General features: G+C 45.1%; 50 protein-coding genes and 1 pseudogene. 20 read left to right on the forward strand and 31 right to left on the reverse strand.

The window, feature by feature from the left end; translation table 11 throughout:
- The first annotated feature begins 138 nt into the window (after positions 1-138).
- Positions 139-978, forward strand: coding sequence for an EAL domain-containing protein (locus CAG58_RS01100; RefSeq protein WP_161439689.1), 840 nt, complete (start codon positions 139-141; stop codon positions 976-978).
- A 37-nt stretch (positions 979-1015) separates the two neighbouring features.
- On the opposite strand, the gene gdhA is transcribed toward CAG58_RS01100, so the two are convergent.
- Positions 1016-2368: an NADP-specific glutamate dehydrogenase gene (gene gdhA / locus CAG58_RS01105; protein WP_154170783.1), complete on the reverse strand. Its 1353-nt coding sequence runs from the start codon at positions 2366-2368 to the stop codon at positions 1016-1018.
- A 295-nt stretch (positions 2369-2663) separates the two neighbouring features.
- Positions 2664-3125 (reverse strand): Dps family protein, encoded by a 462-nt coding sequence (locus CAG58_RS01110; protein ID WP_004396773.1) that lies wholly within the window; start codon positions 3123-3125, stop codon positions 2664-2666.
- A gap of 649 nt (positions 3126-3774) precedes the next feature.
- Here CAG58_RS01110 and katG point away from each other — a divergent pair.
- Positions 3775-5949, forward strand: coding sequence for a catalase/peroxidase HPI (katG, locus tag CAG58_RS01115; protein WP_161426275.1), 2175 nt, complete (start codon positions 3775-3777; stop codon positions 5947-5949).
- 99 nt (positions 5950-6048) lie between these two features.
- Here katG and CAG58_RS01120 read toward each other — a convergent pair whose 3' ends face one another.
- Both CAG58_RS01120 and CAG58_RS01125 read right to left on the reverse strand, forming a co-directional pair.
- Positions 6049-6678, reverse strand: a complete 630-nt coding sequence (locus CAG58_RS01120) for a DsbA family protein (RefSeq protein ID WP_161426274.1) — start codon at positions 6676-6678, stop codon at positions 6049-6051.
- Positions 6672-7535 carry an MBL fold metallo-hydrolase gene (locus tag CAG58_RS01125; RefSeq protein WP_161426273.1) on the reverse strand — a complete coding sequence of 288 codons (864 nt, stop codon included), beginning with the start codon at positions 7533-7535 and terminating at the stop codon, positions 6672-6674. The genes CAG58_RS01120 and CAG58_RS01125 overlap by 7 nt, the downstream gene beginning before the upstream one ends.
- Positions 7536-7660: 125 nt before the next feature.
- On the opposite strand from CAG58_RS01125, the gene CAG58_RS01130 reads away from it, so the two are divergent.
- Positions 7661-8563 (forward strand): LysR family transcriptional regulator, encoded by a 903-nt coding sequence (locus CAG58_RS01130; RefSeq protein ID WP_161426272.1) that lies wholly within the window; start codon positions 7661-7663, stop codon positions 8561-8563.
- 109 nt (positions 8564-8672) lie between these two features.
- On the opposite strand, the gene CAG58_RS16785 is transcribed toward CAG58_RS01130, so the two are convergent.
- From CAG58_RS16785 to CAG58_RS01150, 5 genes are all read right to left on the reverse strand, one after another.
- The gene (locus tag CAG58_RS16785; RefSeq protein ID WP_004396768.1) at positions 8673-8813 is read right to left on the reverse strand and encodes a hypothetical protein; all 141 of its coding nucleotides are present in this window, start codon (positions 8811-8813) and stop codon (positions 8673-8675) included.
- Positions 8814-8952: 139 nt separating this feature from the next.
- Complete coding sequence (gene gnd, locus CAG58_RS01135; protein WP_161426271.1) at positions 8953-10401, reverse strand: decarboxylating NADP(+)-dependent phosphogluconate dehydrogenase; 1449 nt, start codon at positions 10399-10401, stop codon at positions 8953-8955.
- Between the two features lie 13 nt (positions 10402-10414).
- Positions 10415-11131, reverse strand: a complete 717-nt coding sequence (pgl, locus tag CAG58_RS01140; RefSeq protein ID WP_161426270.1) for a 6-phosphogluconolactonase — start codon at positions 11129-11131, stop codon at positions 10415-10417.
- Positions 11128-12630 (reverse strand): glucose-6-phosphate dehydrogenase, encoded by a 1503-nt coding sequence (gene zwf, locus CAG58_RS01145; protein ID WP_161426277.1) that lies wholly within the window; start codon positions 12628-12630, stop codon positions 11128-11130. Before zwf ends, pgl begins: the two co-directional genes overlap by 4 nt.
- A 234-nt stretch (positions 12631-12864) precedes the next feature.
- On the reverse strand, positions 12865-15744 hold the full coding sequence (locus CAG58_RS01150) for an HD domain-containing phosphohydrolase (protein WP_161426269.1): 2880 nt from the start codon (positions 15742-15744) through the stop codon (positions 12865-12867).
- Positions 15745-15953: 209 nt separating this feature from the next.
- Here CAG58_RS01150 and CAG58_RS01155 point away from each other — a divergent pair, with 209 nt between their 5' ends.
- On the forward strand, positions 15954-16703 hold the full coding sequence (locus CAG58_RS01155; protein ID WP_161426268.1) for a phosphatase: 750 nt from the start codon (positions 15954-15956) through the stop codon (positions 16701-16703).
- A gap of 156 nt (positions 16704-16859) precedes the next feature.
- Entirely contained in the window at positions 16860-17231 is a 372-nt protein-coding gene (locus tag CAG58_RS01160; protein ID WP_202598162.1) for a cytochrome b562, read from the forward strand.
- Between the two features lie 50 nt (positions 17232-17281).
- Here the strand turns inward: CAG58_RS01160 and CAG58_RS01165 are convergent, their stop codons facing one another.
- From CAG58_RS01165 to CAG58_RS01175, 3 genes and pseudogenes are all read right to left on the reverse strand, one after another.
- Positions 17282-18217 (reverse strand): LysR family transcriptional regulator, encoded by a 936-nt coding sequence (locus CAG58_RS01165; RefSeq protein WP_004396761.1) that lies wholly within the window; start codon positions 18215-18217, stop codon positions 17282-17284.
- A 387-nt stretch (positions 18218-18604) separates the two neighbouring features.
- A complete protein-coding gene (locus CAG58_RS01170) occupies positions 18605-18913 on the reverse strand; it encodes a hypothetical protein (protein WP_154170773.1) in 309 nt (102 codons plus the stop codon).
- Positions 18914-19136: 223 nt separating this feature from the next.
- A pseudogene (locus tag CAG58_RS01175) lies at positions 19137-20804 on the reverse strand (S8 family serine peptidase); the annotation flags it as partial.
- Positions 20805-21302: 498 nt separating this feature from the next.
- Between CAG58_RS01175 and CAG58_RS01180 the strand changes: the two are divergent.
- From CAG58_RS01180 to tdh, 3 genes are all read left to right on the forward strand, one after another.
- Entirely contained in the window at positions 21303-22553 is a 1251-nt protein-coding gene (locus CAG58_RS01180; RefSeq protein ID WP_161425092.1) for an SGNH/GDSL hydrolase family protein, read from the forward strand.
- 267 nt (positions 22554-22820) lie between these two features.
- Complete coding sequence (locus tag CAG58_RS01185; protein ID WP_161425093.1) at positions 22821-24017, forward strand: glycine C-acetyltransferase; 1197 nt, start codon at positions 22821-22823, stop codon at positions 24015-24017.
- Complete coding sequence (tdh, locus tag CAG58_RS01190) at positions 24014-25048, forward strand: L-threonine 3-dehydrogenase (protein WP_004396757.1); 1035 nt, start codon at positions 24014-24016, stop codon at positions 25046-25048. Before CAG58_RS01185 ends, tdh begins: the two co-directional genes overlap by 4 nt.
- Before the next feature lie 83 nt (positions 25049-25131).
- On the opposite strand, the gene CAG58_RS01195 is transcribed toward tdh, so the two are convergent.
- The 4 genes from CAG58_RS01195 to CAG58_RS01210 form a co-directional block, all read right to left on the reverse strand.
- The gene (locus CAG58_RS01195; RefSeq protein ID WP_161425094.1) at positions 25132-25881 is read right to left on the reverse strand and encodes a substrate-binding periplasmic protein; all 750 of its coding nucleotides are present in this window, start codon (positions 25879-25881) and stop codon (positions 25132-25134) included.
- Between the two features lie 282 nt (positions 25882-26163).
- Positions 26164-26400 carry a hypothetical protein gene (locus tag CAG58_RS01200; RefSeq protein ID WP_004396755.1) on the reverse strand — a complete coding sequence of 79 codons (237 nt, stop codon included), beginning with the start codon at positions 26398-26400 and terminating at the stop codon, positions 26164-26166.
- Between the two features lie 127 nt (positions 26401-26527).
- Entirely contained in the window at positions 26528-28417 is a 1890-nt protein-coding gene (locus CAG58_RS01205; RefSeq protein WP_161425095.1) for a sigma 54-interacting transcriptional regulator, read from the reverse strand.
- 95 nt (positions 28418-28512) lie between these two features.
- Positions 28513-29598, reverse strand: coding sequence for a glycerol dehydrogenase (locus CAG58_RS01210; protein WP_161425096.1), 1086 nt, complete (start codon positions 29596-29598; stop codon positions 28513-28515).
- Positions 29599-29932: 334 nt separating this feature from the next.
- Here CAG58_RS01210 and CAG58_RS01215 point away from each other — a divergent pair, with 334 nt between their 5' ends.
- The 4 genes from CAG58_RS01215 (at position 29933) to CAG58_RS01230 (ending at position 34424) form a co-directional block, all read left to right on the forward strand.
- Positions 29933-30931 carry a dihydroxyacetone kinase subunit DhaK gene (locus CAG58_RS01215; protein WP_161425097.1) on the forward strand — a complete coding sequence of 333 codons (999 nt, stop codon included), beginning with the start codon at positions 29933-29935 and terminating at the stop codon, positions 30929-30931.
- A 3-nt stretch (positions 30932-30934) separates the two neighbouring features.
- Positions 30935-31576, forward strand: coding sequence for a dihydroxyacetone kinase subunit DhaL (dhaL, locus tag CAG58_RS01220; RefSeq protein WP_154170766.1), 642 nt, complete (start codon positions 30935-30937; stop codon positions 31574-31576).
- A gap of 373 nt (positions 31577-31949) precedes the next feature.
- Positions 31950-33605 (forward strand): dihydroxyacetone kinase subunit DhaK, encoded by a 1656-nt coding sequence (locus CAG58_RS01225; RefSeq protein WP_161429606.1) that lies wholly within the window; start codon positions 31950-31952, stop codon positions 33603-33605.
- A 210-nt stretch (positions 33606-33815) separates the two neighbouring features.
- Positions 33816-34424 (forward strand): 2OG-Fe(II) oxygenase, encoded by a 609-nt coding sequence (locus tag CAG58_RS01230; protein WP_161425995.1) that lies wholly within the window; start codon positions 33816-33818, stop codon positions 34422-34424.
- 104 nt (positions 34425-34528) lie between these two features.
- On the opposite strand, the gene speG is transcribed toward CAG58_RS01230, so the two are convergent.
- Both speG and CAG58_RS01240 read right to left on the reverse strand, forming a co-directional pair.
- Positions 34529-35056, reverse strand: coding sequence for a spermidine N1-acetyltransferase (speG, locus tag CAG58_RS01235; RefSeq protein ID WP_004396722.1), 528 nt, complete (start codon positions 35054-35056; stop codon positions 34529-34531).
- A 99-nt stretch (positions 35057-35155) separates the two neighbouring features.
- Positions 35156-36574 carry an aminotransferase-like domain-containing protein gene (locus CAG58_RS01240; RefSeq protein ID WP_161425994.1) on the reverse strand — a complete coding sequence of 473 codons (1419 nt, stop codon included), beginning with the start codon at positions 36572-36574 and terminating at the stop codon, positions 35156-35158.
- 95 nt (positions 36575-36669) lie between these two features.
- On the opposite strand from CAG58_RS01240, the gene CAG58_RS01245 reads away from it, so the two are divergent.
- The gene (locus CAG58_RS01245; protein ID WP_161425993.1) at positions 36670-37572 is read left to right on the forward strand and encodes a DMT family transporter; all 903 of its coding nucleotides are present in this window, start codon (positions 36670-36672) and stop codon (positions 37570-37572) included.
- A gap of 55 nt (positions 37573-37627) precedes the next feature.
- On the opposite strand, the gene malK is transcribed toward CAG58_RS01245, so the two are convergent.
- A complete protein-coding gene (gene malK / locus CAG58_RS01250; protein WP_004396719.1) occupies positions 37628-38749 on the reverse strand; it encodes a maltose/maltodextrin ABC transporter ATP-binding protein MalK in 1122 nt (373 codons plus the stop codon).
- 713 nt (positions 38750-39462) lie between these two features.
- On the opposite strand from malK, the gene malE reads away from it, so the two are divergent.
- From malE to malG, 3 genes are all read left to right on the forward strand, one after another.
- Positions 39463-40644, forward strand: a complete 1182-nt coding sequence (malE, locus tag CAG58_RS01255) for a maltose/maltodextrin ABC transporter substrate-binding protein MalE (RefSeq protein ID WP_161426632.1) — start codon at positions 39463-39465, stop codon at positions 40642-40644.
- 78 nt (positions 40645-40722) lie between these two features.
- Entirely contained in the window at positions 40723-42300 is a 1578-nt protein-coding gene (malF, locus tag CAG58_RS01260) for a maltose ABC transporter permease MalF (RefSeq protein ID WP_161426631.1), read from the forward strand.
- Between the two features lie 11 nt (positions 42301-42311).
- Positions 42312-43202 carry a maltose ABC transporter permease MalG gene (gene malG / locus CAG58_RS01265; protein ID WP_004396716.1) on the forward strand — a complete coding sequence of 297 codons (891 nt, stop codon included), beginning with the start codon at positions 42312-42314 and terminating at the stop codon, positions 43200-43202.
- 298 nt (positions 43203-43500) lie between these two features.
- Here malG and CAG58_RS01270 read toward each other — a convergent pair whose 3' ends face one another.
- From CAG58_RS01270 to CAG58_RS01285, 4 genes are all read right to left on the reverse strand, one after another.
- The gene (locus tag CAG58_RS01270) at positions 43501-43752 is read right to left on the reverse strand and encodes a hypothetical protein (protein ID WP_040905134.1); all 252 of its coding nucleotides are present in this window, start codon (positions 43750-43752) and stop codon (positions 43501-43503) included.
- A gap of 374 nt (positions 43753-44126) precedes the next feature.
- Positions 44127-44378 carry a DUF2999 family protein gene (locus CAG58_RS01275; RefSeq protein ID WP_072670739.1) on the reverse strand — a complete coding sequence of 84 codons (252 nt, stop codon included), beginning with the start codon at positions 44376-44378 and terminating at the stop codon, positions 44127-44129.
- A 118-nt stretch (positions 44379-44496) separates the two neighbouring features.
- Entirely contained in the window at positions 44497-44745 is a 249-nt protein-coding gene (locus CAG58_RS01280; RefSeq protein ID WP_040905130.1) for a DUF3297 family protein, read from the reverse strand.
- Positions 44746-45002: 257 nt separating this feature from the next.
- Positions 45003-45497, reverse strand: a complete 495-nt coding sequence (locus CAG58_RS01285; RefSeq protein WP_004396713.1) for an acyl-CoA thioesterase — start codon at positions 45495-45497, stop codon at positions 45003-45005.
- A gap of 418 nt (positions 45498-45915) precedes the next feature.
- On the opposite strand from CAG58_RS01285, the gene CAG58_RS01290 reads away from it, so the two are divergent.
- A complete protein-coding gene (locus CAG58_RS01290; protein WP_161426630.1) occupies positions 45916-46497 on the forward strand; it encodes an acyl-homoserine-lactone synthase in 582 nt (193 codons plus the stop codon).
- A 2-nt stretch (positions 46498-46499) separates the two neighbouring features.
- Here CAG58_RS01290 and CAG58_RS01295 read toward each other — a convergent pair whose 3' ends face one another.
- The 3 genes from CAG58_RS01295 to CAG58_RS01305 form a co-directional block, all read right to left on the reverse strand.
- Positions 46500-47222 carry a LuxR family transcriptional regulator gene (locus CAG58_RS01295; protein ID WP_161426629.1) on the reverse strand — a complete coding sequence of 241 codons (723 nt, stop codon included), beginning with the start codon at positions 47220-47222 and terminating at the stop codon, positions 46500-46502.
- Between the two features lie 239 nt (positions 47223-47461).
- Positions 47462-48226, reverse strand: coding sequence for a DeoR/GlpR family transcriptional regulator (locus CAG58_RS01300; RefSeq protein ID WP_154170756.1), 765 nt, complete (start codon positions 48224-48226; stop codon positions 47462-47464).
- Between the two features lie 174 nt (positions 48227-48400).
- Positions 48401-49303, reverse strand: coding sequence for a DMT family transporter (locus CAG58_RS01305; protein ID WP_158137220.1), 903 nt, complete (start codon positions 49301-49303; stop codon positions 48401-48403).
- A gap of 97 nt (positions 49304-49400) precedes the next feature.
- On the opposite strand from CAG58_RS01305, the gene CAG58_RS01310 reads away from it, so the two are divergent.
- Positions 49401-50192 (forward strand): AraC family transcriptional regulator, encoded by a 792-nt coding sequence (locus CAG58_RS01310; RefSeq protein WP_161426628.1) that lies wholly within the window; start codon positions 49401-49403, stop codon positions 50190-50192.
- Between the two features lie 124 nt (positions 50193-50316).
- On the opposite strand, the gene CAG58_RS01315 is transcribed toward CAG58_RS01310, so the two are convergent.
- Positions 50317-51249 (reverse strand): M14 family metallopeptidase, encoded by a 933-nt coding sequence (locus CAG58_RS01315; RefSeq protein WP_161426627.1) that lies wholly within the window; start codon positions 51247-51249, stop codon positions 50317-50319.
- A 74-nt stretch (positions 51250-51323) separates the two neighbouring features.
- Positions 51324-52352, reverse strand: coding sequence for a dihydroorotase (gene pyrC, locus CAG58_RS01320; RefSeq protein ID WP_161426626.1), 1029 nt, complete (start codon positions 52350-52352; stop codon positions 51324-51326).
- Between the two features lie 201 nt (positions 52353-52553).
- On the opposite strand from pyrC, the gene CAG58_RS01325 reads away from it, so the two are divergent.
- Complete coding sequence (locus tag CAG58_RS01325) at positions 52554-54377, forward strand: hybrid-cluster NAD(P)-dependent oxidoreductase (protein WP_161426625.1); 1824 nt, start codon at positions 52554-52556, stop codon at positions 54375-54377.
- 69 nt (positions 54378-54446) lie between these two features.
- Here the strand turns inward: CAG58_RS01325 and CAG58_RS01330 are convergent, their stop codons facing one another.
- Complete coding sequence (locus CAG58_RS01330) at positions 54447-55553, reverse strand: 1-acyl-sn-glycerol-3-phosphate acyltransferase (protein ID WP_004396705.1); 1107 nt, start codon at positions 55551-55553, stop codon at positions 54447-54449.
- A gap of 178 nt (positions 55554-55731) precedes the next feature.
- On the opposite strand from CAG58_RS01330, the gene CAG58_RS01335 reads away from it, so the two are divergent.
- The gene (locus CAG58_RS01335; protein ID WP_158137223.1) at positions 55732-56340 is read left to right on the forward strand and encodes an AraC family transcriptional regulator; all 609 of its coding nucleotides are present in this window, start codon (positions 55732-55734) and stop codon (positions 56338-56340) included.
- 22 nt (positions 56341-56362) lie between these two features.
- Here CAG58_RS01335 and CAG58_RS01340 read toward each other — a convergent pair whose 3' ends face one another.
- Both CAG58_RS01340 and CAG58_RS01345 read right to left on the reverse strand, forming a co-directional pair.
- Positions 56363-56962: a hypothetical protein gene (locus CAG58_RS01340; protein WP_161429604.1), complete on the reverse strand. Its 600-nt coding sequence runs from the start codon at positions 56960-56962 to the stop codon at positions 56363-56365.
- Between the two features lie 127 nt (positions 56963-57089).
- A complete protein-coding gene (locus CAG58_RS01345; protein ID WP_004396702.1) occupies positions 57090-57389 on the reverse strand; it encodes a YfcZ/YiiS family protein in 300 nt (99 codons plus the stop codon).
- Between the last annotated feature and the right edge of the window lie 282 nt (positions 57390-57671).

Below are 57671 nucleotides of genomic sequence, written 5' to 3' on the forward strand. Positions count from 1 at the left end.
ATATTAAGCCAAGTTTTGTAAGAATTCCCCTTGTTTCTGGTTGTCATTTCCTACGATATTTGTGGTTTTTTCTTATTTATTTAAATTTGTAAGTAAGTAAAATTTCATTAATGTTATATGATAATAAATTTAATTTTCATGCCTGTTATACAAGTAAAATTTAAAAAAGAAAATATTATTAATCAGTTTTTGAATTATGATGATAAACTGGTCATCTTTTCTAATATTATTGAGACATATTTTCAACCTAAAGTAGATATTTTAACGAATAAAATCGTTGGGTTTGAAGCTTTAACAAGAGTTGTTTCACCTTTATCTCCAGAACTATCACTTGATGAAGTCCTATTATTCATAAAAAAGAATAATTTAGAAAAAGATTTTTTTAATTTTGTATTATCAAATACAATAGATTTTTTGGTCAGGCAGTCATATTTAGTTGAAAAAATAAAACCAGTATCTATCAACGCTTCTAAGTTGCTTTTAGCAGACCCTGATGTTATTGATCTTCTAGTGAATACTTTTGAATCTTATAGTCTACCATCTAATTATCTGGTTATTGAGTTAACAGAAGAACCATGTAGTTACTATTCTCCAGAGTTTTTGAAAAATAATTTACACTTGCTCAGGGTTAATGGCTTTGGTGTTAGTATGGATGACTTCGGTAGCCAAGAATCTAATTTTGATAAACTAATTTCTCATACTTTTAGTGAGATAAAGCTTGATCGTCAATTTCTTATCAATTTAGATGATGATAAGAACCAAATGTTTATTGAGTTTATGGTTCGTTTTACTAACAGTTTGAACATAGACCTTGTTGTTGAGGGAGTTGAAACGCCACAGCAGGCAACTATTTTAAAAAAGCTGGGTGTTATTTTCGTGCAAGGCTTTTTATATAGTATGCCGGTAAAGCCTAAAGAAGCACTGCAGTTAGCAATTTCTGGTTTAAACCCTCAGTTCTCTCTTGGGCTTATCGGTTAACCCTTAATGCCAGCGAACCAGCATTAAGGGCATTATTTTAAACCACGCCTTGCTCTATCATTGCATCAGCAACTTTACGGAACCCCGCGATGTTAGCGCCTAGCACTAAGTTATGTGGTTCGCCAAATTCTGCTGCCGTATCACGAGCGTTGCGGTAAATGTTTTTCATGATGACTTTGAGTTTTTCATCGACTTCATCAAAACTCCACGTTTGCATGCTCGCGTTTTGCGCCATCTCTAATTGGCTGGTGGCTACGCCGCCAGCGTTTGCGGCTTTCCCTGGGCCGTAATAAATTTTAGCCGCAAGAAAGACTTCTACAGCGTCTTGAGTGGATGGCATGTTGGCCCCTTCAGAGACACCGATAATACCATTGGCGACGAGGGCCTGTGCATCTTGTTCCGTTAGTTCATTTTGTGTCGCGCATGGGAAGGCTAACTGAGCTGGAAAGCGCCAGACGGCGTGCCCATCTTGTGGATAATCACTGGCTGGGATATAGCAAGCGTCAGGATGCTCAGTGAGATACTCTTCTAAACGCACTTTACGTACTTCTTTTAATGTTTTTAACGTGGCTAAATCAATCCCGGTTTCATGATAAATCGTCCCGTTAGAGTCTGAGCAGGTAATCGGTTTTGCGCCCAGTTCGTAGAGTTTTTCTATGGTGTAAATAGCGACATTGCCAGCACCGGAAACTAAGCACGTTTTACCGCTTAGCGAGAGGCCGTTATCTTCCAACATATTTTGCGCGAAATAAACGCAGCCATAACCGGTGGCTTCCTTACGCACCAAAGATCCACCCCACAATAGGCTCTTTCCAGTAAAGACACCATCGTAACGGCCAGTTAACCGTTTGTATTGACCAAACATATAACCAATCTCACGAGCACCTACACCAATATCGCCAGCGGGTACATCGCATGTCGGTCCAATATGACGATACAACTCATTAATAAACGATTGGCAAAAGCGCATGATTTCGCCGTCGGATTTGCCTTTAGGATCGAAATTGGCTCCGCCTTTACCGCCGCCAATCGGTAAACCGGTCAATGCATTTTTGAAAATTTGCTCAAAGCCTAAGAATTTAATGATGCTCGCATTGACGCTCGGATGAAAGCGTAGCCCACCTTTGTATGGGCCTAATGCCGAGTTAAATTCAACACGATAGCCTTTATTGACCTGAACCTGTCCTTGATCGTCTACCCAAGGCACTCGAAACATGATTTGGCGTTCAGGTTCAACAATTCGTTCAATAATCGCATGCTGTTTGTATTTATCGTTGGTTTCTAGAATGGGCTGTAAAGAATCTAAAATCTCTTCTACCGCCTGATAAAATTCAGCTTGTGCAGGACTTGTTTTTTGTAATTTGACAATGGTGTTGTGAATATAAGTCACGATCTGGTCCTTGTGATGTTATCCCTTGATACTGGACGGTATTCGTTGGTCATCAGATGATGATAGCGATACCGCCTCCTCGTCATTAACAGTAACAGACTGAGCTTTGGTTATTTTTATAACTGTCACCAATGAGAAATAATGCACGGAAAGTAGTTAAAAATCTATGGAAAAACAAAGGGAAGAGGAATTTTTTGCGAGGAGGAAAATAAAAAGGGATGCGCGATTACACCCCTTTATTGATTTTTTAGACGTTTAACCTTGATAGGAAGTCAAACGAGGATCGTTATGACGCTTATCGGTAAGTAGCGCGTAGCATCCATGCGGTTTTTTCATGGACACGCATTCGGTCAGAGACCAGTGAAGCTGTGGACTCATCGTCTGCCGCTTGAGCGAGTTTCAGTACATCACGGCAAGTACGGATCACTTGTTCATGAGATTGAGTAAGGATGTTAACCATCTCCACGCCATCAGTTAGCCCTACCACTTCTTTGATTGAGCTAAGCTCAGCAAATTCTTTGTAGGTTCCCGGCGCCGCTACGTCTAAAGAGCGGATACGCTCGGCGATGTCATCCACTGCAACCGCGAGCTCAGTGTAGTGCTCTTCAAACATTAAATGCAGCTCACGAAATTGTGGCCCAGTAATGTTCCAATGGAAATTATGGGTTTGTAGGTACAGGGTGTACGAATCGGCGAGTAACCGTTTTAGTCCTTGGGCAATGTTAATGCGATCAGATTCATTGATACCAATATTCATCTTTATCTCCTTTATTGACTTATACCTTTGCGACTTGAACTTACGTGGTGTTGGCTAGGTTCACTCGCCCCAATCACATCGTTGTCTATGGGGGCTTACTCACTTACCGTCTTTCTGTAACGCCAAATTGTTTAGGTATATAACTTTTTAGTTGAAGCTGCAGTGTTGGTTTACTTTGCTTATTTCACGCCCATGATCATCTATGTTCATAGGCTAAACTCTCTGACTACCTACCTGCAACGTCAACGGGTTTAGGTATGAGCACCGATACATACTTCACATAATGGGATAGAACTCGTGATAGATGCAATGCAGTTTGATTATGGTTAATGTTATCGAATGCTATTCGACTACTATCTACCTACCTTGCTGAATCTTCAAGTTATTTGGACGTTTACCTATCAGATTAATCGTTCGAGGCGATTAGCAGCCACTAGCGATATTGCCTATTCTATGCCTCAAGCGCTAAACGTTGAGAAGATTTTCTCTAACTCGTGAAGGTGCGCAAGTTTATTGATGGCAGAACATTCAGCTTGATCTAAAGTGTAGTAGAGCAAAAAGTAACACAATGAAAGTATAAGATTTTTAGATAGAAATCTACCCGTGAATGCGATGAATCATCGCAGCAATGTGTCGCAAGGAGAAGATAATGGAAAACAATAACACCTCGTCAGGTGGCAAATGTCCAGTTATGCATGGTGCCGTGACATCGAATGAAATGACCAATATGGATTGGTGGCCTAAAGCGCTCAACCTTGACATTTTGCACCAACATGACACGAAAACGAACCCAATGGGTGCAGATTTTAATTACCGTGAAGAACTAAAAAAACTCGATGTTGCCGCTTTAAAAAACGACCTCAAAGCGTTAATGACCAATAGCCAAGATTGGTGGCCAGCCGACTGGGGTCACTATGGCGGTTTAATGATCCGCATGGCTTGGCACTCGGCCGGAACTTATCGTATTGCTGATGGCCGCGGCGGTGCGGGTACGGGTAACCAGCGTTTCGCTCCTCTCAACTCTTGGCCAGATAACGCCAACTTAGATAAAGCTCGCCGTTTACTGTGGCCAATCAAGCAAAAATACGGCAATAAAATCAGCTGGGCGGATTTGATGATCCTTGCCGGTAATATGGCCTATGAATCGATGGGTCTTAAGACCTTTGGTTTTGCTTTTGGGCGCGAAGATATTTGGCATCCAGAAAAAGACATTTATTGGGGTTCAGAAAAAGAGTGGTTGGCACCGAGTGGCGCTAAAAACAGCCGTTATTCGGGAGAGCGAGATCTTGAAAATCCATTAGCAGCAGTAATGATGGGGCTGATTTATGTCAACCCAGAAGGAGTCGATGGTAAGCCAGACCCACTGAAAACCGCTCATGATATGCGCGTTACTTTTGAGCGCATGGCGATGAACGATGAAGAGACGGTTGCGTTAACCGCCGGTGGTCATACCGTTGGTAAATGTCATGGTAATGGCGATGCGGCGAATTTAGGCCCCGCCCCTGAAGGCGCGGAACTGGATGAGCAAGGCTTAGGTTGGATGAATCATACTAAGCGTGGCATCGGTCGTAATACGGTGACCAGTGGTATTGAAGGGGCTTGGACAACCCATCCAACCCAATGGGATAACGGCTATTTCTATTTGCTGTTTACTTATGATTGGGAATTGAAAAAGAGCCCAGCTGGCGCTTGGCAATGGGAACCGATTAATATCAAAGAAGAAGATAAGCCAGTTGATGTTGAAGATCCAAGTATTCGCTATAACCCAATCATGACTGACGCCGATATGGCGCTGAAAATGGACCCTGCTTATCGCAAGATTTCTGAGCGTTTTTATCAAGACCCAGCTTATTTCTCTGAGGTGTTTGCTCGCGCTTGGTTCAAACTGACGCACCGTGATATGGGACCTAAAGCTCGCTATATTGGTCCTGATGTTCCTAAAGAAGAGTTGATTTGGCAAGATCCAATCCCAGCGGGACGTAGCGATTATGACGTTGATGCAGTGAAAGCGAAAATTGCCGCCAGCGGCTTAAGTATTAGTGAAATGGTCTCCACCGCTTGGGACAGTGCTCGTACTTTCCGCGGATCCGATAAACGGGGGGGTGCGAATGGTGCGCGGATCCGTCTTGCGCCACAGAAAGATTGGCAAGGGAACGAACCACAGCGTTTGGCGAAAGTGTTAGCGGTAATAGAGAAGATTGCTGCTGAAGCAGGGATCAGTGTCGCTGATACCATCGTACTGGCTGGTAACCTTGGGGTAGAAATGGCGGCTAAAGCGGCGGGCGTGGCTATCACCGTACCGTTTGCTCCTGGTCGTGGTGATGCAACGCTAGATCAAACGGACGTTGCTTCATTTGATGTCCTTGAGCCGGTGGCTGATGGTTTCCGCAACTGGTTGAAAAAAGATTATGTCGTCAAGCCTGAAGAGCTGCTATTGGATCGCGCACAGTTGATGCGTTTAACCGCTCCAGAAATGACGGTACTGATCGGCGGTATGCGTGTACTGGGGACTAACTATGGCGGTACACCACATGGGGTATTGACCGATAACGTGGGCGTATTAAGTAACGACTTTTTCGTTAATTTAACCGACATGCGTTATACATGGAAACCGACGGGGCGTAACTCGTATGAGATTTGTGACCGCAAAACGGGTCAGGCTAAATGGACGGCAACCCGAGTCGATTTAGTCTTCGGTTCAAACTCGATTTTACGTGCTTACGCTGAGATTTATGCGCAACAAGATAACCAACAAAAGTTTGTGCATGACTTCGTTGCTGCCTGGAGCAAAGTGATGAATGCCGATCGTTTTGATCTATTATAATCATTGATTGATTTAATCTGTAAACGTCAATAGCCCCCAAATCTGGGGGCTATTTTTTTAGTAGCACTATGGCTAGAGGTTAAGAGAATCTGGCTAGGATCAGGCAGCTAGCATTGACTGCCAAAAAGCTTGCCACGCTTCAGGTTTACCATAGTAGGCACTCGGCTGTACCGAGCGCCACTGTCCATTTGCCAATTCAATCATCATCGATGGAAATCCCCGTAATTGATACTGAGCCATCAGTTGTTTGCTATTGGCAATCGTGGCTGGTAAATCAGATTTGGCTTGCTGCATGGCGTTGTGCCATTTATCGTGCTCAATACCTAATTGGCTTGCTAACTGAGTCAATACTTCTGGCTCGGCAACGGTTAATCCTAGCTGATAATGGGCTTGCTGAATTTTTTTCAGCATCGCAAACCCTAGGCCTTGTAATTCCTCAGCGGCGATGATCGCCTGAGCGGTAAGGTAAGAGTCAACGATGAGCGGCTGCTGGCTGGCAATTCGCGAGCGGTACGCTTCACCAAAAACTTGTCCAGTCACCAGGCTAATCTGTTGGTCTGCCTCTAATATATGCGCTCGAAACTCGGCGGCCAATTCGGAGCGTGGCAACATCCCACCCGGATGTAACTTGAGTGTGATAGTCGGCATTTCAGCCAGTGTTTCTAGCAGTGGGCTAGCACCGAAACACCAGCCACACATTGGGTCAAAAAAGTAGTGTACCTTTACCATTGCATTTCACCCATATGTACTTTCGCGCCAATCTCTAATGCCATTGGTAAACCGGCATCAGGGTAAAGCTTAAGCATGCGTTTGATTAATTGTTGGCTATCTTTACTGGTTTGTTTCGCTTTAGCAAAATCCGTTAAATAGCGCTGAGCAAAGCTAATCGCTGAGGCATCTAATGGAGTGCCGGCAATCATGTGACCAGGGATCACCACTTCTGGTTTTAAGGCTTGCATGCGCTCAAGCTGCTGTGCCCACGCTTGACGGCTCGCATCGCTTTGCGCATCGGCCATCCATAGGTGAACGTTACCGTAGACCGCCACATTGCCCAAAATGGCTTTGTTGGCTGGGATCCATAAGTAAGGGCGATGGGCTAGCTCACCTTCAGCATCGTGGATCTCAATAGTTTGTCCATCAATCGTCAGTGTTTTACCATGATAAGCGGTAGGCAATACCGGCTTCACTGGCGCGTTAGTGCCCATTTTCGGAGCCCAGAATGCTAATTTACCATCCAGCTTTTCTTCAATTGTCGCGCGCACTCCCGGAGTGGTGAGGACTTTCGCATCAGGGAATAGCTCATGCAATACTTCCGCGCCAAAATAGTAATCAGGATCCGCTTGGCTAATAAAAATCGTGGTTAGGTTTTTGCCTGAATCGATGACTTTAGCGGCAATGCGTAAGGCATCGGCTTTGGTAAAGCCAGTATCGATCACCATGGCTTCTGTTGCGCCGTAAACTAAGGTTGAGTTTACATGAAAGCTATTGCCATCGGCGTTGTAAACGTCCAGTGTTAAAGGTTGCTGCGCCGCAAATGCAGTGCTGCTGATCAGTGTAGTTGCGGTCAGTAGAGTCAGTTTTTTCATGATTATTTATCCTAAAATAGAGTATCGAAAGTGGGTTATCGGTTCGGGAGCTATCATACGAATTAGACTTGTTCGGATATATAGCTAATAATTGACATCATTGTTTCTTAATTCGAACTAATACGATGGATAAACTGACCGCGGCTCAAGTATTTCTCGACGTTGCGCTTACGCAAAGCTTCACAGCCACAGCCGATCGACTGGATATTTCGCGGCCGATGGTGACTCGGCACATTGAAACCATGGAAAGCTGGTTACAAACGCGATTACTGAATCGAACCACACGTAAGGTGTCGTTAACCACTGCTGGAGAGCAGTGTTTAGAGGCGATTAAACTCTGGGTAGAGCAAGCTCAGCAGTTAGAACATCAACTGATGGATAGTCAGTCCTTAGCGGGAAAAATTCGGATTGCGACCAGCATGTCATTTGGTTTTGCGCAGTTAATTCCGGCGGTAAAGCCGTTCCTCGCCAAGTATCCGCAAGTTGAGGTCGATATTGATGTGCAAGATAAAACGGCAGATCTGATTGCTGAGCGGATTGACTTGGCGATTCGGATTGCCGCCGATCCGGATCCCTCGCTAATTGGTCGCCCGATAGCAAAATGTGAGTCGATATTAGTGGCTGCGCCCAGTTATTTAGCTGCGCATCCGGCGATCACCCAGCCGAGCGATCTCGCTCAACACGCTTGTTTAGGATATAAAAATTTCGAGCGACATATTTGGCATCTCACGCAAGATGAGGTATTACAATCAGTGGAAGTGAGCTGCCGCTTGACCGCCAATGAGGCGACCACTTTGCTGCATGCTGCCGTGCATGGCATGGGTATCGCGTTGCAGCCAACGTATTTAACCAGTGGTGCGTTAGCAAAAGGTGAGGTGGTATCGGTTTTAGCTGGCTGGCAGCCAAAAACCATGTCGATTTATGCTTTGTATCCGTCAAGGCGACATTTATCACCGGCGGTCAGGGCATTGATCGATCATTTAGCGGATTACTTTGCTAGTCATGACTGGCAGGATATTGTTTTATAGTGATATTCCCGTCCTACCTGCAACTCCAAGTGATTTAGGTATAGATAAACGTGAAGAGTAAGTAAAGAGAGGTAAGCAGAGCGAGCAATGAGCTGGCTCTGCTTATTGATTAAGCCAGTGCGCCTTGTTGTTGCGCTTGTTTTACCAATGCTTGACGTTGAGCTTCCATTGCTGATTGCACTTCACTTTCCGTATGTGCGTCTTCTTCCACTGCCTGTGGGACAAATACATAGAACTTGTTAATGGTCATCGTTGGATCTCAATGTTGATGTTGGAGTCTAAAAAATAGAGGATGTTAACTCAGTTAACATCCTCCTTGATGCTTGTTTTTTAGGCGTAGATACTAAGGATGAATTTATCAGTAGTCAACCCTTTCGCTAGCCAATCGTTTAGACATCATATGTCGTGGAAGCGGTGTCACCACCAGTACCAGTCCAGTTAGTATGGAAAAACTCACCACGTGGGCGATCAATACGCTCATAAGTGTGTGCGCCAAAGTAATCACGCTGAGCTTGCAGCAAGTTCGCTGGTAAACGAGCGGTGGTATAGCCATCGAGGAAAGTGAGTGCTGAGGTCATGCACGGCATCGGGATGCCGACTTCCATTGATTTCGCTGCCACTTTACGCCATGCGCCAAGGCAGTTATCCAAAATGCCTTTGAAATAAGCATCAGAGCCTAAGAAAGCAATGTCTGGATTGGCGTCAAACGCATCACGAATATTACCGAGGAAAGCGGAACGAATAATACAGCCACCGCGCCACATCAATGCTACGTTGCCGTAGTTAAGGTCCCATCCGTTTTCGTTAGAGGCTTCACGCATCAACATAAAGCCTTGCGCATAAGAGATGATCTTCGATGCCAACAAGGCTTGACGAAGCGCATCAACCCATTCTTGTTTATCACCTTCCACTGGAGTGATGGTTTTTGCAAACAGTTGTTCCGCTGCAACACGTTGCTCTTTAAGTGCGGATAAGCAGCGAGAGAATACGGACTCAGTGATGAGCGTCAGTGGAATACCCATGTCTAAGGCATTAATCCCCGTCCATTTACCCGTGCCTTTTTGACCAGCGGTATCAAGGATTTTTTCCACTAATGGTTGGCCATCTTGATCTTTATAGCCAAGAATATCGGCGGTAATTTCCACCAAATAGCTATCAAGTTCAGTTTTGTTCCACTCGGCGAAGACTTTTTGCATCTCGTCGTGGTCCATTCCCAAGCCATCTTTCATAAACTGGTAAGCTTCAGTGATGAGCTGCATATCACCGTATTCGATACCGTTATGAACCATTTTCACGAAGTGACCAGCGCCATCGTTGCCTACCCAATCACAACAAGGTTCACCGGCTTCAGTTTTGGCTGAAATACCTTGGAAAATCGGTTTGACCGCTTCCCAAGCTTCTGGTGCGCCACCGGGCATAATGGATGGGCCAAAGCGCGCGCCTTCTTCACCACCCGATACGCCAGTACCAATGAAGTGAATGCCTTTTTCGCGTAGCGCGGCCACACGGCGGTTGGTGTCTGGGAAGTTGGTATTACCACCGTCGATAATGATGTCACCTTTATCGAGTAAAGGAACTAATTGATCGATAAATGCATCCACCACATCTCCAGCACGGACCATCAGCATGACTTTGCGAGGCGTGGCGAGCTTATCGACTAAGTCTTGTAGTGAGTAAGCACCGACAATCTTGGTGCCTTTGGCTGGGCCTTGTAAAAACTCATCCACTTTCGCGGTGGTACGGTTATAAGCCACCACGTTAAAGCCGTGATCGTTCATGTTGAGAATTAGGTTTTGGCCCATTACTGCTAGGCCGATTACACCAATATCACCTTTCATTTATTTCTCTCCTTTACGCAATCTTTTTCGCTGCGTCTAAATCTAAAAACCACTCGGTTTCACCCGTTGTCGACTGAATTTTTGCTGCTGGATAAGGTAACTCATCCGCAGGAGTAGTGTGAATTTCATGGACGATATCTGCTTTGCCTGCGCCAAGCACAAGATAGCTGATCCGTTTCGCCGCTTGTAAAACTTTGGCGGTTTTCGATACTCGTAACTGACCTGATTGAGGTTGAGTTGCCACCACCGATAAATGTGGGTCATGATAATCCGTCACGTCAGGGAACAGTGACGCCGTATGACCGTCGGCACCGACGCCAAGTAATATCCAATCGAAGACGGGAGTACCGTTCTCGCTGGTGATGCATTGCAGCATTTCAGCGGCAAAGCGCTCAGCTTCGGTGTGTGGATCCGCTTCACCGCGAATACGATGAATATTTTGTGCAGGGATCGCCACTTGGCTAAAGAGTAACGCATTGGCTTCGCCATAGTTGCTTTCTGGGTCATCCGCTGCAACGCAGCGTTCGTCACCCCACCAAAAATGCAGGTTTTGCCAATCAATCGCTTCAGCGTAGGGCGCACTTGCGAGTCGTTGAAAGAGCATTTTTGGCGTGCTACCGCCAGAAAGGGAGATATGTACTGGTTGGTTCTGCTGGCTATAGCGCAGCATCTCATCTGCCAGCGTATCCACCACCTGCTGTGGTGTTTGAAAAATTTTATGATTGATCATAGTTCGCAGTAATCCGTGTCAGTGAGATTCTTACAAGGGAAACGCCATGCGCGGCCATCTCGTTCCAGTAGTTGATCGGCTTCTATCGGTCCCCAGGTGCCGCAGGCATAACCAAACAATGCTTGTGGATCTTGCTTGAAATCGAGGATTGGTTGCACAAACTTCCAGCACGCTTCCACCGCATCGGTGCGAGCAAATAAGGTCGCATCACCATTGAGCGCATCCAGTAAAAGGCGCTCATAAGCGGTGAGCATTTTGGTTTCGGCCAGTGAGGTGTAATGAAAGTTCATCGACACTTCTTTGGCTTTAAATCCAGCGCCCGGTTCTTTTAAGCCAAAGCTCATTTGAATGCCTTCATCAGGCTGAATACGGATGATCAGCTTATTGTCAGGGGCATTTTGGCCAAACACTGGGTGGGGGGTACGTTTGAAGTGAATAACCACTTCGGTCACGCGGGTTGGCAGGCGTTTGCCAGAGCGCACATAAAACGGAACCCCATTCCAACGCCAGTTGTTGATGAACATTTTCAGCGCAACATAAGTTTCAGTGCGTGAATCATCGGCAACGCCCGGCTCGTCTCGATAACTGGGCAGGAACTGACCACGAATCTCTGATTCTGTATATTGACCCAGTACGAGGTTATTGCGTAAATCCGCCTCTGAAAGAGGTTGTAAGCTTTGTAAAACCTTGTTTACTTCATTACGGATAGAGTTGGCATTGATTTCTGCGGGTGGTTCCATGCTGACCATCGCCAAGACTTGCAGTAAGTGGTTTTGGAACATATCCCGCACAGCGCCAGAGCCATCATAATAGCCGCCACGCTCTTCAACCCCTAAAAATTCCGCGCCAGTGATTTCGACGTAATCAATAAAATTACGGTTCCAAAGGGGTTCAAACATGCCATTGGCAAAACGGAATACCAGCAGGTTTTGCACCGTTTCTTTACCCAAATAATGGTCAATGCGATAAATCTGGTGCTCAGCAAAGTGACGATGAATTTCAATATCGAGCGCTTGAGCTGACTGCAAATCGTAACCAAAGGGTTTTTCGATGATCAAGCGCTTCCAGCCGTCTTGTTCATCATTTAAGCCATGAGCCGCGAGACAGGCAGGAATGACGCCATATAAACTCGGTGGGGTGGCGAGATAGAATAAGGTATTGCGTTGCTGTTGTTGATACTGTTCGGCGAGCTCAGTCAAACGCGTTGAGAGTTTGGCATAATCGTCCATGTCGGACGTATCAAGTGCTTGATAGTGAAGATGTTCACAAAAGGCATCAAGAATAGCTGGCTCGGTTTGCTCTAATTCACGCAGTGAGCGTTTTAATTTTTCACGATAAGAATCGTCACTGTACTCTGTACGACTGACACCTAAAATAGTAAAGGATTCAGGTAGTTGCTTACTTGCATATAAATGATACAGAGCAGGCACTAACTTTCGATAAGTTAGGTCGCCCGATGCACCAAAAATTACGATGCAACTGTTTTCAGGTATTACCATCATCTTCCCCTTAAAAACGAGGTACTTAGCATGCGCCAACCCTAGCAGCGCAATACCAAAATAAAAAGTAGGTTTTGACTATTGTTGGTATCGTCAAAACCGATATACCTGACCACTTGAGGCGATACGTCCAAGTCGTAAGGTATGGCTTAATCACGCTGGCTAGCGTGATTAAGCGAGGAGGGTATTGTCTACGACAATTTGACACACATCAACTATTGATAGCGCAATCGATTAAATATTAACGCTATCTCGTAAATAGGTTTTTACGGTCGTGATGTAGGATGAGGGGTCAAAGCTGGTAAATTCAATGTTGGTTAGAAACTGTTGTGCATAATCGAGATACACGTGTTGTTCTAAAAAGAGCAGATAGAGTTTAGGATCAATATGCCCACTGGTGGCCATCGTCGTCATGATTTGCATGGCTTCTTCCAGACTCTTGCCTTTTTTATAGGGACGATCGCTAGAGGTCAGCGCTTCAAACACATCAGCAATCGCCATGATCCGCGCAGGAATCGACAGTTGCTGTTCGTTTAATCCTCGTGGATAGCCTTTACCGTCCATACGTTCATGGTGACCACCTGCAATGTCAGGCACTTGCTTGAGGTGCTCAGGATAGGGAAGCCGTTTTAGCATCACAATGGTTTGTACAATGTGATCGTTAATCATAAACCGCTCTTCTTCGGTTAAGGTGCCGCGGCGCACTCTGAGGTTATACAGCTCACCTCGGTTATAGCGCAGCGGTTTGGGCTTAAGCACAAAGCCTTCTTGTTCTATTGTGGCTAGCGGATCGCTATCCCACGGAATCTGGTGAACGATTTTATCGGCGAGCACGTTTTCCATCACCGGTAAATTGGGCTTGTTGGTGTGGCGCTGTGCTTCTAACCAAGAAATACCAATCTGATCGTCTAAGGTACGCTTCCATTGCCGTTGAGCAATCTGTTCAAGACGGGCGATATCTTGATCCGTCATTGATTCACTGCCGATGTTGCACTGTGCGACAAAGGCAAAATCATCATCAAGGGCTTGCTGTTGCTCAGAGAGCGTTTTTTTAAGTAAATCAGGGTCGCCTCCGGTAGCGAGCCCTTGCCAATAGTCAGCTTCAGCTTGCGTTTTCAGTAGTTCAAAGCGCATGCGTACTTCATGAATCCGATCATAAATGGTCTCAAGCTTAGTGGCTTTGTCGACTACGAATTCGGGAGTGGTGACTTTACCGCAATCGTGCATCCAAGCGGCGAGCATTAATTCTTCCCACTGCTCGGCTGATAAGGTGAAATCAGGAAAATAGCGCTTATCTTTAGTGGCAGCTTTAGCGAGCATTTTTGTTAATTCAGGCACTCGTTGGCAGTGACCGCCGGTATAGGGCGATTTAGTATCAATCGCCGAAGCGATCAAAGTGATAAACGCATTAAGCATCTGCTTTTGTTGCTGCATTTTATCAATATTATCTTTGGCAATTTCAGCAAAACTAAGCACTTCACGCAGGAACGCATGTTTATCCGCTTGAGCTTTAGTGATGGCGCGTTCGTAACCTAAATTCAACACACCAATCAATTGGCGTGATTTATTGAGCAGCGGGAAGAGATAAATGTCGCTGTTATAGAGCTGCTCTTTCAGTGGGAACAACACATTGTCGTTGCGATTCAAATGTACCGTTTGTCCTTGGCGAAGTTCAGCCAATAACCAAGGTGTATTTTGTACCAGTGAATTAATATCAATTTTAAACGGAATGATCGCATGATTGGCCGCCGTGGTGAAATGCTGCTGCTCGTGGTTGTAGGTATAGAGCAAAATCGTTTCAGCTTTGGTGATCAAATAGCTTTGATGAGTAATCGTTTTTGCAAATACCTCAAAGTCTTGGTTAGAGGCGGTATCACGCAGCAAGCGCAGTAAATCATGTAAGGTATGTTCCATTAATTCGATGGATTTCGTTAAATCCGCTACTTCTTTAATGATGCTTTTCGGATAGCGAGTTTTTTGGAAATCAAAGCGAGAGATATTATCGGTTTGGACAACTAAGTTACTGAGGGGACGAGCAAGACGCTGAGCAACAAACCAAACGATAATGAAACCTAAGCCGAGCATCATAAAAGCGGCCCCAATTTGTCGATTACGCATACTGAGCAATGCGGCAAGAAGTTCCTTTTGGGGGGTTGCTTGAGCTAACGATAATTGAACGTGTGGACTTAATGCAATGGGGATTAAGGTAACCGACCAGGTTTGCCCATTAAAAGCCACATCGCTAAATATCGCTTGTTGGGTAACACGTTGTGCTACACCGGCAAAGACACTGGTGGATAATTTTTGATGGGTGATCAACGCATCATCGGTTAATGATAATGGACTATTATGTTCGGCTAAAAGACGAAACTGTTGATCAAATAAGGCTAATTGAGTGTTAGCCGAGTAAGCAATCGTCGCCAATTGTTGAGATAAGCTATCAAGAGTGAAGTCTGCGCCGACTACAGTGCTGTTATCCCTTGAACGACGTGAAAGAGTCACTCCAAAAGTTTGTAGAAAGTGGAAAAAATAGGGGTCCGTTAAACGAATCTGACCATCCTCATGGGCATTTTGATACCAAGGACGCTCACGCGGATCAAAGGTATTGTTACCATGTTCACGGCGATCAATGGTCTGAAAATCGTTATCTAAGAAAATAACCGTATCTTGCCCATTGGTTCTAGTTTGATTAATGAATAGCGTAGCCTGATCAGGTGCTTGAAAGCGTAATCGAGTTTGTGGGTTGAAGAGTGGACGAATCATGGTGAAATCACCCTTGTGATTACCAAAATAGAGGGCGACAAGATTATCATTGCGTTCAAACACTAAACGTAGTGAAGCTAAAAAATGAGAATTTTCCGTTGGTAGTTGCTCCATTTCAATAAAATGACTTAATGCCATAAAATCGAGAGTGGTTAAAATAGGAGTAATACTTTGTTGAAAGGCAACTTCAACCTTTGTGCTATTTTCATGGCTGATATTATCCGCGATATTACCCATCAGTTGACGTGAATGGTAATAACTGATGGAAATAAGAGTGATACCAATCAAGCTCACTAACACCATAAATAGTGTGCTGATTTGTATGCTGAGAGAGAAATAACGCTTCACCATGACGATGCCCTAAGCTATGCAATGGAGTAAGTATTGTTCACGTCGATTGACTTGCCAAGGTGGCTGATCGATTGTGTGAATCTAACCTGACTTTATTGAGTAGGAATTGGATAGAGCAATAGATTCGTAGCGAACTCGTATGGCAGTTGATTGGTAAGCCGAGGGCGGGGCTGGTAAACTGTAAGCTCACTAAATAAAGGGAGTTGATTATGAAACTTGCCGTCGATACTCATACCCATACCTACGCCAGTGGTCACGCTTATAGTACCTTGATTGAAAATGCCAAAGCGGCTCAGGAGAAAGGGCTGTCGATGTTTTGCACCACCGACCATGCCCATTCGATGCCGGGCGCTCCCCATTACTGGTTTTTTTCCAACCAACGTATTTTGCCGCGATTTCTTCATGATGTGGCGATATTACGTGGCGTTGAGGCGAATATACTTAATCTTCAAGGAGAGATCGATCTCCATCCTTCTGTTGATCAAAATCTCGATTGGGTGATCGCCAGCTTTCATGAGCCCGTATTTAAACCCAGAGATAAAGCAACCCATACCCAAGCGTTAATCAATACCATCAAAAGTGGTCGAGTGGATGCGCTCGGCCATTTGGGGAATCCGAATTTTGATTTTGATTTCGCGGCGGTCGTCGCTTGTGCTGCGGAGCATCATGTGGCGATAGAAATTAATAACAGTACCCTAAAAGGCCATAGTCGAGTGGGCAGTGTTGATCGTTGTTATCAAATCGCTGAACAAGCCAAAAAACACGGTGCTTGGTTGACCACAGGCAGTGACGCCCATTTTTGTCATGATGTTGGTAACCTGACATTAGCCAGTGAGTTGTTAGACAGCTTAGCGATGGATAGCGCTAAAGTGATTACTCATACTCCTGTACAGTTTTTGGATTTTTTAGCATTAAGAGGAAGAGCCAGAATTAGCGAATATCAGGATTACTATCGTTAATGATGTGTTGGGATAAGTCGTATCGATCCATGAGTGGTTTTCGACTTTTGGTGACGTCACTTTTTTCAAGCATTGACTATAATGGTGCAGTAGAAGTCTTGGATAGCAAATAGCAAATAGCAAATAACTAATACGATAATAACAAGGAAGCCAGTGATGCAAAAAAGGATCATTAAATCGAGTGTGTGGTTAACAATCGGATTACTGTTGAGTAGTCAAGTATGGGCAGCGGATGTCGATTTGCGCCAAGTGATGCGTCAAATGAGGGCTGAATTTTCTCAGGCGGCGAGCGCGCAAACCGTGCAAGAAATGCAAGTCCCTGTCACTAAGTTAACGGAGTTAGTAAATAAAGCCCAACAAGGTCAATATCCTCCTCGTCGACATGATGTTTATCAAGAGGGATTCACTAAGCTAATAGCGGTGTTGGATCGGTTGAGTCATGAACTTGACAGCGGTCAGTTAGCTCAAGCTAAGCTCACCTTGAGAGAAGTTGATCAATTACGTATGGAATACCATCGAAGACGCTAACGATTTACCTTTTGTTATCATCAAGCCCAAGCTCATTGCTTGGGCTTGATTTATTCGGGCGTCGGCATGGTTAATTTGGGTTTTAAATGGGCTAAGACAAAGTCGATGAAAACTCTTAAGCGCGCTGGCATGTACTTAGTTTGAGCATATTGCATGGCAATCGCTCCGTGGTAGTTACTTTTTATCGTCCAGTTTTGCAGTAGTTGCACCACTTTTCCCTCGGCGATGGCATCTTGAACTACAAAATCGTGAAAGATACCAATCCCTAAGCCACTTTTTACCGCATTTAAGCGGATTTGGGATTGATTGACTGCGTATCGACCGGTGACAGCAACGGTATGAAATTCATCCTCTTTAAGAAAATCCCAAATATGATCGCGTTCGGTTTCAGCTAAATAGAGACAGTCGTGCTCGATGAGTTCAGTGGGATGAGCGGGTACTCCACGTTGCTGAAGATAATCTGGGCTAGCGCATAGCACCAAATTTGTTTTACAGAGTTCACGCATCACTAAATTTTCATCGGGTTTATCGGTCAGCTTAAAGGCGACGTCAATATTATGTCGAAATAAATCGATTTCACCATCGGCGGCGCGTAGTTTTAATTGGATATAAGGATATTGCTTAAGAAAAGGCAGTACAAAAGGCTGCAGCACCGAATGCAGAAAAGCTTCAGGGGCGGCGACGGTCAGTGAACCGGATGGCTCACTATGATCAGCATCAGATAAGTCAACGGCTTGTTGAGCCGCGTTAATCATCACTAAGCATTGGTCGTAAACCCGTTGCCCGGCTTGAGTGATCATTAATTTTCGCGTGGTACGCTCAAACAGTTTGACATTGAGAGCCAGCTCTAAGCGAGTGATCAGTTTACTGAGCGCTGAGGGAGTGACCCCAAGCTTATGAGCAGCAGCAGTAAAACTGCCTTCGTTGACGACCAGTATAAACGTCGCAAGATCAGGAAGTAGACTGATAAGTTTGGTGTTAAGCATAGTGCCTGTGCTTATCTAATTAAGTGTTAATAATATTAACCTCAACTCCCAACTTAGGAAGGAGGATTGGTTTTGCTTACCGCTTTTAACAACAGTACTTTTAACAATAGTGATCGGTTCATTTTTTCTCGTGGCAACACAGAGACGAAATCATCGGCAATATGGTTGTTTACTTTACAGAGTGCAATGCGGTTATTTTGAAAAAGCGCATCATTTTGGCAGATTAATAACCAAATCGTCGCTATGTATCATTATTAATATTTACTTTTGTGACTTGTGCCAGAGATTTTGTAGGGAGAATGCAGTGTGGGATATATGCCATTGATTAATTAGTCATTATTTATATGAAAGGTGATGTAATCCCCTTCCTCAATCACCCGCTAATCATTAAAAAAGGGAGCGAATAGGAACGGGTTCCGTATATTCAATCGATGGACTATCGTTGAGTAATTCGACAATCGATGATTCACCTTCGATGACGAGCACCTGTTGGTCATCGAAGCTATCAATTAAGGTCAGTTCCAAACTTTTTAGTAATTCGAGCGCCACGGCTTTTTTATCAGTATGGTATTTGACATAAAAACGTGACGTAGATTGATTTTGTTCGATGGTGCTATCCTCCGCAAGAAAATTGGTCTGAGTGGCAGTGGGGAGTGGTGATAAGCTGGTTATTATCAATAGTAAGGATGCTAACATAATGGCCTCTCTTCCTTAATCAATATCCTCTGCCTCTTTAAAGCTGCAGCGGTGTTGGTTTCTCTTTGTTCACCCTGCCTGCGACTTTTAGAGGTTTGGATAGGGTGTCGTCTTATCATCGTTTATGTTTTGAAAATAACGATCCCCAAGACAACATGGACAGTAAATCAAGGGGATCGCGCCGTTTGACGACCTGACATTTTAAGCCTAACGAGAGGAATTAACCTCGCGGACCATTACACCCCGCATCCAAATAGTTTTTCGCTGCGAGTGCATTCACTAACCCGTAGCCAGTGCGATTATCTCGACCCGGGACATCCAAATCCAGAGCGGTTTGAGTTAATGCTTGGCGGATTTGTTTTGCAGAGCACTGTGGATGATAACTCCACACTAAGCCTGCAACGCCTGAAACGTGCGGTGTTGCCATCGAAGTTCCATTATAGTACTGATAATCTTCACCGGTACGAGTGGATACGGTAATGTCTTGCCCGACTAAAGCCGCCAATTCTTGCCCTACGTTACGATTAACACTGACAGACAATAACGGATGAGTGTCGTATTGATCGAGAACAAACGGGTTTTGGAGGCCAGGACGTTGCTGATTACTGTAGACAATCGCTGCTAACGCGCCAGCATTGTTACAGGCTGCAACAGCATTAATTTCTGGACGAACGGATGGCGTTTCATTAGCGATTCGTTCAGTGAGACAAATTTTGCCACGCATATCGCCACATTGATAGCGACCAGAGCTCGTATCACATAACGCTAAAGGTGCGGTGTATTGCCCCGCAATCGGTGCCGATTCAAAACCAAAGCCATTATTATTTAAGCGATTATGTGGCACGACGCCACGGCGAAAATAATCACGATCTTCAGTGATTATTGTTGATAAAACCCCTTCACCTACACTGACGGTAGAGAGTACGGCAACTCCAGGCGCAGCGATTTCTACTTGGTTAGTGGCTTGAGAGAACGAAGCATGATCGTAATTGCTGTCGACGGCAGCGACAGACATCACTGAATCATAAGAGGCAGGATAACTGTGTGCGGTATTACCGGAGTTACCCGCAGCGGCAATCATTAATACTCCTTGTTCATACAATGCATTCATTGCATTTTGTTCGGTGCGGCTTGATTGACTACCCCCTAAGCTCATGTTGACAATTTTTGCCCCATTATCCGCACAGGTTTGAATCGCTCGCACGAGCGTCGATGAATAGCCCCAACCGGATTCATTGAATACTTTGACAATATGTAGGTTAACATTTTGATTTGGTAGTAAGCCTTTTACACCTTCGTTGTTGGCGATGGCGGCAATCGTACCCGCGACATGGGTGCCATGGGCATTGCTGCTACCCGGAATGTACCATTGCCCAGTTCCACGATCGTTCGTCCCTGTGACTCGGTTACCGCTCAAATCGTTATGGGCGAGGTCGTAACCAGAATCAATGATACAGATGGTTTGATTGCCAGCTTGACTATCCTCTAACTGATCGGCTTTAACGGCAAAGTAACCCCAAGGTGTGGTTTCGCTCATTAAAAAACGCGGTGGGTCGATTTCTACATACTCGACATCTGGGCGTGAACGGAGGGCTTCAACGCGCTCTTCTGCAAGTTTCGCACTGTATAAAGCATCATGACCAATAGGTTCAATATCACTGGCTTGTACCTGTGATAATAGAGCTTGCTGACCAATTCGTGGGCCCCAGAATGGGTTATTGGCCATCGAGAATGGCTGTTCATCTTGCTTAAATTTGACAATGTAACGAGTAGGAATATTCGCTTCATCAAATGCCAGCGTTGGGTGAGCCATCGCGGAAGTCGCACTACCGGCGACAATCGCTATTGTACCTAGTTTAACGTAACGTTTTAATTGGTTTTTTTTTATCATTTGCCCTGTCCTTTTTGAGCGATATTTTTGCAGGTTGATCATCCGATATTTTATTTCTGATCACTTAGCTTACTTAAAGCTATAGTGCTCAGTGATTTAGTTATATCGCATAGTCAATCGCGAGCATTTTATATATCAACAGTGTCACTGCGCTAATATTCATAAATACAGCGAATGACTGGATCACGTATAGCGCAAAATAATTAAACAGAAAAGAAAATAATTATAATTAGTATTTTTATTGAAATAAGATCACAAAATAAACGAATTGAGTTAATGGGCGCTGGGTTAAGCCATTGATAATAATGTGGTTATTTTTATTTTTTATAGAACGGATAGTGTCGATATGAAGATAAATGAACGACGAATTTGACCTTAGTGCCACAATTTTTATTATTGACTACCCTTTGAAATATAATTTGAGCTAATATGTTTTGATTCATCAGGAAGATAATTAACCATTATTTATTCATTTATTGAATTGTTTAAGGTATGAATATGAATATATTAGCTTTTCTTTTAAGTGTAACTTTACCTATTGGTACATCGGTTATGCCTACTTTTGCTATTCCTGAAGCTGCGCAGTCAAATTATTCAGTGGCTCCTACAGGTAGACAAACTTATACCTATGTGCGTTGCTGGTATCGCACGAGTCATAGTCGTAATGATCCTGCAACCGATTGGCAGTGGGCGACAAATAATGACGGCAGTTATTTTACCTTGGAAGGTTACTGGTGGAGCTCGGTCGGGTTAAAAAATATGTTTTATACTCAGACCTCACAAAATACCATTCGTCAGCGCTGCGAACACACTTTAAGCATTAACCATGATAATGCGGATATTACCTTTTATGCGGCGGATAATCGTTTATCTTTAAATCATACGATTTGGTCGAATGATCCTGTGATGCAGGCTAATCAAATCAACAAGATTGTCGCGTTTGGTGATAGCTTATCGGATACGGGCAATATTTTTAATGCCGCTCAGTGGCGTTTTCCGAATCCAAATAGTTGGTTTTTAGGGCATTTTTCTAATGGGTTGGTATGGACAGAGTACCTTGCTCAGTCTAAAAACATGCCGGTCTATAACTGGGCGGTTGGTGGTGCAGCTGGGGCTAATCAGTACGTGGCTTTAACCGGTGTCACTGGGCAAGTAGATTCTTATTTACAGTACATGGGTAAAGCACAAAATTACCGTCCAGAAAATACCTTATATACTTTGGTCTTTGGTTTGAATGATTTTATGAATTATAACCGCGATGTTGCTGAGGTTGAGGCAGACTTTACGACAGCGTTACAACGTTTAACGCAATCGGGGGCGCAAAATATTTTAATGATGACGCTACCAGATGTGACTAAAGCACCGCAGTTTACCTATTCGACACCGGCGGAAATTGATTTAATTCGCGGTAAAATTACCGCATTGAATACCATTTTAAAGCAGCTAACCGCGCAATATATCGTACAAGGTTACGCGATTCATCTCTTTGATACTCATGCATTATTTGATTCAATGGTCGCTGAACCTGAAAAGCATGGTTTTACCAATGCCAGTGAACCCTGCTTGAATCTCACCCGTTCTTCTGCAGCAGATTATTTATATCGTCACCCGATCACCAATACCTGTGCTCGTGATGGTTCAGATAAATTTGTATTTTGGGATGTCACCCATCCAACCACGGCGACTCATCGCTATATTTCACAAACGTTGTTAGCTCCTGGTAATGGACTGCAATATTTTAACTTTTAACCTCTTGCGTGTTTTTTAGTCATCGAGTCAGCCTGAAGATGCTTTGTGTCTTCAGGCTTTTTTATTCTTATGGCGTTCGTCGAGCGGTATCGCTTGCTCTTATGCGATGGTTGAGTACATTGGTCGCTAGTTATTAGTCAATGAAGTCTATTTGTGAATTAAGTTCATGAATGCTTTTCCGCAAAGCGAGATAATCCCATTCATAGGCTTCTATTACACTGACTATCTAATCTGCTGGAGATAACGGCAACCAATAAGGAAAATGCAATGTCTTGTGATTTTTATCAACAAATACGCCAACAGTTGGATGATGTTAAAACCGAAGGCCTCTATAAATCTGAACGCGTGATCACCTCACAGCAACAAGCGGCGGTTTCTATCTCAACCGGTCAAGACGTACTTAACTTTTGTGCCAATAATTATCTTGGTTTGGCTAATCATCCGGCTTTGATTGAAGCGGGCCAGCAAGGCATGGCGACCCATGGTTTCGGGATGGCTTCGGTACGTTTTATCTGTGGTACGCAAGATATCCATAAGCAGCTTGAAGAGAAGCTATCAGCCTTTTTGGGTAAAGAAGACACGATTCTTTATACCTCGTGCTTTGATGCGAATACTGGGTTATTTGAAACGTTACTTGATAAAGAAGACGCCATCATCTCTGACGCGCTCAATCACGCTTCGATCATTGATGGCGTTCGTTTATGTAAAGCGATGCGTTTTCGTTATAGCAATAACAACATGCAAGAGTTGGAGCAGCAGCTGATTGCTGCCGACCAAGCGGGCGCACGCCATAAGCTGATTGTCACCGATGGTGTTTTCTCTATGGACGGCGTAGTGGCGAACTTGCCTGCGATTTGTGATTTAGCGGACAAGTATCATGCTTTGGTGATGGTGGATGACTCCCATGCGGTGGGCTTTATGGGCGAAAATGGCCGCGGGACTCATGAGTACCATAACGTTATCGACAGAATTGATATTATTACCGGAACGCTAGGCAAAGCGATGGGCGGCGCTTCCGGTGGCTATACTTCCGGTAAGAAAGAAGTGATTGATTGGCTACGCCAGCGTTCACGTCCTTATCTGTTCTCAAACTCGGTTGCACCAGCAATTGTCGCCGCCTCTCTGCGAGTTTTAGATCTATTAGCTGAGAGTGGTGAGTTGCGCGATAAACTGTGGAGCAACGCAGCGCATTTTCGTACTCGTATGGAAGCGGCAGGTTTTACCATGGGCGGCGCTGATCATGCGATCATCCCGATTATGCTGGGTGATGCGAAAGTGGCCGCTGAGTTTGCTGAGCGTGCATTAGTGAAGGGCATTTACGTGGTTGGTTTTTCATTCCCGGTGGTACCAAAAGGTCAGGCGCGGATCCGCACGCAAATGTCAGCGGCTCATAGTCGCGAGCAGCTCGACAGAGCGATTGACGTCTTTATTGAAGTCGGCCAAGAGATGGGGCTTATCAAATGAAAATCAAAGCATTAGCCAAGTTAAAACCCGAGCAAGGCATCTGGATGACTGAAGTCGATATGCCAGAGCTGGGTCATAATGACTTACTGATTAAAATCAAAAAGACCGCGATTTGTGGCACTGATGTGCATATTTACAATTGGGATGAATGGTCGCAAAAAACCATCCCTGTGCCTATGGTGGTGGGTCATGAATACGTCGGTGAAGTGGTTGGCATTGGTCAAGAAGTTCGCGGTTTTGAGATAGGGGATCGCGTTTCTGGTGAAGGGCACATTACGTGTGGTCACTGCCGTAATTGCCGCGGTGGCCGTACACACCTTTGCCGCAATACCATTGGCGTAGGGGTGAACCGCACTGGTTCATTCTCAGAGTATTTAGTGATACCAGCGTTTAACGCGTTTAAGATCCCCGATGGTATTTCTGATGATCTTGCGTCTATCTTTGACCCGTTTGGTAATGCGGTGCACACGGCTTTGTCGTTTGATTTAGTGGGAGAGGACGTACTCATTACTGGTGCGGGTCCAATCGGTATTATGGCTGCGGCGGTGGCGAAACACGTTGGCGCTCGTCATGTGGTGATCACCGATGTTAACGAATACCGCCTAGATTTAGCGCGCAAAATGGGCGTAACGCGAGCGGTTAACGTGGCGGAGCAAAAACTCGAAGATGTGATGAATGAACTCGGCATGACAGAAGGCTTTGATGTCGGCCTTGAAATGTCTGGAGTACCAAGTGCGTTTAGCTCAATGCTACAAACCATGAATCATGGTGGACGCGTGGCATTGCTGGGCATTCCACCTTCATCGATGGCGATTGATTGGAATCAAGTGATTTTTAAAGGCTTAGTCATCAAAGGCATTTACGGTCGTGAAATGTTCGAAACTTGGTACAAGATGGCGAGTCTCATTCAATCGGGCTTAGATTTAACCCCAATCATCACTCACCATTTCAAGGTCGATGATTTCCAACAGGGTTTCGATGCCATGCGCAGCGGCGCTTCTGGCAAAGTGATTCTTGATTGGCAAGCGTAAATTTTCTTGGGTAATTCTATCCGTATCAACCAAAAAGGAGCTGATTAAGCTCCTTTTTTATGTCGTCATTGAAGCATATCTTTCTATCTATAGTTAGCAAGTACGGTCTCGATATGACCTTGCAGTCGAAATAGCGCCATTTGTCGGTTAAATTCAGGGAGCAGGGTGTTAAAGGGTGAACTTTTGCCAATGCATAATGAAAATTCTACTTCAGCCAGTATGATTGGCAGCTCGACAATCAATCCTTGAAGACTCAGCTTAGCCATTAAATAGTCAGCAACGATTTTATCGGTCGCAATCACATCGCCTCTGCCATGAGCCAACATGGTTAATGCATTGGATAAGTTTGAGGTTAACAATCGGCGAAACTTATCTTCAGGAAAATGCTGATTACCCCAGTTATTACCTTGATAATCGAGGATTAAAAAAGGGCTTAGATCATCCGTTGTTTGGACATGCTCAATTTGAGTGAGATTGCGGTTAGTCGGGTTAACAAACAAGTTCATGGGGCCAACAATAACAGGTGTACTCGATACATTAGTGTATTCCTGCCGCGCTTGTGTGGCGACGGTGATAAAGGCGTCCGCTTCTCCCAGTTCAACCATTCTTTGCGCTCTTGCCCATGGATAGCCTTTATGAATAATGGGTATCCCCATTGTTTCTTGTAAAACCTGATCGGCGATATCAATAAAAATACCTGCCATATTACCGTTTTCATCTCGAAAAGAGTAAGGCGGAAAAGAGTCATAATAAACAATCGTCATCGAGGGTTTGGCAAACGTGGATACGCTTACTAAGGATAAAATCAGTAGAAACAGCACTCTTATCGACATAATGCGCATCCATTAATAACTGTTTTGTTATTATAGTTAATTCTGAGCAACGCCGAGTGCTTTGTTGTTCATCATTATCGTGAAGAGGGAAAATCAAACGTTAATAGTTTGAGAAAGAGCTGGAAGCATAATGCAATCTGCGTTGCAAAATGAAATTGTTGCATATCGCCTGGTTGATTAAGGAGTAGTGGCTTGTGCTTGAGCTCTATGACTAATGTGCTTTAACCACTCTGTTTTGGTTAAAGCACATCAGCTATATGTGGTTGCTCGTAAATAAATCCGTTAACAAGCGATCTGATTATCCAGCACTTCGAACTGACTTTTATCCCATTCGGTGAGATTATCGGTGACTTTGCCAATCAATGGCAGTAAACGTCCGGCGTCTCTTTCTTTAAAAGGGTGATTGGTGATCACCGCAAACCCTGCGATGCAGCATTTGCCCCCTTTGGCTTGAATGAATTGAGCAAGTGTTCGCACTGCTTCTTCGCTGTAAGATTCAATTTTATAGAGATGGCCCATAATGCTTTCCTCTAAACGTGGTATTCAGCATGATGACGAGTGAGCGCTGAGTTATTTTTATTAAGCATATTTGGTGCCAGTTTACATTGATTGGATAGGATTGATGTCAGGCCTATCTGATCGTTAGCTAAGAAGATTCAATAATCGCGGTTTCATCAATGTCGTATTTGCGGATCTTACGCCATAAGGTTGTCCGGCCAACGCCCAATGCTTTAGCGGTTTGTTGCAAATGACCCTGATGATGTTTTAACGCATGAATAATGGCATTTTTTTCCATTAATTCGAGGCTTTGAATGGGTTGCGCTTGGTCGGTGCGTTGACGAATTCTATCGGGTAGATCGCCAAGGCGGATAACGCGATGAGCTGAACTGAGCAGAACTTTGTCCATCACACTCAATAGCTCACTGCGATTACCGGGCCAGCTATAATCCAGCAGCCTTTGCAAAGCATCAGCGGCAAGCGTGTAGTTGGCTCGGTCGACAATATGCGAGATAAGGCTACGAGTATAATCGAGCGCTTCTCGCTGCGGAGGAATACACACCTCAATCCCTTGCATGGCGTAACACAATTGACGGCTAAACAACCCTGATTCGACTAACTTGTCTAAATCAGCACTGCTGGTGCTGATCACCCGCACATTAACCGGAATCACTTGCTGACTATGTAAACGAGTGAGAAACCCGGTTTTTAAAATCGCTAATAAGCTCGCTTGTAAGGTAGGCGGTAGATACTCGACATGTTCTACAATCAGTGTGCCATTGTAGGCCAATTCAAATTTCGATGGCTGACTTTGCTGATCATCACCCAATAGCGCTTGCGCCAATTGTTCGGGTTGTAAGGCCGCACAATCAATAATCATCAGTGGTGCGAGACGTTGTTGGCTTTTATGGTGAATGGCTAACGCGAGCGAGAGTTTACCGACGCCATCTTCGCCTTGCAGTAGTACTGGCACTGAGACTTTTGCCGCTTTTTCAATCCGCTGCTGACATGGGTGGCCTTCTAATAACCACAGGTTTTCGCCCGGTTGCCAATAGTCGCCGCCAATAAAGTGACGTTCATGAGGCTGGGTTAGTGGTTCGCTAGGATGAAACAGCGCCATGACTTCACCGCTACTGAGTGGTTTAAGTGAGAGGATCACTTTCAACAATTGATGCTGACAATCGACCATGACTTCGACTTTTTCCAGTTTGGTTCTCTCTGCTAAGGCTTGCTCAACCACGGGCGGAAAATGAAATAACGCTTCAATGTGTAGGCCAATATGACTTTCATTTAAGCCCAACCACTGCCGAGCACAGTGATTAATGTATTGCACGTATCCTGACGCTTGCCAAGTGACCACGCCTTGCTCTATTCCTTCTAACAGTACATCACGCTGGGTCAGTAGCGTATTGGCTTGAGTGAGGCGCTGCTCCGAGCTGAGTAGCGTTTCAATTTCCCGAGCGGCACTTTCGATTAATGCATCGATCATCATGGTGTGTTGTTGGGTTTCCCCAATTAACGTCAAGCTTGCCAGTAACTCGCCCATGGGATCGAAAATAGGCACCGCCGAGAAAAACCAAGGATGCAGTGCTTTACTCAGATGTTCGGCTCCGCTTGATAACTGCGCTTGATGAGTGACCAAACAGCGCTCGATGGCATGATTGCCGATCCGTTTATCTGTCCAATCTGCTCCGACGCATAAACCTAGGCTTGATAGCGCTTGGCTAATTGTTGCCGCCCCTTGCAGGTGTAAGGTGATCCCTTGTGCATTGGTTATGCAAAATAACCAGGCGGGTGCGCGTAGCTTTTCGGTAATCGCATCTAAGACTCGCTGAGTAAAACAGAGTAGATTTTGTTGTGACTGCAGAGTCTCATTCAGTGTTGAGCCTCTTAAGTTTTTGGGTGGTTGCCAAGCTTTCGCTTGGCAAAATTGGCTAGCTTGCTGCCACTGTTGATAGAGTTCGGTTTGCTGGCCTTTCGTAGGTAACCAGCCAGTATCGACAAAAATTTTCCATTGTTTATAGGTATCGGCAACCATAAATACATCTGCGGGTAGGGAGGCTGGGGATATCGTAACAAGAAGCTCACCAAAAAACGAATCCCCCAAAACAAGATGGGGGATAAAGAGTACCGTTAGGCGGTGGTTAAGGCATGGGTGGTGAGTATCGCCGCATAGACTTGGTCTGCACTCACTGGGAATGGCATGTTATGAATGGTCTCGCCTTCGGCGCAGGCCATTTCTGACACCGCCATGATTTGTGGTAGGTCGATGGTGGTCACGCCCATTTCATGCAAGTTGGTCGGTAAACCCACTTGACGGCAGAAAGCCAACACTTCGGCAAACTCTTCTTTAGGTGCATTCTCTAATACCAATTGAACTAAGGTACTAAACGCGACTTTTTCACCATGATAGAGGTGATGGCACTCTTCCAGTACGGTTAAACCGTTATGAATCGCGTGTGCGGCCGCCAGCCCGCAGCTCTCAAAGCCGATGCCACTTAAATAGGTATTGGCTTCAATGATGTTTTCCATCGCTGGAGTAACCAGACCTTGTTTCCCCGCCATCATCGCGCTGTAGCCATCTTCCATTAGCGTTTGATAACAGGTTTGAGCAATCGCAAAAGCGGCTTTAGTGGCGAGGCCTCCAGCCATGGTCGCCTTACCAGAAGCAATCGCTGCCCGCGATTCAAAGTAAGTGGCGAGCGCGTCGCCCATTCCTGCAACCAATAAACGTACCGGAGCTTTGGCAATAATTTCACTATCGACCAACACCATATTGGGATTAGCGGGGAAAAATAGGTATTCGCTGAATTCGCCTTGTTCGGTGTAGATCACCGCCAGTGAGCTAGTCGGTGCGTCGGTGGAGGCAAGGGTCGGGATGATCACCACCGGTAAACCTAAGTAGTAAGCGACACTTTTTGCGGTATCAAGCGTTTTGCCACCACCGATGCCCATAATCACTTGCGCCTGATCCTCTTTGGCGATCTGAACTAAGCGTTCAATTTCATTGCGGCTACATTGACCATGAAAAGGTGATAGGGTGAGATGCATGTCGAGGCCAGTAAACTGAGTGGCTAGGCTATCTTCAACCAGCGGTAGAACCATCGGGTCGGTGATCGCGAAAGCCCGTTGACCAAAGCCCGTAACATGACGAGCTACTTGATGAATAGCGCCTTTGCCTTGAATGTATTTGCTGGGTGAGATTAAGATTTTTTCCACGTTATTGATCCTTATTATTTGCATGAACCATTTTTATAATGAGCCTGACGGTGAGAAGAGATGCCGTGCTCGGTTGGCTCTAGTAGTAAGAGCTTTGACTTGACTTAGCAATCAATTTTGTTAACCCGATGACGAATCGAATCCTTGTTTCACATTTCATTGCTTTTCGCCGCCTCTCGTTAAACAAGGAAAGACACAGTTCACAAATTTAACTCGATTGGTTCATCATGAAACACTGGGGTAGCTCTGAGAGTTTCATAATGAAACCATTGGCTGATAAATTGCTTAATTTAGCGCTCGTGGTAGAGTTTTGGGCTAAAAATAGCCTGGAGCGATGTCTGTGTATAATGTGTTTGATGGCCACTTTTTGAGCTATTCTCCTTCCCCTGTTGCGGTGATTAGCGGTGGTGGTCAAGGCCACGAGCCTCTGCACAGTGAATTTGTTGGTCGAGGGATGCTGGCCGCTGCATGCATTGGTGAGCACTTTACTGCGCCATCGGCACTGCAAATTACCGACCATGTGAACGCGCATTTTTCATCGTCAGTACCGATTTTGTTTTTAGTGAAAAATCACACCGGTGATGTGCTGAATTTTCAAATGGCTACCGAGTGGTTAACCGAGCAAGGTTATTGGGTCGATTTTTGTCTGGTTGATGATGATTGTGCCCCTTTGCCAGACCACTGCTCGATGGGGGGCAAAGGACTGGCGGGGATTGTCTTACTACAAAAACTGCTGGGTGCTTACAGTTTACAATTGGCCGGTTCGGGATTGCCTGGTCAACAACAACTCAGCGTTTTGGTGGAGCAAGCGCGGCAATGGACAGCACAGTGTCATACCATCAGCGTAGGTTTTGTAGGGGCTCAAGCTCCCGAGCCAGATCAAGTGCTTGAACAGATCAAAGTCGGGGTGGGTCTGCACAATGAACAAGGGATTATGCAGTTAACCTCAGGGACATTTTCCGAGGTGTTGCAACATTTGCAGCAGCAGCTAGCGAATGCGCCACTACGACCTCGATTACAAATCCAGTGGTCGAGTGCAACCCATGATTGGCAGCAGCAATTTATCATTGCACCCTTGGTGGCTCATCCACGGTATTTATTGTTAGTGAATGGTTTGAGTGGGCAAAATCAGCAGCAGTTGGGCCACCTCTGCCAATGGGTCAGTCAGCAATTAGCCCAGTGTGAGATGACCATCGTTGACTCGATTGCGCAAGCGGTATGCCGTGGCGCGCATCCTAATGCTTTTTCCGTTACTTTATTCGCCCTTGATGATCGGGCTTTATCTTGCTGGCAAGCTCCAGTGGATACTGCCTATTGGCAATGGGGGAAATAAACCATGCTTAGCCAAGCGATGGTCTATCACTGGTTACAGTTGCTCAGCCAAAATTTACTCCAACACAGTGAATACCTTAATCAGTTGGATGCCGAAATTGGTGATGCCGATCATGGTGTGAATATTCAACGTGGCTGTACGTTACTGGTCAGCAAATTACCGAGTTTAGCGGACATGAGTATTGCCCATTTATTGCAAAATTTAGGGTTTGTATTTCTTTCCGGCGTTGGAGGAGCGAGTGGGCCTTTGTATTACACCTTGTTTCAGCGCGCGGCGCACAGCGTGGAAGGTAAAACGGCGCTCAGTGTCGATGATCTCTATCGAGCATTATTGAATGGCCAGCAAGGGATAAAAACGCGCGGCTATGTACAGTACCAAGATAAAACCTTATATGACATTTGGTATGTCGCGACACAAACCTTAGAGCGCTGTGTGGTTAATCAACAGACCATGGCGCAAAGCCTAATTGAATTGGAGGATGCTTGCCAACAAGCGGCTCGTGATTCGATTGCTCTGCCCGCTAAGCGCGGTAGAGCGGCCTACTTAGGTGAGCAAAGCTGTGGGTATTTGGACCCTGGGATTGAATCAAGCCGAGTGATGATCGCCAGTTTACATCAAGCATTTGCACATCTCTCAACTGCGTAGTTTGGTTTCTTCCCCCTTCTTCTCTTGATCTTGTATTTGAATAAAGCAGCACCAGTATCGGCTGCTTTACCTTTCTATTGATACTCCCCACAGTAACGCAGCGATTGGTGCGACTTTTCTCGTTATCGTGAAAGCGACAAAGCCCAGTCTTTCTGGTGATTCATCAACGTTTAAGGGCAATTCTCTGGTTCTTTTCACGACATATTGTCTAAGCTCACAATCTAATTCGAGGGACGCTTAGCGGCGTTTCATTATGAACCAATCGTCGAATCAATGACGTTTCATTCTGCAACGTGAGATTTTTTTTGCTGATCCCTGTTCTCATACGCACAATCAAGGCTGTTGATTTACTTTCAATCCAAGGAATAACGTGATGACTCAATTTTTTATTAATAATAAAGAGCAATTAGTAAATGAAGCGATTGAAGGGGCCGTGTTAACCAGCCCTTGGCAAAACCTAGAGCAACTCGATATCGACCCGCACATTCGCATCGTGGTTCGCCGTGATTGGGATAAAAGCAAAGTAGCGATTATTTCTGGCGGTGGTTCAGGCCATGAACCGGCTCACGTTGGCTTTGTGGGTAAGAATATGCTGACTGCTGCGGTGTGTGGCGATGTGTTTGCTTCGCCCAGTGTTGATGCGGTGTTCAATGCCATTGTTCAAGTCACCGGTGAAGCGGGCTGTTTGTTGATTGTTAAAAACTACACCGGCGACCGGTTAAACTTTGGTTTAGCGGCAGAAAAAGCCAAGCGTCTCGGTTATCAAGTTGAAATGGTGATGGTCAGTGACGACATTGCCTTGCCCGATAATAAGCAGCCTCGTGGTGTGGCGGGTACTTTATTTGTGCATAAAGTCGCGGGCTATGCGGCGGAGCAAGGTCAATCGCTGGTGATGGTTGCCGAAGCGGCGCAAGTGGCGATTCAACGCACCGCCAGTATTGGCGTGGCACTCTCCAGTTGCCATTTGCCGGGTGAAACGCACAGCGAGCGAGTCGCTCCCGGTCATGCTGAGCTAGGGTTAGGCATTCACGGTGAGCCTGGCGTTTCGGTTGTAGCGACTCAAAATAGCCGCGATATTCTGGCCATCATGATTGAAAAGCTGCTGAGCGCTTATACGTTAACGGCTGATGATAAAGTCGCGGTGCTACTCAATAACTTGGGTGGCGTATCCAATCTTGAAATGAGTTTGTTAACGCGCGATCTGTGTCATTCTTCTCTTGCGCCCTCAATCCAATACTTAGTGGGTCCAGCGCCCTTGATGACGGCGTTGGATATGAAAGGCTTCTCTCTCTCGTTATTGCATTTGAACCCGCAACTGGAAACGGCATTACTGGCCCCAACCGAAGTCAGCAGTTGGCCAACGCCATTAGCGGTCAATGATGTGGCGCGCCGTGTAGTCGAAAAGCAAGCCGATCAACTGCACTATCAAGCCTCCGAGCATGCTGAGCATCAAATGATTGTTAACTGTATTTGCCAGACCTTGATTGCTAATGAAAGTGAGCTTAACCGTCTCGATAGCCTCGTTGGCGATGGCGATACCGGTTCTACCTTTGCTGCTGGAGCTCGACAAATCTATCGTGAGAGTCAAGTTAATCAATTGCCATTCGCGCAAGTCGATAAGTTATTAGGCGTGGTGGGTGAGCGTCTTGCGACCGTGATGGGCGGTTCAAGTGGCGTGTTACTGTCAATTTTCTTTACCGCGGCGGGTCAGCAGATGAGTGAAGGGCAACCACTGGCGAGCGCATTAGTGGCAGGACTAAATAAAATGAAACAGTACGGCGGTGCTGAGTTGGGTGACAGAACGATGATCGATGCGCTGCAGCCTGCACTGGAAGCGTTAGTGGCTGGGCAAAGCCTAACCGAAGCGGCAAGCGCCGCCGAGCAAGGCAGTGCTTCCACCGCGTTAATGAACAAAGCCAATGCTGGGCGCTCGTCTTATTTAGCCAGTGACAGTTTAAGCGGTGTTAAAGACCCCGGTGCGGTTGCGGTCGAAAGCGTCTTTGCCGAGTTGGCCAAACTGAATCGCTAAGCTTTAGCGCTTAACGATTTTTTATCTTAGCCACCGGTTTTCCGGTGGTTTTTTTATTATCGAAGCAACTCAATATTCCTCGCATCCTCTTGTGTTACGCCTATTATTGACAACGATAACGATTATTATCCTTATGGATTAACATCGTGATTTGTACGGCTAACCGAGTCTGGTTATAACCCATGGTTCGTTAACCAAGTAGTGAACATCATGGGATTAGAGAAGTTGCTGGACGCGATAGCCGAGCAAGGCTGGTATGTGTGGGATGATTTTTTGACTCCCGATCAAGTCAGCCGTTTACGATCTTGCGCCCCAGAAAGTTGGCAGCGAGCGCGTATCGGCCGGCAAGAGGAAGCCCAGCTTATAAGCCAGATCCGCAGTGATAAGATTCAATGGCTGAGAGAATCGATGGGGCAGCCAATACAAGATTATTTGGAGCGGATGGAGCAGATTCGCCAGCAAGTGAATCAAGACTTCTTTCTAGGGTTATTTGAATACGAAGCGCATTTTGCGAAATACGAAGCCGGTGATTTCTATAAAAAACATCTCGATGCATTTCGAGGCAATGAAAATCGTAAGCTAACCACCGTATTTTACATGAACCCCAATTGGTGCGCCGCCGATGGCGGAGAGCTAAAACTTTATGATTTGAACGATCAGCTGATTGAGACGATTGCGCCTATCTCAGGTCGTTTAATCGTCTTCTTATCGGAAAAATTTCCTCATGAAGTGCTGCCGACTCAAGCGGAACGGTTCAGTATCGCGGGTTGGTTTCGAACTAACGGGGTAACCGAAAACCGCTTGGATATTGCTCGTTAGCAATAAGCACGAAGCGACGGATGCGCTTCGTGCAATGATTACCTAAGTCTATCTACGCTCATCAAGAGTCATACTGTGGTGCAAGGTAAGTACAGGTTGGACGTTTATTCTGGATAGGTTTTTTTTAAATAGTCACTTTGCAGGATGTACATCCGTTTGACGTCTCGGTAACGACCATTAATGAAAAACTCTTGTACTAAATGCCCTTCTTCAATAAAACCACATTTTTCATACAAATGGATTGCTTTATCGTTTTCAATCGATACATGCAGATAAATTTTGTGTAAATTGAGAATGGTGAAAGAGTAATCCAGCGCACGATGAATTAAGGTGCGGGCAAACCCTTTACCTTGATGCTCTGGGGTAATGATGATTTGAAATTCAGCACTGCGGTGGATGTAGTTAATTTCGATGAGCTCGACTAAGCCAATCAGATCTTTTTGCTGATTCTCAACCACGAAACGCCGTTCGGCGTTGTCATGAATGTGTTTGTTGTACAACTCTTCCAGTTCATCAAACGATTCATACGGCTCTTCAAACCAGTAAGACATAATGTTGCGGTTATTATTCAAATTATGAATAAAGCGCAAGTCGCCGCGCTCTAAAGCTCTAAGAGATAGCTGGTGTTTCATGGATAATCCTTATGATTCTTTTATTGTATTTAACTGTACATCATAGTGGTTAATGGGGTCGGATCTCTGCAAACTAAGATGATTTGCTTCGGTTTATCTTTATTTTAGTTGAGCCGTGATCATCTGTGCGAGAAGATTTAAGCTGGGTTGCCATTTTTTTTCATCATTCAAATTTGCCACGCTAAAGCGAATACAGTGAGTGAATTGATGTTGGGTCGCAAATAGATGCCCTGGCAAGAAGCTGATTTTTTTTGGTAGACATTGTTGGTAGAGTTCGTAAGTATCGATATGAGACGGTAGTGTTAGCCAGTTTAAAAAGGAACCTTCTGGATGACTGAGGTGGTATTGTCCCTGTAATCCTTGTTGGCCATTGAATGCTTGGTTCAACATGGTGGTAAACTTTTGCTGGCGATATTGATATAGGCGGCGCATTTTAGCAAGATGAGTTTTGTATTGGCCTGAAGAGAGAAACTCAGCCACTGCTGATTGTATTAAATTTAGGCTGCCCATGTTCTCACTGAGTAAAATCTTATCTATTTTTTCCATGTATTGTCCAGCAATTATCCAGCCAATTCGAAGTCGAGAATCTAACGTTTTAGACAGCGAATTAATATAAATAACTCTATCGTGGTTATCCAAGCTTTTTAAGCTGGGGATTGGGTCGTTAAATCCTAAATAACCAAAGACATCATCTTCAATGATTGGCAGTGAGGATGTTTTTTCTAGCAGTATTTTACGGTGTAGCAGTGGCATCAATGCCCCTGTTGGATTAGTAAAATTAGGCGTAAGCAATAACGCTTTGATTGGCCAGCGCTGTAAAGCATCAACCAGTGCATCTAGATCAATCCCAGTTATTGTGTGGCTGGGTATTTCCACCACTCTTAACCCTAAAGACTCGATTAACAATAAGGTACCAAAATAACAAGGCGACTCGACGGCCACGATGTCTCCCACTTGAGTGAGCGCTCGAAAAGCTAAGCTGATGGCTTGTTGTGCTCCATGAGTAATGGCAATGTCTCGACTCTGGGCAAAGATACCGCTCTCTTGCGAAAGTTTTGCTAGCTGTTTTACGAGTTGGTTATTCCCCGGTGGCAGTTGATAGTGACTGGGAATATGCGTTTGTTTACGACTGTGACGTCCGATATGTGCATACAAACTACGAATGGCACTAGAGTCGATATTCGGGTGTGCGGAACCTGCTGACATCTCATAGTGTTTGATTGGATTGGCCAGAATGTCTTTCGACATTGACAACAAATCGACTTGGCGAGGTGTTTGCTCACGGATTTCTAACGATGACGGTGGTGGCGAAACACAGTAACCACTTCTTGGCTGAGCGTACACCCATCCTTGAGCTTCTAACACTTGATAGGCTCGAATGACGGTATTTTTGCTCACCGATAGGGCAAGGGCTAATTCACGAATGGATGGTAGTTTTTCGTGTGAATTAAACAAACGTTGCTCAATGGCATGGCGTAAATACGCTTCAACTTGTTTATATTTGCAAATTTTGACCATTCTGTACCCGTTGAAATAATGGAAACTGTGCCTTTTTGTTTTTCTGTACCCAATTAAAGTAGCGTAATTGTTATCCTCATGGCGAGAGATTTTCTATGTTCATTAAAATGATCCCTTTTCTGTTTGTCATATTATGGTCTTCAGGCTTCGTGGGTGCTCGTTATGGGCTGACTTATGCTGAACCTATGACATTGCTCAGCTTGCGTATGCTGTTAACGGTACTTTTATTCGGAGGTTTGTTGGCTCTTTTTAAACGGCAATCTATCCCAAAAGGGAAAGCACTATGGCATGCAAGTGTTGCTGGTTTACTGATTCATGGGTTGTATTTGGGCGGAACTTATCAGGCGATTTATTGGGGGATGCCGGCAGGGTTAACCTCATTGTTAGTCGGCACTCAACCTGTGATTACCGTTTTGCTGTTGGTTATCATGACGCCACAACGTTTTACTGTTAGTCAATGGATTGGGCTGGGGATAGGATTTGTCGGTATCAGCTTGGTTTTGCTTGGTAACCTTGAGTGGCAATCAGAAGAGAAGCAATGGGCAGCAGTAGGAATGTGTCTTCTCTCTTTGTTTGGCATCACCGTTGGCACTTTGTACCAGAAAAGATTTTGTCAACAGAGTGATCTATTGGGGGGAACCTTGGTGCAATACATGGCGGCTTCCATACTATTTATTCCTCTTGCGCTTAAGGTTGAAAGTATGAGTATTCAATGGACGACGACGTTTGTGTTGACCATGGTTTGGTTAGTCGTTGTTTTATCATGTGTTGCCGTTTTACTTTTGCTGTACATGGTCGAGCATGGTGCTTCATCCAATGTGGCCTCTATTTTTTATTTGGTTCCGCCGACGACGGCGATTCAGGCATGGTTTGCGTTTGATGAATCATTGGATGGATTGGGGATATTAGGTTTTATATTAACCGCGTTAGCGGTGTACTTTGTCGTCAAAAAGCCGAAGCTATGGGGACGAAAGCGAGGCTTAATATTGGAAAATTAAGTTATTTTGCATGCGGCAGACAACGGTTTCAGACCGTTGTCTGCAAGGACGAGACTTAACGCTCAATCACGACGCCTTTTTCTTGATGTAAGCGTTGACATGCACGGCCATCACTGTGGAATAAATGGCAGCGATGAGCGGGCAGGCCAATGGTGAGCGTATCCCCGACTTCGATATCGAGCGTGTCTGGCTGGCGGTAGATGATGTCAGAGTCTGAGCCTTTCACATTCATATACACTTGGGTTTCATTGCCGAGTTTTTCAACAATCATCACTTTGCCATCGATGGGCGCATCGCCATCTTCTGGTAAGAGTAAGTGCTCAGGACGTACACCGAGTGACATACGAGCACCGGCGGTGACGGTGGTACCATCAACAGGGATCCAGAAAGAGAAACCGTTAGACAGTTTGACTTTTACGCGCTCTTTCTCTGCTTCTTCAATCGTGACACTCATAAAGTTCATTTTTGGCGAGCCAATGAATCCAGCGACAAAGCGGTTTTTCGGGTAGTGATAGAGCTCAAGCGGTTTACCGACTTGCGAAACAAAACCAGCATCGAGAACGACGATTTTATCGGCCATGGTCATCGCTTCGACCTGGTCATGGGTTACGTAGATCATCGTGCAACCGAGTTTGCGCTGTAGCTTGGTAATTTCAGAGCGCATTTGTACACGCAACGCTGCATCTAGGTTAGACAGTGGTTCATCGAGTAAGAACACATCGGGTTGAGAAACTAGGGTCCGCCCAATCGCGACCCGTTGACGTTGACCGCCAGACAGTGCTTTAGGTTGACGGTCTAATAGATGGCTTAGTTGCAGGATATCAGCCACTTTTTCTACTCGTTGGCTAATGTCCGCTTTACTGGCTTTGGCTAGTTTGAGGCCAAACGACATGTTGTCGTATAAATTGAGATGCGGATAAAGGGCATACGATTGAAATACCATGCCGACACCACGTTTTGACGGTTCGACATCGTTCATACGTTGATCGCCGATATAAAGGTCACCAGAGGTGATCTCCTCAAGGCCAGCAATACAGCGTAATAAGGTGGATTTGCCACAACCTGATGGACCTACGAAAACGACAAATTCGCCTTCTGGGATTTCTAAATCAACATTTTTAGAAATCAATACATCACCATAAGCTTTACATACATTTTTTAACGTGACACTCGCCATGTAGCTCGTCCTCGATCAAGATTTTTTAATGATTACTGCCTATCATTATATGAATTATCTTGCAGGCAATAACAGTAGGAATACATTAAGGTGAATCATTTTTCATGGTGAATGCCGATGATTCTGCAGCGATGCTGCGTTACCTCTCATTTCATTAGTAAGAAAAGAAAGGGTGATGCCTACAACGTCATTGACTTGTAGAAAACATCACCCATCAAAGCCAAGAATCAGTTTGCTTCCCCCGCCATGCTCGAACGTCTCCCCCGTACAATAATTACCACGAACGCTCAAGTGATGACAGCAAACCCATTCGGCAATGCAAGCCAGCACTGCAATAGATACTGGAAAGGGTTCTTACCATCCACTCTTGGATGTGCTTAGTTTCCTTGATGATGTGGTTGCTCACATCCTCCCGTTGCTTTTTTTTATAGGGGGAGTAGCCAAGGATGAGGCGGAGGAGGGGATAAAACCATCATATAGATCCAGTTCAAATTATTGATTGTCATGAAGTTGAACTTCATCACAGTCAACGCTTTTTTTGTGACTATGATCGCTAACCTGTGACGATGTAGATCACGAAACTAGGCCATAATGGCTAGGGCGTAGGGAGTAGGAGGATGAGTCACTCCCGTTTTTTGCTGATGATAGATGGCGAAATACGGCAAAACCTCAATCGGTGTTCGCCCTACAACACAAATAACAAGGATATGAAGATGAAAAATGCCCTAAGTACTGTCGCGCTAAGCACTTTGGTTGCGCTTGGCTCATTTGGTGCAAATGCTGCTATTCAAGAAGGACAACTCACAATCTGGATCAACGGTGATAAAGGTTATAACGGCCTAGCTGAAGTTGGTAAGAAATTTGAAGCCGACACGGGGATTAAAGTTACCGTTGCTCACCCTGATGGTTTGCAAGACCGTTTCCCGCAAACGGCAGCAACGGGTGATGGTCCTGATATTGTGTTTTGGGCGCATGACCGATTTGGTGGCTATGCCGAAGCGGGTTTATTAGCAGAAATCAAACCTTCACAACGCATTAAAGACGGTATTGTTGATTTTGCATGGGATGCCGTTCGCTATGATGGCAAACTGATTGGTTACCCCATTGCGGTTGAATCTCTCTCGCTGATTTATAACAAAGATTTAGTTCCTAACCCGCCAAAAAGCTGGGAAGAAGTGGCTGAGCTTGATGCAAAACTCAAGAAGCAAGGCAAATCTGCGATTATGTGGAACTTAAAAGAACCTTACTTCACTTGGCCACTGATGGCTGCTGATGGTGGCTATGCCTTTAAATACACTGGCGGCGGTTACGATATTAAAGACGCTGGTATTGCCAATAAAGGCGTTAAAGATGCGATGAACTTTGTAAAAGGTTTGGTCGATAAAGGTGTCATCTCTGCCGATATGGATTATTCGGTGTCGGAAGCAGCCTTTAACCAAGGTAATACCGCGATGACCATTAATGGTCCTTGGTCTTGGAATAACATTGAGCGTTCAGGCATCAATTATGGTGTGACCACGCTACCAAGATTTAATGGTCAAGCCTCAAAACCATTTGTTGGCGTATTAACCGCTGGGATCAGCACCGCTTCACCTAACCGTGATCTTGCCGTGGAGTTTTTGGAAAACTACCTGCTGACCAACGAAGGTTTACGTATGGTGGATAACGATAAACCATTGGGTGCTGTTGCGTTGAACTCTTTCCAAAGTGAACTCGATTCTGATGCTCGTATCGCAGCAACGATGGATAACGCACTGAACGGTGAAGTGATGCCAAACATCCCACAGATGAACGCTTTCTGGGGAGCGGCGAAGAGCGCTATCATCAATATCGTTGATGGACGTCAAACCGTTGATGCCGCTTTGGCGGATGCAGAAAGACAAATGACGCGATAATTTTATTCGATAGTACTTTTGAGGAGAGGGTAACCTCTCCTTATTTTCTCAGTTTTCATTTCGCTAGCAGGTTGTTATATGCAGTCAATTCAAGGTACAGAGGCGATATCAGTTTCAGCCAAAATACGATCAATCAGCAAAGGCTCAATCCTTAAATGGGCCGTTTTAAGCGCAGTAGGTATCGTGAATGGCTATACAACGATTTTAATGTATTCTCGCGGTGAGCTGGCATTCGCTATGCTTACTCTGGTTCTTACTGTTTTAGCTTTGTATATTTTTGGTAGTAAGAAGACCTACGCTCATCGTTATATTTATCCAGGGGTAGCAGGGATGATCCTGTTTATCCTTTTTCCTCTTGCTTATACCGTCAATTTAGCATTTACCAACTACAGCGCTAAAAATCAGCTCTCCTTTGAGCGAGCGCAGACGGTGTTATTAAATCGTACTTATCAAAGTGGCGATAGCTATCCTTTTACACTGCACAAGGCGGATGATGGCTATCGTATCGCTGTGCAAGACGGTGATGAGTGGTATATCACTGAAAGTTTCCCTCTGACAGGTTCTGTCCCTGCTGATTTGTATCTTGCTCCGCTTGATAGTCCACTGGGTGAGCCAGAACCGGTACGCACCATTGTTGGCTATCGCAGTACCTTATCGGGGATTGATTTGCACTTCCCATCAGGCATTGATATTCGGATGAGTGGCTTACGCCAATTTGCCGGTGTAGTCCCTCTTTACACGGTGCAAGAAGATGGTAAGACGCTATTCAATAATCGAACCGGTGAATGGTTACGTCCGAACATGGAGGTCGGTTTTTATCAGGTGATAGACGAACAAGGTGAGTTTGTCGGTCCGACAGTGTCTCCCGGATTTGTGGTTTCAATTGGTACGCATAACTTTGAGCGAGTATGGAAAGATGATGGTATTAAAGAACCCTTCATCAGCATCTTTATCTGGACGATTGTCTTCTCGGTTTTATCCGTCGCTTTTACCTTGGTGATTGGTTTGATATTGGCGAGCTTGGTACAGTGGGAGTCGTTAAAAGGTCGTGCGGTGTATCGGGTGCTGTTAATCTTGCCTTATGCTGTCCCTGCGTTTATTTCTATCCTGATTTTTAAAGGGTTATTTAACCAAAGTTTTGGTGAAATAAACATGATGCTACAAGCCATTTTTGGCATAAGCCCAGCTTGGTTCTCGGATCCTTTCTTGGCGAAAACCATGGTGTTGATTGTTAACACTTGGTTGGGTTTCCCTTACATGATGATTTTATGTATGGGTCTACTAAAAGCGATTCCCGATGATCTTTATGAAGCTTCGGCGATTGATGGCGCAAACTTCATACACAATTTTACTCGCATTACTTTGCCTTTGATGATTAAGCCATTAACCCCATTACTGATCGCGAGCTTTGCTTTCAACTTTAATAACTTTGTGATGATTCAGTTATTAACTCAGGGTGGCCCTAACATGATTGGCACATCGGAACCTGCTGGTTATACCGATCTGCTGGTGAGCTATACCTATCGTATCGCGTTTGAAGGTGCGGGCGGTCAAGACTTTGGTCTGGCTAGTGCGATTGCGACCTTAATCTTCTTGTTAGTGGGAGCGTTAGCGCTGTTCAACTTACGTTTTGCCAAAGTATCAGAAACTAAATAGGAGCGAAGAATATGGCTATGGTTCAAGGAAAGTCGCTCAAATATCGAGTTTGGGCCTCACACATCGCGTTATGGGCATTTTTATCACTGATTATTTTCCCATTATTGATGGTTATTGCTATCTCATTTCGTGAAGGTAACTTTGCGACGGGCAGCCTTATCCCCGATCGGCCGTCACTTGAGCACTGGAAATTGGCATTAGGTATGACGGTTACGCACGCCGACGGCACGGTGATCCCGCCGCCTTTCCCAGTGCTGACTTGGTTGTGGAACTCGGTTAAAGTTGGGGTAATCAGCTCGGTGTTTATTGTGGCTCTGTCGACAACATCGGCTTATGCGTTTGCACGGATGCGTTTTAAGGGCAAAGAAACCATCTTAAAAGCGATGATGATTTTTCAAATGTTTCCTGCGGTATTGGCTTTGGTCGCCATTTACGCGTTGTTTGATAAATTAGGTCAATACATCCCTTTCTTAGGGCTTAACACGCATGGTGGTTTAATCTTTGCTTATTTAGGCGGTATTGCATTGCATGTTTGGACGATTAAAGGTTACTTTGAAAGTATCGATAGTTCGTTAGAAGAGGCCGCGGCCCTTGATGGTGCCACACCTTGGCAAGCGTTTAGATTGGTTTTACTGCCATTGTCGGTGCCAATTTTAGCCGTGGTGTTTATTTTATCTTTCATCATGGTGGTCGGTGAAGTTCCGATAGCATCTTTATTACTATCTGATGTAAACTCTTATACGTTGGCTGTTGGAATGCAACAATACCTTTATCCGCAAAACTATTTGTGGGGTAATTTCGCTGCGGCGGCGGTATTGTCAGCATTACCTATTACTGCGGTCTTTTTAATTGCACAGCGCTGGCTCGTTGGAGGCCTAACCGCTGGCGGTGTGAAAGGATAACAATAATAAGGGCGACCATCAGGTCGCCCATTTTGTATCGACTCAACACTTTTGGTTTGGCCGCCGATCAGTTGAGTTCGATATGAGTTCTGGCGTTACGCATAGCTGGCTGTTAGCTCTATTCCTTACTAGCTTCATGACTAACAGTTTTTGTAACCGAAACCTGAGTTTAACTCAGGTTTTTTTATGCCTGACGTTTGCCGAGTTCGCTACGGTTGAAGATGATAAACAATAAGCAGAGAACAAACAGCAGAATGCCATTTGGATGCGAGGCAGATCGAAGATTTTGTATCGCGGGTTACAGCTCTCGAGTCGAGGGAGCGCAGCTCATGTACTGCAAAAGGACATATAAGCTTTCTTGCTTTAGAGCCACCTTTCGAAACAGATCGGCAAAGGTGTCATCGCCGCCAAAGCAGGCTTTGATGTAATGGTTAATCTCATCGGCAGAGTAGCCTTCGACATATAACGAACGAACCCATTGATACTCAACGGCTTTTGCATCGAGTAGGGTCGATTCACTGAGCGTAATTTTATCGAGTGTTAAGGACATGGTTTTTCTCGTTGTTATTATTTAACCTCAATCGGGGATAAGAGTATGTTCATCCCACGGGGTAGAACACGGACTTTGCCCAGTTTGGCCGCTTTATGATTGCATGAGATTGGCGTCAGTTGTGCGGGTATTATCGGTGCTACAGACCAATTAAAGCAAAGCGAGATGACGTTTCAATGACAGGAGATGTTGTTATCCCCTTCGTACTTGAAGCTGTAGCGGTGTTGGCTGGGGTCGTTCACCCCAATCGCATCGTTTGTCTATGCTCATGGGGATTGACTCACTTGCCGCTTACCTGCAACTCCAAGTTTTTGGGTATAGAGAGGCAATAGGACTTTGCTTTGAGGGTGAACGAGAAAAAGACGATGAAGCGCTTAGCTACGAAGCTTGGTTTGTGCTTCTTCGACTTTTGAAAAATCTAAGCCAAGCTCTTCGACGGCTTGTTTAATTAACGCTGGATTTTGCATTACTTGAGCGAGCAACAGTTGCAATTTATCTTGAGGTAAGCCCAGTTGGCTAATGGTGGCCATTGCTGCGAGTGGATTTTGTGTCAGTGCTTGAAACACGTCATTGATTTGTTGGTCGCTGATCGCGTGCTCTTTTAAGAGGGCTATAATTGGATTCATAAGATTACCTTTATTTTCTTCTCTTCTCTGGTTTATCCATGCATATCAGGCCCATTGATCCCGATTCGAATTCATCGGGATCAATGTTGCCTTTCTTAACGCATAAATAGCGGGAGTATTATACGTAATACGCTTCTACTGTACCTTTGAGTTGAATCAGCATTGGATTACCGTAACGATCTTTCGCTTTAGGAGAAGGAATTTTAATCCAGCCTTCACTGATACAGTATTCTTCTACATCACCGCGTTCTTTGCCGTTAAAGCGAATGCCAATCGCATGATCAAAGCATTCTGCGACAAAGAAAGGGCTACGAGAATTACTGGCTAGACGATCGGGTAAGGCTGGTTTTGCGGTTGTGTCATTCATCATATGTGACCTGAAGTTACGAAAAAGTGCGCTATTGTAGACAGTGCGAGCGGAGTGTTCAAGCCACGTTTATCTCCCCTCTATTTGCAGCTGCCGCGGTGCGTAATGATCGATAACTCGGCAGCATTCCTCCGTCCCAATCAGATGATTATCGATGCTGATAGATGAATGCCCACCATCTACCTACAACACTAAGGTGCTTGGGCATACGACAACGCATAAAGTATTAGCTATCTTTTTTACCATTAGAGTCAAGCTTAGGTTTTGGGTTTTAGGTATTTGACGTGAGCTTCCATCTCTTCGCCAATTTCGGTACGCATGTTCATTAAACGTATTGCCGACTCACGTAAAGCGATGTCTTCAGCTGAGGTGGGCTGCCATTCTGGTACTGGGGTTGGTTTACCTTGTTCGTCGACGGCGACCATAATCACAATGCAATGTGTTGTGAGGCGATTGTTTAGTGCGGTCGGCTCGCTGGCTTGCACATCGATCGCGACATGCATAGAGGTTTTGCCTGTGTAGATGACTTTAGCGTTGACTTCGACCAAGTTGCCCACATGGATTGGGGCAACAAAACGAATGCCACCGGCATAAGCGGTAATACAATATTTACCACTCCAGCCAGCAGCGCACGCATAAGCGGCAAGGTCGATCCATTTCATGACCGCGCCTCCGTGAACTTTACCGCCAAAGTTAACATCGCCAGGTTCTGCTAAAAAGCGTAGGGTTATCTCTCGTTTGCCAAAACTCATGTATACATTCCTTAATGTGACTATCGCTATCTCGATAAGATTACTATAGATCAAGCAAAGCGTATCTTAACGTCATTTGGCTTTGTGAAGTTGTCGTTATGCAGATAAGGTAAATAGTTGATGCTCTGAGCGTTGTGATGCGCGTTTGGTTGCAATTCCATTCAGTGGAGTATCAATGGATCAACGGGATGCATCTCTCGTGTGCAATAAAAAACCCCTCAAAAAGAGGGGTTAGTTACACGGTACGAATTAAATTTTTTGAAGTATGTACCTAATCAATTTGCCAACTGATTGTTAGTAATTCAGCTGACCTGATCATAGAGCATCAAGGTGAGTGATGTAACTGTTCGATCGAACAGGTTTCTTGTGCGTCAAGTTTGTATAGCGTGATTTCTCCATTAACCAAAGGAGAAGTCTCATGGCCATTTCTATTTACAGTCATTCATTCACGACATTACCTGAGCAAGACTATGCTGCATTATTAGGCTTACGTTATAAGGTTTTTTATCAGCGTCTTAATTGGCAGTTAAAAACCGCAGGGGGCTTAGAAAGCGATGAGTATGATATACCCCAAGCGCATTACTTATATGCCAAGGGAGAACAGGGACAGATAGTGGGCTGTTGGCGAATTTTACCGACGACCTCGGATTATATGTTAAAAAACACTTTCCCAGAGTTACTTGGGGCGATGACTGCACCGCGAGATTCGCAGGTGTATGAATTGAGTCGTTTTGCTGTGGATAAGGAGTTCTCAGCACTGGCTGGCGGGGTGAGTAACGTAACGATGAAGATGTTTCAATCGCTTTATCATCATGCGCAACAGCAGCGTATTACGCGTTATGTAACCGTAACGTCGGTTGGTGTCGAAAAACTCATTCAACGCTTAGGGATCCCTTGTGAAAGGTTAGGCAATCAACAAGTGCATGTACTCGGGTCAACACGATCTGTGGCGTTATCTATCCCAATGAATGAGCGGTACCGAGAGAGTGTCGGCGCTTAACATTATAAATAAGGGTTAATATAACCGCCTAAAATCGCTTTAGTAATGGCTTGGTAGCGATTCGTCGCACCAAGCTTTTTACAAGCGTTAGAGAGATGAAATTTCACCGTTCGCTCTGAGGTATTAATAATTTGCGCAATTTCCCAAGCGCTTTTTCCCTCCGCTGCCCAACTTAAACATTGTCCTTCACGACAGGTTAACTCTGCTCTGGGCTTTGCCTCACGGTGGCAGCGGACAATATTGTCTATGTTTTGTGCCAATAAGGGGACAAGCAGTTGCGAGGCCTGAATAGCCGGAAGATTAAGGTCGTAATGACGTGTGTCTGAGGTCGCGAAACTGAGCATCCCGAATTCGCCTCTTAATCCGTGCACTGGAATCGAGAATCCCTCTTTTAAGCCATTAAGGCGAGCTTCTTCAAAAATGATCTGGCTATCTTGATGATGTGCGCGAATCTCCGACCAGCGGATCGGTAAAAAGTTAGTCATGCTGTAGCGAACAATCGGGTCAATCAACATAAATTGCGATTCGTCGTACTGTTGACGCCAAGCGAGAGGGTAATTATCGGCGATGAGGGTGTCGTTACTGGTTAATGTCGTCTGTAAAGAAAGGCCAAATAAAAAGTATTCGTGCTCAATGAGATGATTCATCTTAGCCAACGTAGATTGCAGAGCTTGAAAACTATCAATAAAAGGATTTTCTTGGAGCAGGCGCAGAATTTTTTGCATAAATGACCATTGACAACAAAGGCGCTAACTGAACTGATAATATACTTAAATAGAGATAATGTCCGCAATTATCCTTATGGTGTTATCCCTTTGTTACTGCTGTAGAGTTAATATTCGATTATCCTAATGACATCGTTTATCTGTGCATATCGCCATGGTGAGAGCCTATTTTGACTCTCACTCATTTTTCACTGATCCGCCATTCCCAGCTGTTGGCGATAACCGGACTGTTTAACCCCTTAGAGCGTAACTTGGATAGTCACTTCGTTTTCTTTGGCAAAATGTTCAATTTCCTTTGGCGGCGCTTGATCGGTGATGATCAGATCAATATCGGCGAGTGTGCCTAATTTGACCATAGCGTTACGTCCAAACTTGCTGTGATCAACGCCTAAATAGACGCAACGACTGTTTTCGATGATCGCGCGTTTGACTCGTACTTCATGATAATCGAAGTCGAGCAACGAACCATCGTAGTCGATACCACTGATCCCCAGAATACCGAAATCGAGCCGAAATTGAGAGATAAAGTCGAGAGTGGCTTCTCCGGTCACACCACCGTCTTTATTTCGCACTTCACCGCCTGCCAGAATAATATTGAAATCAGGCTTGCTCATCAAAATGGTCGCCACATTAATGTTGTTGGTGACAACGCGTAAGTGGTGGTGCTCTAACATCAAGGCGCGAGCAATCGCTTCCGGCGTGGTACCAATATCAATAAACAGCGTTGCACCATCGGGGATATGTTTGACTAAAGCCGCGGCGATTTTTTCTTTTTCCGCTTGCGAGGTTATCTGACGAGTATGATAGGAGGAGTTTTCCGAACTGGTGGCGATGGTGGCTCCGCCATGATTACGACGGAGTTGGTTAGCATCGGCTAATTCATTAAGATCGCGACGAATGGTTTGCGGGCTCACATTAAATCGTTCGACCAGTTCTTCCGTACTTACAAACCCTTGAGTTTGCACCAGTTCAATGATTTCTTGATGACGTTTAACCGCTTTCACAGGCCTATCCTTATACTTTGAAGTGCGCTAAGTGTACGGTTTAATGGACTAAATTCAATCAACGAGAGCAAATTATTCGTGTTTTTGGTTCGTTTTAAGCTTCGTTTCACACAAAACGAACATGAATATTGGTTCCATCGACCAACGTTCGTTGAGCGAACCGTTGGCTGTGGTTTATGGTGTTGAGGCTTTTTCTATCGGTTCTAAAGTCGAACGACGTCGAATGCGCACTTGGGATAAAATGACTCCGCTAATGACCATTAAACCGCCGATGAAGTGATACTGATGAATGTATTCCCCCAACAAGGTGGCAGCTAATGTCACCGCGACCACTGGCAATAAATTCATAAACATCGCCGATGAATCGGCACCAATGGCATCAATCGATTTTACCCACATCCATGGCGCAAGCAGTGAGGCGGCAATACCAGCGTAAGCGATGAGTGGCAATGACCCTTCGGTAGGCAGAAGTTGTTCGCTGGTCAACCATAATGGAATCAGCATGAATACGGCTAATACGCCTTGTAAGTAGATGATCGTCCAGCTACTTAGTGGCATCTTCCAGCGTTTGAGCAGTACGCAATACAAAGCATACACCAGCGCCGCCAAGACCATTAAACCGTCTCCGGGAGTGATCGATTGATGAAGGAAAAATAACACATCGCCTTGACCCAGCATTAATGCAAGACCGATCAATGACAGCAGACCTCCAGTAATACTCAAGCCAGAAATGCGTTTATTGAGTAAGGGTACGCTAATAAACACACTCAATAGCGGCACCAATGAGGTAATGAGTGACATATTTGAAGCGCTGGTGGTTAATCCCGCGTAATAGCCTAAAGATTGATTCAACACCATGCCCAGTAATGCTAGGCCAGCGAGCTTAGGCAAATAGGGTTGAATGATGTGACGCTGCCGAATAACGGTTGGTAAACAAAAAGGACTTAAGATCAGCATCGCGAGCAACCAGCGATAAAAGCTCATTGCGCTTGGCTCTATGGTACTGGCGGCCATCTTATTGATAATGGTGTTGCCACCCCAAATCAGCACGGTGAACAAAGGGAGAAAATAAATCATCGCTGCCTCAGAGTCGGTTATTGTTGGCTATAGTTTGACAGGTCTCTATGATTATATATATCTTTAAAAAGACACTTTGAGCGATAGGAAGACAAGTTTGAATCAACGCAGCAGAAACCTTCATCCCTCCCTGTCTATTGAGCAGGCTCCGTCAGCAGTATTCATGAATTTTGAGGCTTTTCTTTCTAATACGGAGACTCGAGAGCATAGCCATGCTTGGGGGCAAGTGCAGTTAATTTCCGGAGGTATTCTTGAGATGGAGGCAGAAGAAGTACGTTTTTTGGCTCCGCCCCATCTGGCTATTTGGGTACCCGCAGGGATCCGCCATAAAAGTTATAACCGACGTCCGTTAGCGTACTGTTCGTTAAATATTGCGACTGAAATGACCGAAGGTTTCCCACAAAAAACCAGTCTAATTAAAGTCACCCCGATTGTTTCGGCGATCATTGATGACTTTCGTCAGCGCTCAGTGAGTGTCGCAACCCGTCGTGAAGATCAGCGTTTAGTACAAGTGTTACTCGATCAATTAGCCACGCAGGAGACGCAGCACCATTTCCTGCCTTCTAGTCATCACAAATATTTGTCGCCGATACTCAAAGCGATTGAAGAACATCCAACCGATGAAACAACACTTTCGCAATGGGCACAGCGTATCCATACTACCGAGCGAACGTTAGCCCGTTATTGTCAGGCAGAATTAGGCATGAGTTTTACCGAATGGCGATTGCGAGTGCGTTATTTGCATTCGATGGAGTTATTGCGTCATGGGCAATCGGTCAAAGAAGTAGCATTAACCTTGGGCTACAATCAGGCCAGTCCGTTTATTAGTATGTTTAAAAAATACTCCGGACAAACGCCGGAGCAGTATAAGAACCGATTGCTGTCTTAAGCTTATCAAGCCAGTACTCGCTTCCGACTTGAAGTGGCAGCAGTGTTGGCTACGTTCGTTCACCCCAATCACATGATTTGCCTATGCTCATGGGTATTCACTCACTTGCCGCTTACCTGCAACTTCAAGTCGTTTGGGTATGAATAGTTTTTGGGTATAAATAGTTTAAAGCGCCCACGATCGCTGCCACTTGAGCCGCATTACAGTCGTCACTATTGACCCGTGGACTGTCTGGGTACACTTCGGTAGTTGAGCAGTACTGGCTATTTGTGACTGAAGCGCATAAGCCGAGTTCTTTTACTGGGTAAACAATCACCCCTTCTTGGATAACCGGTGAGCCAATAATTTCACCTTGTTGATCGGCGGGTGCGATGTGAGTGACTTGGCGTACCGACTCAATAATTGCAGCTTGAAAATCCAACTGCGGATTCTCGCTGTCTCCTACCGTATAAAAGCCATCAGGAATATGCCCCGGCTGATAATCGATACCATCGCGCGCCGCTAATGCGGGGCGAAATTCGTTTTCATCACTGTCGGTGGTTTCGTGCAAGTCAATATGGGCAAGTATCGCCGGTAGTTTGTCGACCAGCGCCATCAGGGAAGCCGACTCTTCTGCTGGACTGTTTGGATAAAAACAACGATTAGGATCTAACGCATTGGGGTTCCAGCGTTGAATCGTTTCGTACCCCCAAGGACTGACGCAAGGAACTACGACAATATTCATCTGTTCCGCGTAGCGGTAAGCCTGTTCGGTTAAAAATTGCAGAGCACCAAAAACACCACTGGTTTCATAACCATGTACTCCGCCAGTGACTAAAAGGGTTGGTTTATCTGCATGCCAAGGCTGAGTTTTAACACATAGCAGCGGATATCGCTCAGGGTCGTAAGACAGTGCGCCGTATTGCTCAACACAAAATTGCTCCGATAAAGCATTAATCGCCTCCACCACCGCTTGATAAGGGCACTGAATCTTAGTTTGTGCACGCCAAGCCTGACGTTCTTGTTCGGTCCATGGTTGACCGCGTGTGCCAATGGGGTAACGATAAGCAGTAGTCATGACTTTCCCTAATGAGAGTAAGAAAAGTCATGAGCTTAAGCGTTATAAGCGGGTACTGCAATTGGTGTCTCGGTTTATTTCACCGTCCAGTGAATAGATTCACCAGCTCGTATTGGAACGACCATGTTGTTGCCAAACGGCATCGTATTAGGCACGGACCAAGCTTGCTTAGTTAACATTACAGTATCTGTATTACGGGGTAAGCCATAAAAATCAGGCCCATTATGACTGGCAAATGCGGCGAGGTTTTCAAGCTTAGCTTGTTTCTCAAACACTTCGGCATACAGCTCAAGGGCGGCGTGCGCGGTGTATGATCCTGCGCAGCCACACGCGGACTCTTTTTGGCCTTGTGCATGGGGCGCGGAATCAGTGCCTAAAAAGAATTTTTTATTGCCAGAGGTGGCCGCGGCAACTAGGGCGTCTTGGTGGGTTGCTCGTTTGAGTATTGGTAAACAGTAGAAATGTGGACGAATGCCGCCGACCAACATGTGGTTACGATTGAACAGTAAATGATGTGCGGTGATCGTCGCGGCGACATTCTCCCCAGCTTGTTTGACAAAGGCGACGGCTTCTGCGGTCGTAATGTGTTCTAAGACAATTTTTAAGTTTGGGAAGTCGTTGACGATAGGCGCTAATACGGTCTCTAAAAAGGTCTTTTCGCGATCAAAAATATCGACATCCTGTGTCGTTACTTCGCCATGCACCAATAACAGTAATCCTTCTTGCTGCATCGCTTGTAGAACTGGGTAGATTTTTTTCGGGTCAGTGACACCAGAGTCAGAGTTGGTAGTCGCACCGGCTGGGTAAAGTTTCGCCGCTACAATCGCACCGGATGCTTTGGCTTTACGGATTTCATCAGGCGAAGTATTGTCGGTGAGATACAGAGTCATTAAGGGTTGAAAGTGAGCGCGAGGTTTAGCCGCTAAGATGCGTTCACGATAGGCAAGAGCCATATCAGTCGTGGTGACCGGTGGGACGGTGTTGGGCATGATCAGTGCACGTCCGTTATAGCGGCTAATGTCTCGAACGGTATCTTGTAAAACATCACCATCGCGTAGATGAACATGCCAGTCGTCGGGACGAGTCAGGGTAAAGGTTGTCATGAATTGCTCCCACCATGGAAAAGTTGAATGATTGGAGCCTAAACCATGTTCACGTACTTATGACGCAAACGCTTCCGTTTAGGCGACAGGATGATAGAGGAAAAGTGGTTTAATATCATCTTTTTCTTTGTTTTCGGCTTTTTATTTCCCTCGGTTTTCCGTTAGGCTTAGCGTCAATAAAAATACCAATAAGGAATCACCATGTCGGCTGTGCAGCTTTCACAAATTAGTATTTATCCGGTTAAATCGACGGCAGGGTTATCGCTATCTACCGCTTGGGTTGAAAAACAAGGGTTGATGTTTGATCGCCGTTTCATGGTTGCTTTGGCGGATGGCAGTATGGTAACGGCGCGAAAGTACCCAGCTATGGTGGCGATTCGCTCAGCATTAACCGCCGATGGATTGATTTTTACTGCGCCAGGTCGTGAGCCCTTAACGCTGCGTTATAGTACGTTTAAACGCCAAGTGGCGCAGGCTCAAGTCTGGGATGATAATTTTACCGCTTATACCACCACCGACGAAGCGGATGATTGGTTCAGTGCTGCGTTGGGTCAGCGGGTTGAATTACTCTTTACAGGTGAGCAGTCCAATCGAGTACGCGAGAAAGTCGGCAGCAATGTCAGCTTTGCTGATGGTTATCCCCTGTTATTAATTAGCCAAGCGTCGTTGGATGAGTTGAACCGCCGTAGCCCAGAGCGACATAGCATGACGCAATTTCGAACCAACTTGGTCGTTTCTGGCGGGGAGCCTTTCATCGAAGATAGCTGGAAGCGGATCAGAATTGGTCAGGTTGAATTTGAACTGGTCAAACCCTGTGAACGCTGTATTTTGACCACGGTTGATATGAGTACGGGGCAGTTTCGCCCCAGTACGGAACCGTTAAGAACCTTAGCTCAATTTCGTGCCAATCAACGCGGCGGCGTGTTTTTCGGTCAAAACTTGATTGCCAAAAATGAAGGAATGATCTCGGTTAATGATCCGATCGAAGTGTTGGAATACAAAGAAAAAGAGCACTACCTTGACCAAGGACAGCGCCACTATCAAATGCGTTGCGTTGAACGCGAGACCATCGCCAATAATTTTGTGACTTTTTGGTTAGAGCCACAACGCAGTGATTTCCCCGAGTATTTCCCCGGCCAACATTTACCGATTGAAGTGATTATTGACGGTAAAGTGCATCATCGTCGCTATACGCTTTCTTCAAGCCCTTCTCGGCCGGGGCGTTTAGCGATTTCCGTTAAGGCGATCGATGGTGGGCAAGTGTCTCATTGGTTATTGGAACATCTTCAGGTGGGGGAGAGTTTAGTCGCCCAATCTGTTGAGGGAAATTTTCATTTGCGCAATGAGCATTTATCTCAGCCGCTATTATTCTTGTCTGCGGGCAGTGGCATTACGCCGATGTTATCGATGTTGCGTTATTTAGCGGACCACCAAATGATGCAAGATATTGTATTTTATCACCAATGCCGTAGTGAAGCCGATATTCCCGCTCGTGATGAGCTAGACGCTTTACGCTCTGCTCATTCGGGCTTAACGCTGATGATCAGTTTGACTCAGCCTTCTATCGATTGGCCTGCTTTAAAAGGACGACTATCCTTATCTCATCTCAAAAAAATAGAGAATGTGATACAGAGGCAGGTTTTTGTCTGTGGGCCAGATGGATTTATGCAAAAAGCGAAAAACCTGTTGCTGAAGCTAGGTGTTCCAGAAACGGCTTATCACCAGGAGGTCTTTACGGTGACACCATCGGTTAATCGAGCGTATCAGCCCCTCACCATCACACTCGATGGAAAGGCGTTTCAAGGCGATAACCAGACCACGTTGCTTGAGCAAGCCGAGCGAGCGGGTTTAAAAGTGGCCAACAGTTGTCGAGCGGGTTTTTGTGGCGCTTGTAAAGTGACGGTGCAATCGGGTCGTGTTGAACAACCGGAGGCATTGGCTTTGCCCGATCATGAACGCCATCTTGGTAAAGTATTGGCGTGTTGCAGTGTTCCTGAAACCGATATTGAAGTAATAAGCTCATAAATCGGCGACAGGCCAAAAGAAAAAGCCACTCCTGAAATGTCAGGAGTGGCTCAATTAAGTGGGCAACAATTAAGCTTTATTGCGTACAGGATTGGCGTAACTGTCGAGCAAATAACGTTGAGCATCAACAGGGAGTTGAGCTAACTTCGCTTCCAGTTGCACTTTATGCTCATCCTGTATCTCCTCGTGGTCGACATTCGCCGCCAAGTAGTTGATTGGATAGAGACGATAATTAGCGTGAATTTGGCGATCAATTTCATCGGCTAAGGCTTCTGGAGTAGCAAAAGGCTCGCTAATTACGTCACCAAAGGCAACATGGATTCGTCCTTTTTCGCCAACAATCCCTTGAATAATGCTTTCAATATCTTCAAATTCGGCTTTTTGGTATTGGCCGTGAGTCGCTTTTTCATACAGTTCGCGTGCTTTGGCGACGTCGCAAGGGTCATTTTCATAAGCAATTGATACCGGTACAATATTAAGTGATTGCATATATTCAGCAAAATCAACTTTTTGTTTACGTCCTTCGACATGAAACATTTTTAAAATCGCCGCATCAGTAAAATCGTTACCATCTTTGGCCCGTCCTTCTTTCTGGGCGATCCAGATCGAGTTACCCGTCTCCAGCGAGTGCTTAATGTAGCCTGATAGCGTACCGAGCATCTTCATCATTTCGCGCGGTCCTTTAGCAGAACGTTGCACGATAAAGCTTTTATTCAGACGCATTAATTCCGTGGCACAGGGTTTCTTCAATAAGTTATCGCCAATCGCAATGCGTACCGTTCGATGACCGCTTTTATGCAGACCATAATTAACTAACGCAGGATCCATGGCGATATCGCGATGATTAGAGATAAAAAGGTAAGAGCGATTTTTATCTAATTGATCAAGCCCACTATAAGTAACGCCATTGGTGGTATGTTCCAAGGTTTGATCGAGATATTTCTTTACCTCTAGCTGAATGGCTTCAACCGAAGTCAGTTTGGCCCACTTAAATTTCAAATAGATTTTTACGATAGGGCTCAATAGTGGTCTGAGCCAAGCAGGTTGGTGAGCAAAACGGTGCTGCAAAATCGCCGAGATAAATTCTTCATCATTGATTAAACGGTCAAGCGCCGCAGGAATTTCATCGTCATTATAAGGACGTATATCTAAATAAGGATCGTTGGTTGAGGTCATAGTATTGTACATCAAATAAAAAGCTCGCCTATTCTACGCATACTCTGAGTGACTCGCAGCTATCATAAGCACATAATTTACAAGGTCAGACCAGAATCAGTCTGATAAGGTTCAGTTCAGTTGGCTTTTTTATCAAGAAGCGTTACTCTTAGCGCCCTTAAAATGCATGAGGCCAACCATGAACTACGCGATTCAATCTGAAACTTGTACTTTTCCTTATTTGCAAGTGACGGCGCGAAAACGAACGAGTAAGCATAGCTTAATCCAAGTGAATCACGGTTTAGTCTTATTTCGACTTGGCAAACATGAATACGCCATAGAAGCCCACCAAGCATTATGGATTCCCATCGATTGCTTGTGTGCATTAACTTTTTTTCCGAATACTCAAATCACACGAGTGGATTTTTCAGTCCGCCTGCGCTGTCCGTTTCCTTCGCAGGCTGGAACGATTAAACACAATGACTTGAGCAGCAGTATTTTACAACGCTTACAACAGCCTGTCTCTACAACTCCAGTGTATCCTCATTTATTGCAAGTGCTGAAGTATGAAGTACAAAACTTTGAACCCAAACTCAAACTCACCGGTTTAAGTCAAGTATTGAGTCAATGGACGCCAGACAGCCATCTTGGGATCAGTAAAGAGTATCATTTGGCATTATTGGTGCGTGAGGCACGAAAGCGCCGTCTGTCAGGGGTAAAAGAAGCGCTAGTCATTGAGACCCTGTTTGCCAGTCAAGTTGAACAGTATCAACAACTGTGTCAATTGATTTTAGGTGAGATGCCTTAATTCATTTCAGCTAAGCTAATTCTTATCGGGCGACGGCTCCGCCTAAGGTAAGATTGGTCGGCCATTGTTGAATCTGATTCCCTCCTAAAAAGATGTTGCCATTGACCGTCATGGTGTCTGGAAAACGGGTGATCTGGGAACCGCCAATATACAGATCACCTTGAACGACCAAGCCTTCTGGAAGTTCGGCTAGTGGGGTTCTGACGACGCTTAAATCTCCCTTAACGACCAACCTTGGCGGTAGCTGCTCAAGCGGGGTATCGGTCAAATTGATGTACCCTCCGACATTAACGCCAGCAGGCCAACGGGTGATTTGTGAGCCGAGTAGATTCGCATAACCACGAATAAAGGTTCCGCGAGGGATACGTTGCAGTTGGCTATTACTCGCTTCCAAACTGCCTTCTACGCGAAGTTGAGGAGGCAGACTTTTAATCGAGGTTTGCGCAATATTAAGGTTGCCTTTGACTTCAAGGCCATTAGGCAATTCAGTATAAGGTTTATTGCGTAAATTGAGGTTACCATAATTATCCAAATGGTTGAGTATTTTATAATAATCAAGAGGGATGGCGAGCAAAGGCAGTGCGCATAGTAAGCTCAATACACCCAGTAACCAGCGCCGCATGGCTGACATCCTTGTATTGGTGACCACGGTAAAAGTATCGGTCTAATGCTGCGGATTTTCAATGAATGGTTGTACCTTTGTATTGCTGCGGGTATCAGGCGAGCGAGTGATCGCTCACCTGAGCACTTTAGCGGAATAATGAACGCGACTTAAGCTCAAAAATCAACTTTTCCGCACTGACTTCAAACTTGAATTGAGCATGCAGTTTATTGGCTTCTTGAGTAGGAAGAATTTGATATTCAACGTTGGCACACACTTGTTGAGCGAGTTGTAGGTATTTATCAAACTCTTGTTGAAGTAAATCTTGTTCGGTCGCAAAAATGGTGACTTCGGCAACTTCGTCACCTTCTTTAATGATAAATCCCATTTCTCCGGCAACACCACAGGCTTCACATACTTCATCTTCTACGTAGCATTGATTGGTCATCTCATTATCCTCTTATAAAAACTAAGGCTATTTTAGCCTGCTATGATGTCGCTTACCACTTAATATCCGCTTGCGATGGAATTGGTTAATGTTGATATCAGTTGAAGTGGTTATCTGGGCATAATCTAGATAAATCAATTATTCATACTATGATTGAGTAGTCAGTGAAGCGTAGATGAACGATGAGTACGTGGCAATATCTTGTGATATGCGTCAAGAGTTTGTGCGAATGAGTGACAGTTTTTTGTCATAATGCTACCGGTTTCATTGTCTTCATTAAGA

The sequence above is a fragment of the Vibrio sp. V31_P5A7T61 genome (genome assembly GCF_009904895.1).
Classification (GTDB): Bacteria; Pseudomonadota; Gammaproteobacteria; order Enterobacterales; family Vibrionaceae; genus Vibrio; species Vibrio metschnikovii.

What these genes read in the sequence shown, in the direction of transcription:
- CAG58_RS01345 (WP_004396702.1), bottom strand. Translation starts at nt 57,389, where the DNA reads ATGACCAATCAATGCTACGTAGAAGATGAAGTATGTGAAGCCTGTGGT.
- CAG58_RS16785 (WP_004396768.1), bottom strand. Translation starts at nt 8,813, where the DNA reads ATGACCATTAACAAGTTCTATGTATTTGTCCCACAGGCAGTGGAAGAA.
- CAG58_RS01160 (WP_202598162.1), top strand. Translation starts at nt 16,860, where the DNA reads ATGCAAAAAAGGATCATTAAATCGAGTGTGTGGTTAACAATCGGATTA.
- CAG58_RS01275 (WP_072670739.1), bottom strand. Translation starts at nt 44,378, where the DNA reads ATGAATCCAATTATAGCCCTCTTAAAAGAGCACGCGATCAGCGACCAA.
- CAG58_RS01195 (WP_161425094.1), bottom strand. Translation starts at nt 25,881, where the DNA reads ATGTCGATAAGAGTGCTGTTTCTACTGATTTTATCCTTAGTAAGCGTA.
- CAG58_RS01270 (WP_040905134.1), bottom strand. Translation starts at nt 43,752, where the DNA reads ATGTCCTTAACACTCGATAAAATTACGCTCAGTGAATCGACCCTACTC.
- CAG58_RS01100 (WP_161439689.1), top strand. Translation starts at nt 139, where the DNA reads ATGCCTGTTATACAAGTAAAATTTAAAAAAGAAAATATTATTAATCAG.
- CAG58_RS01150 (WP_161426269.1), bottom strand. Translation starts at nt 15,744, where the DNA reads ATGGTGAAGCGTTATTTCTCTCTCAGCATACAAATCAGCACACTATTT.
- CAG58_RS01200 (WP_004396755.1), bottom strand. Translation starts at nt 26,400, where the DNA reads ATGGGCCATCTCTATAAAATTGAATCTTACAGCGAAGAAGCAGTGCGA.
- malE (WP_161426632.1), top strand. Translation starts at nt 39,463, where the DNA reads ATGAAAAATGCCCTAAGTACTGTCGCGCTAAGCACTTTGGTTGCGCTT.
- speG (WP_004396722.1), bottom strand. Translation starts at nt 35,056, where the DNA reads ATGAAACACCAGCTATCTCTTAGAGCTTTAGAGCGCGGCGACTTGCGC.
- CAG58_RS01305 (WP_158137220.1), bottom strand. Translation starts at nt 49,303, where the DNA reads ATGATTTATTTTCTCCCTTTGTTCACCGTGCTGATTTGGGGTGGCAAC.
- CAG58_RS01245 (WP_161425993.1), top strand. Translation starts at nt 36,670, where the DNA reads ATGTTCATTAAAATGATCCCTTTTCTGTTTGTCATATTATGGTCTTCA.
- dhaL (WP_154170766.1), top strand. Translation starts at nt 30,935, where the DNA reads ATGCTTAGCCAAGCGATGGTCTATCACTGGTTACAGTTGCTCAGCCAA.
- CAG58_RS01130 (WP_161426272.1), top strand. Translation starts at nt 7,661, where the DNA reads ATGGATAAACTGACCGCGGCTCAAGTATTTCTCGACGTTGCGCTTACG.
- malK (WP_004396719.1), bottom strand. Translation starts at nt 38,749, where the DNA reads ATGGCGAGTGTCACGTTAAAAAATGTATGTAAAGCTTATGGTGATGTA.
- pyrC (WP_161426626.1), bottom strand. Translation starts at nt 52,352, where the DNA reads ATGACAACCTTTACCCTGACTCGTCCCGACGACTGGCATGTTCATCTA.
- CAG58_RS01155 (WP_161426268.1), top strand. Translation starts at nt 15,954, where the DNA reads ATGAAACTTGCCGTCGATACTCATACCCATACCTACGCCAGTGGTCAC.
- CAG58_RS01240 (WP_161425994.1), bottom strand. Translation starts at nt 36,574, where the DNA reads ATGGTCAAAATTTGCAAATATAAACAAGTTGAAGCGTATTTACGCCAT.
- CAG58_RS01315 (WP_161426627.1), bottom strand. Translation starts at nt 51,249, where the DNA reads ATGACTACTGCTTATCGTTACCCCATTGGCACACGCGGTCAACCATGG.
- CAG58_RS01230 (WP_161425995.1), top strand. Translation starts at nt 33,816, where the DNA reads ATGGGATTAGAGAAGTTGCTGGACGCGATAGCCGAGCAAGGCTGGTAT.
- katG (WP_161426275.1), top strand. Translation starts at nt 3,775, where the DNA reads ATGGAAAACAATAACACCTCGTCAGGTGGCAAATGTCCAGTTATGCAT.
- zwf (WP_161426277.1), bottom strand. Translation starts at nt 12,630, where the DNA reads ATGGTAATACCTGAAAACAGTTGCATCGTAATTTTTGGTGCATCGGGC.
- CAG58_RS01280 (WP_040905130.1), bottom strand. Translation starts at nt 44,745, where the DNA reads ATGAATGACACAACCGCAAAACCAGCCTTACCCGATCGTCTAGCCAGT.
- CAG58_RS01215 (WP_161425097.1), top strand. Translation starts at nt 29,933, where the DNA reads ATGTCTGTGTATAATGTGTTTGATGGCCACTTTTTGAGCTATTCTCCT.
- pgl (WP_161426270.1), bottom strand. Translation starts at nt 11,131, where the DNA reads ATGATCAATCATAAAATTTTTCAAACACCACAGCAGGTGGTGGATACG.
- CAG58_RS01340 (WP_161429604.1), bottom strand. Translation starts at nt 56,962, where the DNA reads ATGCGGCGCTGGTTACTGGGTGTATTGAGCTTACTATGCGCACTGCCT.
- CAG58_RS01205 (WP_161425095.1), bottom strand. Translation starts at nt 28,417, where the DNA reads ATGGTTGCCGATACCTATAAACAATGGAAAATTTTTGTCGATACTGGC.
- CAG58_RS01165 (WP_004396761.1), bottom strand. Translation starts at nt 18,217, where the DNA reads ATGCTTAACACCAAACTTATCAGTCTACTTCCTGATCTTGCGACGTTT.
- CAG58_RS01125 (WP_161426273.1), bottom strand. Translation starts at nt 7,535, where the DNA reads ATGAAAAAACTGACTCTACTGACCGCAACTACACTGATCAGCAGCACT.
- malF (WP_161426631.1), top strand. Translation starts at nt 40,723, where the DNA reads ATGCAGTCAATTCAAGGTACAGAGGCGATATCAGTTTCAGCCAAAATA.
- CAG58_RS01180 (WP_161425092.1), top strand. Translation starts at nt 21,303, where the DNA reads ATGAATATATTAGCTTTTCTTTTAAGTGTAACTTTACCTATTGGTACA.
- CAG58_RS01325 (WP_161426625.1), top strand. Translation starts at nt 52,554, where the DNA reads ATGTCGGCTGTGCAGCTTTCACAAATTAGTATTTATCCGGTTAAATCG.
- CAG58_RS01330 (WP_004396705.1), bottom strand. Translation starts at nt 55,553, where the DNA reads ATGACCTCAACCAACGATCCTTATTTAGATATACGTCCTTATAATGAC.
- CAG58_RS01290 (WP_161426630.1), top strand. Translation starts at nt 45,916, where the DNA reads ATGGCCATTTCTATTTACAGTCATTCATTCACGACATTACCTGAGCAA.
- tdh (WP_004396757.1), top strand. Translation starts at nt 24,014, where the DNA reads ATGAAAATCAAAGCATTAGCCAAGTTAAAACCCGAGCAAGGCATCTGG.
- CAG58_RS01110 (WP_004396773.1), bottom strand. Translation starts at nt 3,125, where the DNA reads ATGAATATTGGTATCAATGAATCTGATCGCATTAACATTGCCCAAGGA.
- CAG58_RS01335 (WP_158137223.1), top strand. Translation starts at nt 55,732, where the DNA reads ATGAACTACGCGATTCAATCTGAAACTTGTACTTTTCCTTATTTGCAA.
- gnd (WP_161426271.1), bottom strand. Translation starts at nt 10,401, where the DNA reads ATGAAAGGTGATATTGGTGTAATCGGCCTAGCAGTAATGGGCCAAAAC.
- CAG58_RS01295 (WP_161426629.1), bottom strand. Translation starts at nt 47,222, where the DNA reads ATGCAAAAAATTCTGCGCCTGCTCCAAGAAAATCCTTTTATTGATAGT.
- CAG58_RS01170 (WP_154170773.1), bottom strand. Translation starts at nt 18,913, where the DNA reads ATGTTAGCATCCTTACTATTGATAATAACCAGCTTATCACCACTCCCC.
- CAG58_RS01120 (WP_161426274.1), bottom strand. Translation starts at nt 6,678, where the DNA reads ATGGTAAAGGTACACTACTTTTTTGACCCAATGTGTGGCTGGTGTTTC.
- CAG58_RS01225 (WP_161429606.1), top strand. Translation starts at nt 31,950, where the DNA reads ATGACTCAATTTTTTATTAATAATAAAGAGCAATTAGTAAATGAAGCG.
- malG (WP_004396716.1), top strand. Translation starts at nt 42,312, where the DNA reads ATGGCTATGGTTCAAGGAAAGTCGCTCAAATATCGAGTTTGGGCCTCA.
- CAG58_RS01185 (WP_161425093.1), top strand. Translation starts at nt 22,821, where the DNA reads ATGTCTTGTGATTTTTATCAACAAATACGCCAACAGTTGGATGATGTT.
- CAG58_RS01285 (WP_004396713.1), bottom strand. Translation starts at nt 45,497, where the DNA reads ATGAGTTTTGGCAAACGAGAGATAACCCTACGCTTTTTAGCAGAACCT.